Genomic DNA, 57,671 nt, shown 5'->3' with positions numbered 1-57,671 from the left:
CGTCAGTTTCGGCAGTTGCGCTCACCGCGCCCTTGCCGCTCATACTGTTACGCAGTTCGCCAATCACACTTTTCAGCGTTAACTGGCCGTCATTGGCAATATTTCCACTGCCCAAACCTTGCGCATTATCGATGCTGACTTCCGCATTCGGGCTAATGCTGGTTAGCGCGTTGTAGCGCGCATTCACCCCTTCAATGGCCAGCGTTCCTCCTGTTACATTCAGGTTTCCGCCACCAGCCAGTTCTCCCTGACTAATGCCACCGTTATTCACCGTCAGGGAACCGTCTTTGAACAATACGGTCGAGCCCATTTCCCCGGTGAATGCTCCTACTGTCTGCGACGATCCGTTTAGATCGACGATAGCCGCGTTGCTGATATTCAGCTCACGCGTATTGCCCAGCACGCCGTCCGCGTCAGTACGCAGGGTCCCCATCTGAACGTAGGTTGCGCCCTGATAGTCGTTCTGACCATTGGAAAGTGAAACCTGTCGAACCGTATTGATCGCCAGATCCCCTTCACCGCCGATTTTTGCCGACATATCAGCCGTCGCACCATAGGCTCCACCGTGTTCGGCTAACGTCAGCGTCTTCCCACCATAGATGTTCAGCGCCTTCAGACCATAGTTCACGTACAAGCCATCACCCGGTGCGGTTGTGAGGCGGAAACCATATTCGCCATCGGCAACCACCGTACCGTTTTGCGCAATTTGTAACGTTTTATCCGCCGTCACCTCATCGCCCTGCAAATCACGCAGCGTTAAGGAGCCTCCAGACCCAATAATGGTCTGCGCTTTCACCAGTTGAACGCCGACATGGCTATCATCCTGTTCCAGCAAATTGAGGGTTGTCAGCGGATTATTAGCCATCGGATCGTTCCACGGGTTCGGTACGTCGATAAGCACATCGCCGGTTCCGTTTACCTGGTAGTGACGATCCTTCCAGGTGTAGTCACCCGCGCCGGCCACCAGCGTATCGACGCTGATATACCCCTCTGCAAGCGTCGCGGCAGGAATATCCGTATCGAAGATCAACGTGCCGCCATTCATAGCCAGCCCGCCTATAGATTGCTCACCTGCTTTAACCGATGTGGTATTTCCATTGTCAGACTGCAACATCGCGTGGGTAAGCGCCGCCGTGTTATCACTTTCCAGAGTAAAAGCACTGTCTTTCAATTGCGCAACACCGGCGAATTCAGTCCCTGTCGCATGGGTAAAGCCAAACTTATTGTCAGAAGATGACAATTGCACTTGCAGCAAGCCATCGCCTTTAAGCGCATTGGTCAGCGTGTAATCTCCGGCACTGTTTGTAGAGGCGAGAATCTCAAGGGTTCCCGGGCTGGCAATCGTCACTTCACTCGTTCCCATACCCGTGACGCCATCCGTGGTATGTGATGCAATGGTCAGAAGCCCGCCGTTGACCAGCGTCTTGCCACTATAGGTATTCCCCCCATTGAACACAGTATGTCCCGCGTCATGAATGACTTTCCCGTCTTTGTCGTCACCCGTAATCAGCAGATCGACCTGGTAGCCGGTATCACTGTTATCCGTATGATTAAAGACAAAAATGCCTTCACCCAGACCAAGCTCTACTTTTGTCGCGTTGGTGATATACCCGGCATCCGCCGCCGCCTCTCCGTGAGCTGCGCCAATATTGAGCGTCCCTACGGCAGGTTCAAAAGTACCTAAGTAAACTTCTCCACCAACCACATTCAGGGTGCCGTTATTGGTCAGAGTTACTGTTCCCTTACCAGTGGCGCCCACCAGCATATTGAAGGTTTCAAGAAGTGAGTTTTGCCCATCAATCAGGACAGTTCCTTTACCTGTGTCATAGGAACCAATCTGTGTATCAAGGGCCTTCACTTCGCCACCGGAGGTAATATTCAGTTCCCCACTGCCGGATAAACCAACCCGAAGCAACTGACCATTACCATCCTCGTTGAGAATATTCCAAAGGCTACCCGTTGAAATATTGACAAGCCCTTTACCTGTGATGTTTGAACCAATAAAACCATATCCGGAAGACGTCAGGGTTGTACCATTACTGACGTTTACGTTGCCATTACCAGAATTACCTACAATAAGGCCCTCACTCCTGAAGGACGAGGTCTCATCCTTCAAATTCAGCGTACCGATACCGCTTTCTTCTTCACCCAGGACAGTAATATATTCCGATACAAACTTACCGCCATCGCTAATATCAAGATTTCCGACGCCTCCAAAACCAATGGTGGTATAGACGGTATTATTGACCTCCCACCCCCCCCCCGTTGTAATGCTCACATTCCCGACACCGGTCTCACCATAACCGAGTGAGCTTCCGCCATTGCTGACCACAAGCCCATCATTACTGATATCCATTTCGCCGTAGCCGTCATAACCGAGATTGGTGCCGAGGTTAGTAATAACCGAGTTTTTATCCTTGACGGTAATACTGCCTGTCCCTGTCTGTTTCATCCCGGCAGTGATGATGCCTGAATCAACCTTACCTTCATCCGAAACATTAAGTTCACCGTCGCCAGCGTCACCTACGTAGATATATCGGAAAGCTTCACCCCTTCCGAGGAAATTCCAATGCCCCTTATCAGTCACATTGACGACGCCACGAGAACCAGGCTCTCCGCCTAATAATGCAAAAGACGCGTTATTCACGAGGCCGCTATTGGAAATATTGATCGTACCGTTACCACGAACACCGTTATAGAGTCTGGTAAACGTGATTACAGAGCCAGGATCTTGCACATTCAAGGTTCCGATACCGGTAGGATTACCACCAATATAAGTATCTCCTGCCGTAACTATGCCACCTTCGCGAATAGTCGTTTCACCCGTCCCTTGATTGCCAATCTGGAAGTCAACTGGTATATTATTATTTTCTATCTCCCACTCCCCTCCTTTTTCGACAATAACCTGACCATTACTGTCCCCCTGATAACCTACAATGGCAACTTGTAAACTATTGACGTAACCTTTATCGGTAATATTTAATGAACCCGTTCCATACCCTCCGATTTGGAACATTTCAGTCGTCAGTTCCGAACCTTCTCCCTCAACATTAACCGTCCCTACACCTGTTGCCTGAGAGCCTACCGTTAAATAACCCCCATCAACGTGACCCGCCTTGCGGATATTAAGCGTACCTTTTCCTGATTGACCGAGATTTAAAGGCCAGGCTCCATTTCCAGCATCATACAATCGCCAGGTGCCACCCAAAACATTTACGGTACCATCAGACCCCACATTACCGCCAACGACGCTGGTTGTATGAGTGGATAAGGAAAGATTACCGCCAGTCAAAATATTAAGCACCCCAGTGCCACTCCACCCGATCTGGTAGAAGTCGTAAGCACCAGCGGTATTAATATTTATAGTCTGATCATTATCTACCGTGAGTGGAGCAGCTGAGGCTATACCAGCCAGCGCCATCAATACACTCAGCGCCAGCATGTTGATTTTGTTGTTGAGGGTTGGAGACTTACTCAGATTAACAGTGGATGTCTTACCTGTCCGGCGAGTTAATTCCGAGCAGACCTGAAAGACCTGGAGGGTACTATTCCACATGACGCGATAGATTCTATTCATATAAACGCTCCATATACAAGCAATACAGCCACGAAAGAGATGAACAGCAAGACATTGGAAATGAAACTTATTGATTTATGAGAGGTCTGTATTGAGTGTCATCTGGAAGGAAAAAGGTGTCAATCTGGCTTATTTACGTACCCACCTTAATGGGTAATATTTAAAAGTGAAGATATCTTATTTCATTCAAAAATAAATTATTTGCTCTTTCTGCAAAATAAGACAATTACTTCTGATACCAGGAAATTTGTCACAGCCTTATTTTTCGACAAATAGCACTAATTGCTAAATCTAAAATTTACTCAACGCCTTCCTCAACTGCGGACGGTTTTAGGAATATTCCCTATTAAAATAGGGGCTATCCTTAATGTTTTAAGAAAAATAGCCAAACTATTTTTTCCTACCGGAGGCCTGGCATGAGCAAGCAAGGCGGAGCATCTGAAAACCACCCCGAACTTAACCTCACACGGCGCACGCTTTTGAAAGTCAGCGCTGCAACTGCGGCAACCGCTGCCGTCTATCCTCAACACGCGATCGGTGAATCCGTTCCTCGCGATACGCCAGCACCTGAGATAATGCCCGTTACGCTTCAGGTAAATGGAAAAACCTGCACGCTGGACATGGATACCCGCACAACGCTGCTGGATGCCCTGCGTGAGCACCTTCAACTCACGGGAACCAAGAAAGGATGCGACCACGGACAATGCGGTGCCTGCACGGTCCTTCTTGATGGGCGTCGGGTGAACGCCTGTCTCACGCTTGCCGTTATGCATCAAAATGCAGAAATCACCACCATCGAAGGGTTGGGTTCGCCGGAAGCCCTCCATCCGATGCAGGCTGCCTTTATCAAACACGATGGCTATCAGTGCGGTTATTGCACCCCAGGGCAAATCTGTTCTTCTGTCGCCATGATTGAGGAGCTAAATACGGGGATCCCCAGCCACGTCACGCACGATTTGGTTTCGCCACCATCAATGAACGACGAGGAAATCCGCGAACGGATGAGCGGCAACATTTGTCGCTGCGGAGCCTACGCCAACATCCTGGCGGCGATTAATGACGTCAGCGGGGAGAAAAAATCATGAAAGCGTTTACCTATGAACGGGCCAAAACACCCGCCGAAGCCGCAAAAAACGCGCAGCAGAACCCAGGGGCAAAGTTCATCGCCGGCGGAACGAATCTGCTTGATCTCATGAAGCTGGAGATTGAAGCGCCGCTCCACCTGATAGATATCAATGGCCTGGGGTTAAACAGCATCGATGTTACGCCTGAAGGCGGGCTGCGTATCGGTGCCATGGTGCGAAACACCGATCTTGCGGCCAATATGCACGTTCGCCGTGATTACGCCGTGTTAGCCAGAGCGTTGCTTGCAGGCGCATCCGGCCAGTTGCGAAATCAGGCGACCACCGGCGGAAATTTGCTCCAGCGCACGCGATGCCCCTATTTCTACGATACCAACCAACCGTGTAATAAAAGAGTCCCCGGCAGCGGTTGCGCGGCGCTGGAGGGCTTTAGCCGCCAGCATGCCGTCGCGGGAACCAGTAAAGCGTGCATTGCCACGCATCCCAGCGACATGGCGGTAGCCATGCGCCTGCTCGATGCGGTGGTTGAAACGGTTAATCCCGATGGGCGCGAACGGCGTATTCCTATCGATGCCTTTTATCTGCCGCCAGGCTCCACGCCTGAAAAAGAAAACACCCTCGCGCCGGGGGAACTGATCGTCGCCGTCACGTTACCTGCGCCACTGGGGGGAACGCATATCTACCGTAAAATTCGCGACCGCGCGTCTTACGCGTTTGCCCTGGTCTCCGTGGCCGCCGTTATTCACCAGGATGGAACGGGTCGGGTGGCCTTTGGCGGGGTGGCGCATCAACCGTGGCGAAAGATGGAAGCCGATAATGTGTTACCTGACGGGGCACAAGCGGTCTTCGATAAACTCTTTGCTGATGCCACGCCTACCCCGGCGAATCAATTCAAACTCACGCTGGCGAAGCGCACGCTGGCCTCCGTACTGGCTGAAGCGAGGACATAACATGAAATTCACTCAACCTGCCGGAGATAACCCGATAGACAGACTGCGTGTTGTCGGGCAGCCACACGATCGTATCGATGGCCCGCTAAAAACCACCGGACGCGCGCATTACGCCTATGAACGCCATGAAGAGGCACCTGACGCGGCTTATGGCTATATTCTCGGCGCGTCGATAGCAAAAGGTCGCATTACGCATCTGGATACGCAGGCAGCCAACGCGGCACCCGGCGTGCTTAGCGTAATAACCGCGAAGCACGCGGGTACGTTAGGGAAAGGCGAAAGAAATGCCGCCCACCTGCTCGGCGGCCCGGAAATCGAACACTATCATCAGGCTATTGCGTTGGTTGTGGCGGAAACCTTCGAGCAGGCGCGTGCCGCATCGGCACTGATTGAGGTCAGCTATCAACGCCAGCAAGGTAAATGGGATCTGGCTGAAGAAAAACCACAGGTGACAACGCCACCCGAAGACACACCGGACAATAACGTCGGCGATTTTGCCACGGCGTTTGCCGGGTGCGCGCATCAGCTGGATGCTGCGTACTCGACGCCAGACCAAAGCCATATGGCCATGGAGCCACACGCATCAACCGCCCGCTGGGAGGGCGATAAGCTGACGCTGTGGACCTCCAACCAGATGGTGAACTGGTGTAAAAAAGATTTAGCGGTTACGTTGAAGATCCCCGAAGAGAATATCCGCATTGTTTCGCCGTATATAGGCGGCGGATTTGGTGGCAAGCTCTTCTTACGCAGCGATGCGCTTCTGGCGGCGCTGGGCGCGAAAGCGGTTAAGCGCCCGGTAAAAGTGATGCTGCCGCGCCCAACTATTGCGAATAATACCACCCACCGCCCGGCGACCCTTCAGCATATTCGTATTGGCGCAGATAACGACGGGAAAATCGTTGCGATTGCGCATGATAGTTGGTCTGGCAATCTACCGGGCGGCACGCCAGAGACCGCCGTACAGCAGACGCAGTTCTTGTATGCGGGGGCAAATCGTCACACGGGATTAAGACTGGCACAGATTGATCTCCCCGAAGGCAATGCCATGCGCGCGCCGGGTGAAGCACCCGGCCTGATGGCGCTGGAAATCGCTATCGACGAAATTGCCGAGAAGGCAGGTATCGATCCGGTCGAGTTTCGTATTCGGAATGATACTCAGGTTGACCCGTCCGATCCCCAACGTCCCTTCTCCCGTCGCCAGTTAATTGAGTGCCTGCGCACAGGCGCAGAACATTTCGGATGGCGCAAACGCAATGCCACACCGGGCGTCATTCGTGAAGGTCGCTGGCTGGTCGGTATGGGGATGGCTGCCGGATTTCGTAATAACCTGCTCGAGACCTCCGCCGCGCGCGTGCTAATGAGCGCCGGGGGCGACGTGACGGTTGAAACGGACATGACCGATATTGGTACCGGAAGCTACACCATTCTTGCGCAAACCGCTGCCGAAATGCTGGGCGTGCCGCTGGAAAAAGTCAGTGTTCGTTTGGGTGACAGTCTCTACCCGGTTTCGGCAGGGTCCGGTGGACAATGGGGAGCGAATACCTCGACCTCTGGCGTTTACGCCGCCTGCGTCAAATTGCGTGCGCAAATTGCCCGCAAAGCCGGTCTCGATCCGACGCTAGCGGTGTTTGAAAATGAAAAAATTAGCGATCGCTCGCGTAGTATCAACCTTATCGATGCCCTTGCCGGGCAGCCTGAGCAGGCAGAAGACCACATTGAATTTGACCAACTGGCGGAGCAGTATCAGCAGTCGACCTTTGCTGGCCACTTTGTTGAAGTGGCGGTAGATGCCGTAACTGGCGAAGTGCGCGTGCGGCGTATGCTGGCCGTGTGCGCTGCGGGACGAATACTCAACCCGAAGACCGCCCGAAGCCAGGTGATAGGCGCAATGACCATGGGCATTGGCGCCGCCCTGATGGAAGAGCTGGCGGTGGATACACGTCTGGGTTATTTCGTTAATCATGATATGGCCGGCTATGAAGTACCGGTGCATGCCGATGTTCCCCACCAGGAGGTCATTTTCCTTGATGATACGGACCCGGTCTCCTCACCAATGAAAGCCAAAGGTGTCGGCGAACTTGGTTTGTGTGGGGTCAGCGCAGCTATTGCCAACGCCGTTTACAATGCGACGGGCGTACGGGGTCGGGATTACCCCCTGACGCTGGATAAACTGCTTCATGGTCTGCCGGAAAACGCGTAAGGAGCTCAGATGTTGCAGCGTTTGAAATGCACGCCGAAGCAGGCGCAACTGACTGACGATCCGGCGACAATTCTTCGTTTTGCCGTCGATTCGCTGGAAAGCGGAATGGGCGTGGCGTTAGTCACGCTTACTGATATACACGGGGGCGCATCTCGTGCACCGGGCAGCCAAATGGCCGTACGCGAAGATGGGCAATATTGCGGCTACGTGTCGGGCGGATGCGTTGAAAGCGCCATTGCCTGTGAGGCGCTGGAGGTGATTGCCACCGGAAGAGATAAGTCGGTACGTTATGGACAGGGATCGCCGTGGTTTGATATCGTTTTGCCCTGCGGCGGCGGTATCACCCTGACGATCCACGCGCTGCGCTCCTGCGCCCCGCTGCGCGATATTCTCGGCAGTCTGGCACGGCGTGAGTCTGTCTCCCTCATCTATAACAGCAGCATTGGACAGCTTGAAGGCATTGCCTCTCATCAGCATACCGGATGGGTGGAAGAAAAGTTTGCAATCGCCTATCACCCGATTGTGCGGCTGATACTCTCAGGGCATCATATTGAAGCCGAAATGACGCGCCAACTGGCGAGCACGGCGGGATATGAGGTGACGGACGATCCGGCGCTCATGGATACACATAGCGCGTTGATTTTACTCTGGCATGACCTCGATCGGGAACGATACTTACTGGCGCAATCACGCATAAGTCATCCGTTTTACATTGGCGCGCTGGGCAGTGAGCGAACCCACCAGCGGCGAAAAGCGCTATTACGGGAATGTGGCTGGACGGAAACTGAAATCGCCGCCATTGCAGCGCCCATCGGCCTTATCCCCAAAGCGCGTGACTCGCGCACGCTGGCATTGTCGGTACTTGCCGACGTCGCCCACGCCCGGCAAGGTCTCCACTTATGAAGAGCTATGGGCCGGTGGTCATTGTTCTTGCCGCTGGAAAAAGTGAACGCTTTTACGCATCCGGTGCGACGCAACATAAACTTGAAGCGGAGCTGTGCGGGAAGCGCGTGCTCGATCGCACGCTGGAAGCGGTGCAACAATCGTCTTTACCCTGGTATCAGGTACAACCTGATGCGTCAGCATCCGGTATGGGCGATTCTATCCGTCGGGGCGTTCTGGCGACTCAGCAGGCGCAAGGATGGCTTATCTTGCCTGCTGATTTGCCGCTGGTTGAAAAAGAGACACTGTTACGCGTAGCGAAAGCGTTGCGCGACGGTACGGTGATCGTACCACGTTATTGCATGCAAAACGGGCATCCCGTCGCGTTTGGACGGCACTATTTGCCGCATTTAACGGCGTTATCCGGTGAGACGGGAGGACGTGACGTTGTGGAGCATGCACGGCAATGTGGTCAGTTACTTAATATTGAAGTCGACGATATCGGTATCGTGCTGGATATTGATACGCTTGCCGATTTACAGACTGCAAAAGAGGTGTATCTCGAACGCGAAGGCCGAAAAGACCGCAATGCGGTCATCAAGGCTGGTGGAACTTAATGGTATAACCCTGCTCGTTCCAGTGCTGCAATAATTCTTGTTGCCGTCTTGTAGGGGTAAGGCCGGTCCAGACAAATAACATCTGACCAGGGAAGAGTTCAGGGCGAGGCGATTCGAGCGGTTCAGCCAGTACAGATACATGCCAGCCGGACTGAGATAAACGCCAGGCTTCAAGCCACAGACGAACGCGATCGTCAATTTCCCACCCGATGAGCAACGCTTCTTTTCCAGACTTACGTCGACGTTCCGTTAATGTCGCGGCAACATATTCAATCAAAATGCCATCAAACATACTGCACATAATACGCGCCGTATTGTGATCAAGGCTGAGCCGCTGACGTACAGGGCCATAAACATGATCAATTAAAGCATCAACCGGATGCTCGCGCCCGGCAGCAACAATTTTTGCGCGAAGTTTGGTTGGGCTGGCGTAACGCAATACGGACATCATCTCTTCCTGAAGATAAGTCCAGTCATCGTGCGTAATGGTGCGGCTCTCTTCGAGCAGCGCTTTCACTTTCCCGACAGGAACACCGCTTTTAATCCAGCGTTTGATTTCTTCAACACGCTGAATATCTTCTTCGTCGAACTGGCGGTGCCCCCCCTCACTGCGCTGGGGTTTGAGTAACCCATAGCGCCGCTGCCACGCGCGCAGCGTTACCGGGTTGATTCCGCATCTTTCGGCCACGTCGCCGATACTGTAAAAAGCCATAATGCCTCGCAACTCAACCATTACATCCCTGGGTAATGTTCTGTACCGTCTGTATAACTTACTTTTTATTGTACAGCCTTTTGGGGCGTAATGAGTATAAAAGTCGTTAACTTTTATTAAACAAGCTGTAAAAAATGAGGAATATCAACGGCAGGCATGGGGGATTTAGGATAAATCACCCTCTTACGGCGCAATGCCGTAAGAGGAAAGAGAAGCAACAGGAGAGTTGTACAATATTACAATAACTCTTTCTTTTCCGGCCACGAGATGGAAGGCGTACCCTGGCGATAGGGTCGGGCAAATAAATTGCCCTGGAAATGAGAAATGCCCGCAGATTCAAGCCACATCCACTCTTCCGCTTTTTCAACACCCAGGGCAGATACCACAATTTCCAGCGAACGGCAGCAGCGAATAATGGCCTGTACAATCGCCTGGCGCGGGCCACTTTTATGAACATCGCGAATCAGTTCAGCATTAATCTTGATTCTGTCAGGCTGAAATTGCGCCAGCAACTGCAGCCCGGCAAAGCCGGCACCAAAATTATCAATGGCCACGCTAATACCCGCAGACTTCAGTACACGTACCGCAGCGGTAAACTCCTCAATACCGGAAACCACCTCGTGCTCAGTAAATTCAACGACAATTTGCTCGGGCACCAGACCGTTAATTTTTATCTCATGCAGCAGATAATCCACGGCGTGAGGGATTTTTACCAGGGTCATTGGCAACAGATTAACGGACAGTATTTGACCACGCAGATCGCGCTCCCTCACCATCTCAAACGCCACTTTCTTACTGGTGAGATCGATTTCATAAATATCGTCGCCGGATAAACCCTCGAAATAGGTATTCGAAATCTCACCGTCGTGGGTGAAGATTAAGGCCTCCAGGGCGATGATTTCCTGCGCCAGGGGATCAATGATCGGTTGCAGGGCCAGGGTATACTCAGAGGCAGTAGAGGCTTTATAAGGACCCAGTTCATCGCTGATTGTCGTCGGTACAAACTCCCAGCTCTCGGCTGGCGGAATTTCATAGTAATTGCCCTTCTCTGTCGACTCGACAAAAGTGCGGAAAAACTGCAATGCACGATCGTTATAGGTGAGTTGATACGGAGATGTGCCTTTATCCAGCACGTTTTGCAGCACTTCTTCCCGGGCATGCTCGCGCAGGTCGAAGAGCTCCATGCCCACTTTGCCAAATCGGCGCGTTGGGCCGTGATCGCATAAAAGCTCTACAAGATTGTAGTGGCGCGGGTCTTGTGAAATGTCGTGATAAATCCGTCGCACCTGTTCTTCCGGGCCTTCAAGCAATTGAAAAAAATGCGTGCCGTTAAAGAGCAGTATTCCGGTGACATTTGCCTCAGCATTTCTAAGGTTAGCGGCCGCTACCATTCCCTCAAGGGCCTTGACGGGAACGTCGTGACATAAATGGCTGCGATAAATAATGGTGGTAAGCATAGCGGTTCCGACTACAAAGTTTTCTCAACATTAGCAGATAAAAGCTTAAATAGCTTTCAATTAATACATGGATTTAACATTACTCTCAATTAATTCCAACACTTGATCTTCCCCCTCTCCTCTATAAGGACAACCTCCGAAGTTTGTACAGATAATTCTTATCTTTGTACGCCTGTACACCTTATATCTTTATGATTTATAAGCAATAGCACTTTATGCTAAAAATTAATGCATCACTTGTACAGGATTTATGTACAATTTTTATGAGTTTGTTAACGCAAAGTGATACACGATAACGTCTTTAACAGGAGCGACACATGCAGCAGAACCGTCAATACACCATGGATTCAGCCAGTGCCATTTCCAGCTATTTCAATAAGGCTGCCCTTCCGACACAACAGGAAACGCTGGGGCAAATCGTGGTCGAAATTCTCAGCGCCGGCAAAAACCTGAACCGCAAGTCGCTGTGTACAAAATTATTGGGCCGCCTTGAACAGGCTTCCGGCATGGAAGAAGAGAAGCACTACAACGCGTTGATTGGTTTATTATTTGAAAACCGAAATTCATGAGGGAGATTTTTGCTCAGCGTGGCGACGACGATACCCTACCACCTGAGACAACTTAATGCTGTAAGCCCGATGGTTTAACAGCAATAAGAGACAGCAGTTATGAATAGTAGTAATAAAAAACTGAAAGACACTTTAATTGGTGAGGCTACTCTGCGGCTTATTAAAGACAAAAAGTCTATTAATTCTCAGGCTTTGTTAAATGAGCTGAATAAAATGCAGAGTCTGGAAATTGATTCAGAACGTCTCTCAGCATTGTACGTGGTAATAAGAGAAATAGAGAGTTTTACGGCATCGAAAGAAGCGAACTCCGCTGGCCATAAAGGCGTTAAACCCCGCACAGACGGGCGAAAGGAACTTTCGATGAATGGAAGAAATAGAAATATTCATTGAAGATTTTCAATGAAAACCACTTTTACAACTAACAGATGAGAATCGCTATGTTACAGCAATATGATTTCTACCAATCCATTCAGAATAAAGCATTGTCCGAACACTTCCTGAAGGCCGGCGATATGTTAGCTGATGAAGCAGAAATCCTCGGTGGTGCGGTTCGCCATCTGATGGCTGCCGGTGAAACCATTAACAACAAAAACATTATTGCGACGCTGATTCACTCTCTTGAATGCACAGATAGCGTACTCTCCGCTGATGTTATCCGCAAGACGTTAGAAATTGTGGTGGATTATACCCTCGATGATATCTGAATCATTGATGAACGATAGCCACTTTTAAATAACCCATCTTAATGTGGAGTCATTATGAAAAGCGAAGCGTGCCCTGTTAAACTGGAATTGGTCGATCTCTGGCTGGATGACAATTTCCTTGAATATGGCTTATGTGAAGTACTCAAAGATGTCAGATTAGATCGTAAAAACATTCGTTACGTGATATTTTCTGCCAGTCAGTATGTAAACGTAAAACGTCATAATTACGACCTGCGCACGCATCGTTTTATTCTGTTGAGCGACGGTCAACGTTACAATTTCCTTGACTCCTTTACCGTCAATCATATTTCGTCAAAAGCCTCTGCGGAAGAGATCGTCAAGTTCCTGACAAGCCTTCGTAAGAAGAATGAAGACGACTGCCATATTGAACACAAAGTAAAACTGTCTGCACGCGAAACCACCTTGCTGGATCAAATGTCAGATGGCAAAAAAATTATCGAGATGGCGGAAAATCTGAACGTCCACATCAAGACGGTTTATCAGATGCGTACCAATTTGATTAAAAAGCTGGGATGCTCAGGAAACATCGATTTTATGCAAACGCTGCGCACGGATGTCTTTAAAAGCTGGCTGACGGATCAGCGCGCGTAAGGTAACTGCTATGCATCTTCACAGCACCGGGCGAAGGATTGACATTATCATCCCGCCCGGTAAGCTGTATGCATAAACAGTATCTGGAGCTATTATGGTCAATCGTAGGGTCCCCGTTCGGCCCGAGCCCCTTCAAGGCCCCCTTTATACCTATCCTGAGCATCTCCGCTATTGCCTGGAAACGTTGCCGAAATTGCCTGGCGTGTACACCTTTCACGGCGACAGTGAAACGCTTCCTCTCTACATCGGTAAAAGCGTTAACATTCGCAGCCGCGTGATGTCGCATTTCCGCACCCAGCAGGAAGCGGCTCTGCTTCAACAGACCCGACGCATTAGCTGGCAGCCGACGGCGGGGGAACTTGGCGCGCTGTTGCTGGAAGCTCGTCTGATTAAAGAACAACAACCGCTGTTCAATAAACGATTGCGCCGCAACAAGCAACTTTGTTCCCTGCGCCTGCAGGGAAATACACCTCAGGTTGTTTATGCCCGCGAAGTCGATTTTTCACACACGCCGGGCCTCTATGGCCTTTTTGCCAATCGTCGCGCCGCCCTTGAGGCATTGAAGTCTGTCGCCGATGCGCAACGTCTGTGCTACGGCGTCATGGGGCTGGAGCCATTAAGTCGTGGTCGCGCCTGTTTTCGTTCGATGCTGGGGCGTTGCGCCGGGGCCTGCTGCGGCCGCGAAAGTGTAGATGATCACAATGACAGGCTCCGCAGTGCGTTAGCGCATTTGCAACTGATATGTTGGCCATGGAAAGGCGCCGTAGCGCTGGAAGAGAAAAGCGACACCCTCACCCACTATCATATTATTCATAACTGGCTGTGGCTGGGTGCGGTCGAGTCGCTAACGGAAGCCGATAACCTGACGTGTATCGCCACAGGGTTTGACCAGGATGGCTATAAGATACTCTGCCGCCCGATGCTGAGCGGCGAGTATATGATCCACGAGCTGGATTAGCGTTCACGCAGCGCTTCCCGCGCTTTATTAAACGGCTTCAGCAGATAATCGAGTACCGTTTTGCGCCCGGTCTTGATATCCACGGTCGCCACCATTCCGGGGAAAATAGGGAACTGCTGCCCGGATTTATTTTGCAGATGATTACTGTCGGTGCGAATGTATACCCGGTAATAATAAACATCACGACGAACCTCATCCTGAAGCGTATCAGGGGAGATCACCGCGACCTCGCCCGCTAACCCGCCGAAAATCGAGTAATCGTAGGCGGTTATCTTCACCAGCGATGCCTGTCCAGGATGAATAAATGCCACATCGCGCGGCGAGATTTTGGCTTCGATCAACAGTTGTTCATCCAACGGTACGATGGTCATCAATTTGCCGCCGGGGGCAATAACGCCGCCCACCGTTGTCACATCGATATCCTTAACAATGCCACGCACGGGGGCGGTAAAGTTTAGCCGTGTGAGCGAGTCCTCACGCCCTCGGATCACGGACCGCTGAGCCTCAGTATCTGCGTTCGCTTTGGCAAGATCTTCCCGCGCCCGCACATAATACTGGGTGCGAATTTCGGTAATTTTATTCTGTAACTCATTCAGCTGGCGCTGTAAACGTAACACTTCCACGTTGCTGGCCGCCCCTTGTTTAATCAGCGGCTGCGTCATACCCAGTTCACGGTTGACCAGGCGAATGCCCTCTTCCAGCCCGGAAATTGAGCGGGTAAGCGCTTCACGCCGCGTGGTATAAAGCGCCGTCTCCGAGGCGACCAGATCCGGTAATGGCTTTAGCTCATCAGGGAAAACCAGCGCTTGATTATTAACCTCGGCCCTGAGTCGCGCCGAGGTTGCCAGCGCAGCATATAAACGAGATTGCGCTTCCTGTACATCCGATTCCGTTTTGGTGCGGTTAAGCTGCGCCAGCGGCTGGCCTTGCTCAACAATGTCGCCCACCTTCACATTCAGATGATAAAGAATCCCACCCTCAAGAGATTGCACCACCTGATCGCGCCCGGAGGGCTCCACGGTGCCCGTACCGGTCGTCACTTCATCAAGTTTGAAAAACCAGGCCCAGCCCAGGAAGCAGAGAAACATGACCGCGACAAGGCGCACGGCCAGCGCAGAACGCGGCAGGTGTGGCTCATTCAGCCCACGGTTAAACTGAATCTGACCATTCATGCCGCGCTCCCCTTATCATTTTGAACTGTCACTCGACGCACCGGTGTGCCATTCAGTTCGTGCAGAATCGTCTCCTTCGCACCGTCTCTGACAATCCGCCCCTGATCCATCACGATTATCCTGTCGACCAGTTGCAGCATCGCCGTGCGGTGAGTGGCGATGACCAGCGTGCGATGGCCAATCCACTGTTTCAGTTGTTCGATTAAATGCGCTTCCGCCATTTCGTCCAGCGAGGCGCTGGGTTCATCGAGCAGCACGATATTGGGTTGAGAGATGAGCAGCCGCGCCAGCAGCAGCGTTTGCCGCTGACCGCCAGAAAGACCAAATCCCCCTTCCTGAATCATGTAGTTGAGGCCGTTTTTCTGCTTCTGCACAAACGGCAGCGCCCCGCTGAGGGTTAACGCGCGTTCGATATCTTCATCACTGGCCTCCGGCATCCCCATGGTGAGGTTTTCCCGCAGCGAACCGAAGAACAGTCGCCCGGTCTGGCTGAGTAGCCCCATGTCGCGACGCAGATCCGCCGGATCAAGCTGCCCGATACTGATGTTATCCAGCAACACCTGCCCCTGCTGGGCGATACGCATTCCGGCGAACATTTGCAGTAGCGTCGATTTACCCGCGCCGTTGCGCCCAAGAATGGCGATTTTCTCACCAGCCTGAATGTTGAGTTTGCCAATCGCTACATCGGCAATTTTCTCTTCTTCGTCGTAATAAAAGATAGCGTTACTGAACTGATAATTACCGTGCAGCACCGCTTTATGCACCAGTTTGCCGTGTTCCGGCTGATCCACCGGACGCTTCATCAGTTCATCAAGGCCATTACGCGCCACTTTTGCCTGCTGCCAGCGCGAGAGCACGCCGGATATCTGCGACAGCGGCGCGATGGTGCGCGAAGCCAGGATCGTCGTCCCGACCAGCGCGCCGGTGGTCATGTCGCCGTTCATCACCATAAAGCAGCCCACCAACAGCACCACGACGTAGACGATGGATTGCACTTCCTGGGTCCAGGTGAGCAGTAGCCCGGTGAGAAAACGTTGCTTCATGCTGATGGACGAGGCCACGTCGTTAGTGTGATTCCACTGATTCTGAAAACGCTGCTCGGCGCGCAGCAGTTTAATGTCTTCAATCGACTGCACGGCTTCGACAAGCGTAGCGTTGCGTACCGCTGACTCGCGCATTCCTTCGTTCGCCAGCCGCGCCAGCGGTCGTTGCACCAGCAGGCCGGGGATCACCAATAACGGCAGCGCCAGCAACACAACCAGCACCAGCCAGCCGCCGATCATCCACAGAATAAAAACAAACAGCAGGAAGAACGGCAGATCCGCCACCGCGCCGATAGTGGTGGAAGTAATAAGCTCCCGCACCGATTCCAGTTCTCGGATTTGCGAGATAAATGACCCGGTGGATTTCGATCGCACGTTGTTTTTCAGCCGTAATGCGTGACCAAAAACGCGATCCGAAATCCGTAAATCCGCCCGCTTGCCGATCATATCTGAGAGATGCGTGCGCACCATGCGCATACAGAACTCAAACAGGATCGCCATCATCACCCCGGCGAACAGCACCCACAGCGTCGGGTACGATTGCGCCGGAACCACCCGGTCGTAAACCTGCATCGAGAAAATCATCGCCGCCAGCGCCACCAGTGACGCCAGCATAATATCGCCATAGCGCCGCCAGTCTTTTAGCGAGAGATTCCAGAACCAGTTCGCCTGATACGGACGAATGTAGTCATCCACCCGCGCGTCAGGGATGGCGCTGAGAGGTCGCAATAGCGCCAGTTCGACGATGTTATCTTCAATATCCGCGACGTTAAGCGTGGTTTCCAGCCCTTCGTCACCGCTGAACTGAATGCTGATATTGTCGTGATTGTCGCGGCGGGTGATCACGCCAATCTGCTGATTATCAAACACCGCGATCAGCGGCAGCCGCCACGGGTTAAGCGAATCGGCGGAGAACTCCACCAACCGTAACCCCATTCCCAGTTGCCGCGCCATGTCGGTGAGCAACTCTTCCCGCTTGCTGTCGCGCTCCCAGTTGACGGTCGCGCGCACGTTCTCCTGAGAAAAATCAAGGCGGTAATAGCGCGCCACGGCGATCATCGCCTCCAGCCAGGCTTCCACGGACTGGGCATTTTTTTTCATTATCTACACCACCATCAACTGATGATTCGCCAGCAAGGTGGCGAGGTCGGTGTGCACGCCCGTCAGCGTGACCACGTTAGTTGTCGCAAAAGTGCCGCCCGTGCCGTCGCGGTCGATCTGCACGATGGTGTCGCTGCCGCTCTGGGTGACTTTGACAAAGTCACCGATGTTTCCGGCCTGCGCATCCAGCGTCGCCACGCCGTTGACATAGCTGGCTTTGCCATTTCCGGTGTAGCCGCTGCCCTGTAACAGTTCGCGAATATCAATACGATCGGTGTCGGCGGTGCCTTCCCAGGTGCCTACGGTAAAGCCATTCACCACGTCTGAGCCGTTGCCGCCGGTGGCGTCACTGGCGTTGAGCAGTTTATAGAGCAAGGTGTCGTGACCGCCGTTGCCGATGTTGAGCGTGTCGTTACCGCCACGCCCTTCCAGTTGGTTATCGCCGCTGCTGCCGGTCAGAGTGTCGTTAAAATTCGAGCCGGAAATGCCTTCGATATTGGTAAATGTCGAGGTGTTAAAACCGGTCGCCTGTGCGGTGGTGCTGCTTAAGTTCGCGGTCACGCCCACCGTCGAAAGCCGGAAATCAACCACGTCCATGCCGCCGTTCGCAAGCCACGTTCCGTTGCCGGAGCTGTACACCCAGCCGCCGGAACCGTCGTAAGTGTCGGTGCCTGCGGTGGCAAAGAAGGTGTCGTTATAGCCGGTGCCGACGAACTTGCCGTTGTTGCTCGCGGTGCCTGCTTCTGCGCTGAGGTCATAAGCGTGAGTGGCATCGGTGGCCTGTAAACCGCCCCAGCTGGTGTTGACCGTCTGGTCGATATTGCTGGCGGTGGTGCCGGTGGATTTGATCAGCACCGCGTTGTAGGTTTCTCCGGCGTTCAGCCCGTAGAAATTGACCAGCGCCGAGGTGTCGTTAACCCCCATACCCGACTGCGGGTTGATGATTTGCGTGGCGACCAGCACTCCCGCCGAGTTGTACAGCTTCACGGTATTGCCGTAATAGACGTTAATGCCGTTAGGATCGGTGATGCGCAGGTGTAGCGAAGTGCCGTAGCTCACCGTGTTGGTATTGCGGATCAGGAACACGCTGCCCGACTGTTTGGTCACCAGCACATCCACCGCGCCGTCCCAGTCGTAGTCCATTGCCGCCACGCCGCTGGTGGTACCGCTCTGACTGCCGCCGAGTACCGACTGCGTCCAGTTGCTGGCGTTGCTGACGTTAGTATAAAGATACGACTGTCCGGTCTGCGCGATACGGGCGATATCCATCAGGCCGTCGTGGTTCCAGTCTACCGCCAGGCTAAACTGGCTGGCGTAGGTGGTTGCCGTTGCGCCCACCGCCACCGGGCTACCCAGCACGCCGTTGGTGTTGAATAACAGCGAGCCGTAGTTAGCTCTTCCCTGGCTGGCGGGCAGGAAGAGATCCATATCGCCGTCGCCATCGAAATCGGCCCAGGTCATGGAAACGCTGCTGCTCATAGCGCCACTACCCGCCCCGCTCAGGAAGGTATTGGTGGTGTTCTGCCCCCAGACAAACGTCCCATTCCCCTGGTTGATGAGCGAAGACAGCGTGTAATAGTTATTCAGGTTATAGGTGTGCTGAACCAGGTCGACTCTGCCGTCATTGTTCAGATCGACGCCGGAACCTTCGTTAAGCGAAAGATACCCCGTCACCGCCCCGCCCACCGTAGCGCTACCGCCGCTGTTCGACGTGGTGGAGTTGCCTACCAGCGTGCCCGCATTGTTCCACAGGAAAGTGTTGGAGTCCGGCCCGCCAGCGTCACCAATCCAGAAGTCGAGATAGCCATCGCCCTCTTTATCAAACGCCACTACCGAGCCGTACCACGTCAGGGTGCCGACGGCGACCAGAATGGCGCTGGAAAACGTACCGTCGCCGTTATTGGTAAAGCCGTTGATATAGCCCGTGCCGTAGTCATCACGGGTGATAAACAGATCGCCCGTGCCGTTACGGTCGTAATCAGCGATGGAGCTGGTGGCGTAGCTGTTGCCGCTCTGGTACAGCGTCAGCGCGGTCTTCGACCAGGTGAGTGGGTCGGTAGACTGCATCACCTGCTGGTTCGCCAGTACCGTCCACATCCCGTGCGTGTCGAGGCCGTAGGTCAGCCCCCAGGCGGTGGTTTTGCTGGCGGTGGTCCAGGTCGGAGTGTAATCAATCGCCGCGTTAACCGTCACCGTGCCAGTGCTGACATTGGCGGTGTTGCCGTTACCCGCCGAACTTTTTACCTGCGCGGTGACGTTATAGGCGGTCGCAGACGCCGCCAGCGCGTCGGTATCCGGCAGTTGCACATACCAGGTGTTGTGCGCCGGATCGACCACCACCGCGCCGCCTGGCTGCGAAGTGTAGGTTTTGCCGTTGATCACCACTTCAACATACTGCCCGCTGGCGAGTGCCGCGGTGATCACCCCGCTGATAATTGGCGTGGTATCGCGCGTGGTTTGATTAGTGATTTGCGCCAGCGTGGTCGGAATAGAGGTATCGACCGTCAGGATAAAATCACTGGAGGCGGTGATATTCCCCGCCAGATCCACTACCCGCGCACTGTAGGTATAGGCACCGCTGACCAGCCCGCTGTCGCTGTAGGTCCAGTTCAGTGCGCCAACCATCGTCACCGCGCCTAACAGCAGGCCGTTGCGGTAGAGGTAAACCACTTCACCGCTGGCAAGCGGGCCGGAAAGTACACCGTTCAGCAATGGCGTAGTGTCGTCGGTGGCCTGAGAACTGCTTAATGTCCCCTGCCGCTGCCCGACATCATCGGTATACGACACAATGGTCGGCGTGGCGGTGGGGTTAATCGTATCGACCACCACCGTTTTCGACACCACCGGACCGCTGTTCCCCGCCAGATCCAGCACCCGCACCTGATAAACATAGCTGCCGTCGGTCAGCGTGCGGCTGTCGGTGTAGGTCCACTGCGTGCCGTTGGTGGTGAGCGTGGTCCAGGTCGCGCCGCCATCAAGGCTAATCTGCGCCACTTCGCCGCTGGCAAGCCCCGCGCCCAGCGAACCGGTTAGCGTGAGCGTGGTGTCGCTGGTAATAAAGTCGGTTGCCGAGCTCCCCGTGTCGGTGCTGATGCTGGCGATGGTGAGTACCTGCGCCGGGTTAACGGTATCGATCAGCGCCGACTGGCTGCCGGTTGCGCCAACGTTGCCCGCCAGATCGACCACCCGCACCTGCCAGGTGGTGGTGCCGTTGGCGAGCGTGCGTCCGTCAACGTAACTCCAGTTGAGGCCGTCTGCCGAAACGGTCACGTTCACCCAGGTTGCGCCGTTGTCGGTGCTGATTTGCGCGAACTCGTTAGCGCCGAGCGCCGCGCCCAACACGCCGCGCACGGTAAGCGTGGTGTCGCTGGTAATAAAATCGCTGCTGCTGGCTCCGGTGTCATCGCTGATGCCGGTAATGGTGATACTTTTCGCCGCTTCCGGGCTGGTGGTATCGACCACCACGTTTTGCGTCGCGGTCTGCCCGACGTTGCCCGCCAGATCCACCACCCGCACCGTGTAGTTCCAGGTGCCGTCGGTCAGTGTGCGACCATCGGCATAGCTCCAGCTGGTGCCGATAACGGTTAACGTAGTCCAGGTGACACCGCCGTCGAGGCTGATTTGCGCCCGTTCATCTGCCGCCAGCGCCGCGCCGAGCGTGCCGCGCACGGTAAGCGTAGTGTCGCGAGTAACAAAATCGCTGCTGCTTAACCCGGTGTCATCGCTGATGCCCGCAATGGTGATGGTTTTGCTCGCCAGCGGCGCGGTGGTATCCACGGTGACTATCTGGCTGGCGGTGGCGCCGATATTTCCGGCGGTGTCGATCACCCGTACCTGGTAGTTGTAGTTGCCATCGGTCAGCGTCCGCCCGTCAAGATATGTCCAGGTCAAACCGCTTACCGAAAGATTCTGCCAGGTGGTGCCGCCGTCGATACTGATTTGCGCGAACTCACCGGCAGAAAGCGCCGCGCCCAGCGTGCCGCTCACCGCAAGCGTCGTGTCGCTGGTGACAAAATCGTTAGCGATCAAGCCGGTATCGGTAGTGATCGCGCTAATGGCGATGGTTTTCACTGCTGGATCTGGCGCGATGGTGTCGATCACCACGTTCTGGCTGTCGGTGGCACCGACGTTGCCCGCCGCGTCAATCACCCGCACCTGATAGAGATAGTTGCCATCGGTCAGCGTGCGGCTGTCGTTATAGCGCCAGGTCGTGCCGGTAACGGTAAGCGTGGTCCAGGTTACACCGCCGTCGATACTGATTTGCGCCGTCTCGTTACTGGCAAGCGCGGCGGTGAGCGAGCCGTTGACCACCACCGGACTAACGCTGGTGATAAAGTCGCTGGCGCTAAGGCCAGTGTCGGCTTGCAGGGAGTCGATATTAATGCTCATCGCCGGGGCGCTGAGATCGACAGTAATGGTGTGATTGCTGCTGCCGGTGTTGCCGATAGCGTTGCTCACCGAGGCGTTAATCACGTAGGCATTGCCGTCTGCCAGCGCGGTGACATCGGCGCTGCCGAGGGTGTAGCTCCAGCTACCGCCGGTCTGCACCGTGGTGGTGTAGGTTTTGCCGTTTAAAGTCACGGTCAGCGTCTGCCCGACTGGGGCGGTGGTGGTGCCGCTGATAACCAGCGACGAGCCATGTTCCGCCGCGTTCACTACATCGTCGCCCGCAAAGGTGTTGATGGTGACGGTGGGCACGTCGCCGTTCAGCGTCACGCCACGGCTGGCGCTACCAGGGTTTCCGGCCTGATCGGTGACTGACGCGCTGATGGTGTAGCTGCCGTCGCTTAATCCGGCAAACTGCTGCGCCGGAATAAACACCGACCAGCTTCCACCGCTGCCGACCGTTGCGGTCCAGCTCTGACCGTTAAAGGTGACCGTCACCGTCTGGCCCACTTCGGCGGTGGTGGTGCCGCTGATGGTCTGCCCGGCAAGCTGCTCGGCGTTGTTGATAATATCGTCACCCGCCACCGTGGCGATGGTGACCGTTGGCGCAACGGTATCGACGGTCAGGGCGTGCGTGGTTTGACCGGGGTTACCGGCGCGATCGTTCACGCTGGCGGTAATCGCCTGTGCGCCCTGACCGAGCGCGGCCAGATCTGCCGCAGGCACGTTCAGCGCCCAGCTGCCATTGGCGGCAACCGTGGCAGTGTAAGTTTTGCCGCCAAAGGTCACGGTGACCGTCTGCCCCACTTCCGCGCTGGTCGAGCCGTTAAGGGTTAACGGCTGCTGCTGTTCGGCGGCGTTGAGTCGGTCGTCCGTTGAAACGGTGTTGATGCTGATAATCGGCGCGGTGAGATCCACCGCCACGCTGCGCGAGGCCGTGGCGCTGTTTCCGGCGCTGTCCTGCGCGGAGGCGCTAACCGTATAGCTGGTGCCATCCGCCAGTGCCGCAACGTCTGCCGCCGGCACGTTCACGCTCCAGCTCCCGTTGCTCTGAATGGTAGCGCTATAGCCTTTGCCGTTAAGCAACACGGTCACCACTGTACCTGCGGCAAAGTTCGTTCCGGTGCCGCTCAGGGTCAGCGCACTGCCTGCTTCGGCGGCGTTAATAAGGTTATCGCCGCTGATAGTGCTGACCGAGAGCGACACTGCCGCCGTGTTCACCTGCACGTTGTGCGTCTGCGTGCTGCTGTTGCCTGCGCTATCGGTGATAGTGGCGCTGATAGTCACTGTGCCGTCCGCAAGGCCGGAAATCACGCTGGCAGGCACGCCAACGCTCCAGTTGCCGCTGGCATCGGTGCTGGTGACATACTGCTGCCCGGCGATGGTCACCACCAGGCGGTCGCCCGCCACCGCGCCCGTGGCGGTGCCGCTGATAATCTGCGCCTGAGTGTGTTCGACGTTGTTAATCACATCATCGCCCGCCACGGTGTTAAAACTGATCACCGGCGCGGTGGTATCGACGGTCACGCCTTTGCTGGCGCTGCCAGGGTTACCCGCCTGATCGCTGACCGTGGCGGTCAGGGTGTAGCCGTTATTGGCAAGCGCGGTTAAGTCGCTGGCGGGCAGCGTTAAGCTCCAGCTGCCGTCCGCCTGCACCGTGGTCTGGTAGTTAGTGCCATTAAGCGTGACGGTCAGTGTCTGCCCGGTTTGCGCCGTGCTGGTGCCGGATACCGTTACACCCGCAGCCGCTTCGCTGGCGTTGATGATGTTATCGCTGGCAATGGTGTTGATGGTCACCGTTGGCGCGGCACTATCGACGCTGTATTCATGCGTTGCCGTGGCGCTGTTGCCGTTGACGTTAGTCACCCGCACCTGGGCGCTGGCATCGCCGTCACGCAGGGCCGCCATATCCGCTGCCGGAACCGTGGTGCTCCAGCTACCGTTTGCCGCCACCGTGGTGGTGTAGGTTTTACCGCCAAAGGTAAGGGTAACGGTTTGCCCCGCTTCGACGCCAGACGTGCTGCCGGAGAGCGTTAATGCCGCGCCTTTTTCGGCAGCGTTAATCACATCATCGCTGGTGATGCTGTTTATGCTGATGGCGACGGTAGTGAGATCAACGGTCAGCGGATGGGTAATGCTGGTTTGCGTTCCGGCACTGTTCGCGCCGCTAACGGTAATATTCAGCGTTCCCGCAGGCCAGTTACTGACATCCGCCGCCGGAACGCCGACGCTCCAGCTACCGTTCGCCAGCACCGTGGCGGCGTAAGTTTGATTATTAATCACCACCGTCAGCGCTGTACCTGCGGCAAAGCCGGAGCTGCTACCGGTGATCACCTGCGCCTGAGCGTGTTCGATGATATTGACCACATCATCGCCCGCGACGGTATCCACCCGCAGGCCGGGCAGACTGGCGTCGATGGTGATATCGCGCGTGCCGCTGCCGGTGTTGCCAACGGCGTTGGTTACCGAGGCGTTAACCGTTAACTCACCGTTACCCAGCGCCTGCCAGTCGGCGGCAGGTACGCTCACATTCCAGCTTAAATCTGGCTGCACGGTGGCTGTGTAAGTTTTACCGCCCAGTTCAACGGTGACGGTGCTGCCCGCCGCCGCACCGGTTACCTGGCCGCTGATAGTTTGCGCGCTGCCTGCTTCGGCGGCGTTGATAATATCGTCTGTCGCTACCGGATTAATGGTGACGCCTGGCAGCGCGGTATTGACCTGCACGTTATGGCTGGCGGTGCTGCTGTTGCCCTGAGCATTGGTGACGCTCGCCGTGACGCTGTAGGTCGCTTCGCCCAGCGCACTGACCGCCGAGGCGGGCACGGTAACGCTCCAGTTGCCGGAGGCGTCGGTAGTGGCGCTGTAGTTTTGTCCGTTCAGCGTAACGGTGATCGCCGTACCCGCAGGCTGATCGCTGGTGCCGGAAAGCGCCAGATCAGATCCTTTTTCCGTCGCGTTGATCACATCATCGCCCGCGATGGTGTTGATGCTAATCACTGGCGCGCTGAGGCTGACGGTCACGGTGCGGCTGGCGTCGTCGCTGTTGCCCGCCCGATCGCTGACGCTGGCGGTGATGGTCTGTGCGCCGCTGCCCAGCGCCGTAACATCCGCTGCCGGTACACCAACGCTCCAGTTGCCGGAGGCATCCAGCGTGGTGGTGTAGGTTTTTCCGTTGAGCACAACGCTCACCACATCGCCCACTTCCCCGCCCGTGCTGGTGCCGGAGATCACCAGCGCCTGGGCGTGTTCGGCGTCGTTGATGATGTCATCGCCCGCCACGGTGTTAATGGTGAGAACCGGCGCGGTGGTGTCTACCGCCAGATTATGGCTGGCGCTGCCGGGGTTGCCCGCTTTGTCGTTGACCGTGGCGCTGACGGTGTAATTGCTTGCGGTCAGCGCGCCTAAGGCTGAAGGGGGAACGCTGACGCTCCAGCTACCGTCCGCCTGCACAGTGCCGGTGTAGGTTGCACCGTTAAGGGTGACGGCCACCGTCTGACCGGTTTCGGCAGTGCTGGTGCCGCTGATGGTGAGCGGGCTTCCCGCCTCTGTGGCGTTAAGGATGTCATCGCTAGCGATGGTGTTAATGGTGAGCGTTGGCGCGCTGGCGTCAACGCTATACGCATGGGTCGCCGAGGCACTGTTACCGCTCGCGCTGCTAACGCTGGCCTGCACATTCGCCGCGCCCTCTGGCAGAGTTGCCAGATCTGCCGCCGGAACGTTTACACTCCAGCTCCCGTTGGCGGCGACGCTTGCAGTGTAGGTTTTACCGCCAAAAGTGACGGTGACGGTTTGCCCGCTCTCAATCCCGCTGGTACTGCCGGAAAGGGTCAGGTCGGTGCCTTTTTCGGCGGCGTTAATCACGTCGTCGCTGGCAACGGTGTTGATGCTGATCGCCACCGCCGTTAAATCGACAGTGAACGGATGGCTGACGCTGACCGGATTTCCGGCGCTGCTCTGTCCTGCCACGTCAACGGCTAACGGCCCCGCAGGCCATGCGCTGACGTTTGCCGCCGGAATGCCGACGCTCCAGCTTCCGTCCGCCTGTACCGTGGCGGAATACGCTACGTCGTTGATGGTGATCGTCAACGGCACGCCTGCATTCAGGTCGCTACTGCCGCCGGTGATCACCAGCGCCTGCCCGTGCTCGATGCTGTTGACGATATCATCGCCCGCTACCGTATCCACCCGCAGCCCTGGCAGGTTGGCGTCTATGGTGATATCCCGCGTGCCGCTACCCGTATTGCCATTCGCGTTGGTAACCGAGGCGTTAATGGTCAAATCGCCATTGCCCAGCGCCTGGAGATCGGCTGCCGGAACGGTGACGCTCCAGCTTAAATCGGGCTGAACCTGCGCTGTGTAAGTGTTGCCGCCCAGCGTCACGGTGACCGTATCGCCAGCGGCGGCGCGAGTCACCACCCCGCTGATGGTTTGATCGGCCCCCGCTTCGGCGGCGTTGATAATATCGTCGCCTGCCACGGTGTTGATGGTGACGCCCGGCAGGCCGCTGTCGACCAGTAAATTCGCCTGGCTGCTGGCGGTGTTGCCCGCCGCACTGGTGGCGCTGGCGCTGACCGTATAGTTGGCCTGACCTAATGCCGCCAGATCGCTCACCGGCACGGTTAACGTCCAGTTGCCCGACGCGTCGGTGGTGGCGCTGTAGTTGTGACCGTTGAGCGTGACGGTAACCTGTGCGCCGGTTGCCAGCCCCGTACTGCCGCCGCTGATGGTCAACGGCTGGCCTTTTTCATCGGCGTTCAGGACGTTATCGCCGCTGATGGCGTTAAAGGTAATGGTCGGCAGCCCGGTATTGACCGTCACCTGATGGGTGGCGCTGCCGCTGTTACCGGCGGCATCGGTCACGCTGGCGTTGATGGTCACCGTGCCGTTTGCCAGTGCCGAGACGACGCTTGCCGGGACGCCGACGCTCCAGTTACCGCTGGCGTCCAGCACGGTGGTGAAGGTGCTGCTGCCGATAGTCACCGTCACGGTGCTGCCGGTTGCCGCTCCAGTGGCGGAGCCGCTGATAATCTGCGCCTGGGCGTGTTCCGTCGCGTTGATCACATCATCGCCTGCCACCGTGTTGATAGTGACGACCGGAACAGAAGTATCCACCGTCAGGTTGTGGTTAACCGAGGCCGGGTTTCCGGCTTTGTCGTTCACCGCCGCGCTAACGGTGTAGTTGCTGGCGGTCAGGGCGCTTAAGTCGGCTGGCGGTACGCTGACGCTCCAGCTGCCGTCCGTCTGTACGGTGCCGGTATAGTTTGTGCCATTGAGGGTGACGGTCACCGTCTGCCCCGCTTCCGCCGTGCTGCTGCCAGTGATGGTCCGCGCCGCTCCGGCTTCGGCGGCGTTAAGAATGTCGTCGCCCGCAATGGTGTTAATGGTCACCGTTGGCGCGGTAGCATCGACGCTGTAAGCGTGGGTAGTGGTGGCGCTGTTGCCGTTAACATTGCTGACGCTGGCCTGTGCGCTGGCATCGCCATCACGCAGGGCCGCCATATCTGCCGCCGGAACCGAGGTGCTCCAGGAACCATTCGCAGCCACCGTGGCGCTGTAAGTTTTGCCGCCAAAGGTGACGGTGACCGTTTGTCCGGCCTCCACACCAGTAGTGCTGCCAGAGAGCGTTAACGCCGCGCCTTTTTCGGCAGCGTTAATCACGTCATCGGCAGTAATGGCGTTGATGCTGACCGCCACCGCAGTGAGATCGACAGTCACCGGATGCGTAACGCTGACTGGGTTTCCGGCGGTGGTGTTGCCGCTGGCTGTAATCGTGACCGTCCCCGCAGGCCAGGCGCTGACATCTGCCGCCGGAACACCGACGCTCCATGAGCCATCCGCCAGCACTGCCGCAACATAGGTTTGCCCGTTAATGGTCAGCGTGACGTTGCTGCCCGCTGCCAGATCAGAGCTGCTGCCGGTAATCACCAGCGCCTGACCATGCTCGATAATATTGACCACATCATCGCCCGCCACGGTGTCAATCCGTAGACCGGGGAGATTCGCGTCTATGGTGATTTCCCGCGTGCCGTTACCGATATTACCAACGCTGTTCGTCACCGAAGCCGAAATGGTCAGCTCGCCGTTGCCCAATGCCTGTAACGCGGAGGCCGGAACATCGACGCTCCAGCTTAAATTCGCCTGCACCGTGGCAGTGTAAGTCGCCCCGCCGAGCGTGACGGTCACCGTGTCGCCTGCCGCCGCGCCCGTCACCTGCCCACTGATGGTCTGGCCCGCGCCCGCTTCGGCGGCGTTAATAATATCGTCGCCCGCTACCACGTTAATGGTGACGCCCGGCAGCGCGGTATTAACCTGCACGTTATGGCTGGCGGAACCGCTGTTGCCATCGGCGTCAGTGGCGGAAGCAGTCACCGTATAACTGGCTTCACCGAGGGCGCTCACCCGTGACGCCGGAACGGTCACGCTCCAGTTACCGGATGCATCGGCTGTGGTGGTGTAATTTTGCCCGTTGAGCGTAACGGTAATCTGCGTGCCCGCAGGCTGGTCGCTGGTGCCGGAAATCGCCAGATCCGCGCCTTTTTCCGTGGCGTTGATGATGTCGTCGACGGCAATGGTGTTAATGGCGAGCACCGGAGCGCCGAGCGCCACGGTGACAGTGTGCGAGGCCGTGCCGCTGTTGCCTGCGGAGTCGGTGACCGTGGCGGTAATGGACACATCGCCCTGCGCCAGTGCGGAAATGACGCTGGCAGGCACGCCGATGCTCCAGTCGCCGTTGGCGTCCAGCACGGTGGTATAGGTGGTCGTGCCAATCGTCACGGAAACCGTGTTACCCGTCGTCGCGCCCGTTGCCGAGCCGCTGATAATCTGCGCCTGAGCATGTTCCGTGGCGTTAATGATGTCATCGCCCGCCACCGTGTTAATGGTGACGACCGGAGCGGCAAGGTCCACCGTCAGATTATGCGTTGCCGAAGCCGGATTACCGGCTTTGTCGCTGACCGCCGTGCTCACCGTATAGGGGCTGGCGGTGAGGTTGGCCAAATCGCCGGTCGGGACGCTGACGCTCCAGCTTCCGTCTGCCTGCACGTTGCCGCTGTAATTGACGCCGTTAAGCGTCACGGTCACCGTCTGCCCGGCTTCTGCCGTGCTGGTGCCGCTGATGGTCAGCGCAGTACCCGCTTCGGCGGCGTTAAGAATATCGTCGCTGGCGATGGTGTTGATGGTGACGGAGGGCGCAGTGGCATCGACGCTATAAACATGAGTCGCCTGGGCGCTGTTACCTGCGACGCTGCTGACGCTGGCCTGGACGTTTGCTGCGCCGTCCGGCAAGGTTGCGAGATCGGCGGCTGGGATCGTTAGCCCCCAGGTGCCGCCCGTGGCAACCGTGGTGGTGTAGCTTTTACCACCGAAGATAACGGTGATGGTCTGCCCCGCTTCCACGCCGGAGGTGGTGCCGGAAAGCTGCAAATCGCTGCCTTTTTCGGCGGCGTTAATCACATCGTCAGTGGAAAGAGTATTGATGGTAATCGCCACGGCCGCGAGATCGACGGTCACCGGATGAGTAATGCTGGTTGTGGTTCCGGCGGTGTTGGTGCCAGAGACGGCAATATTGACCGTCCCCGCAGGCCAGTTTGTGACATCTGTCGCCGGAACGCCGACGCTCCAGGTGCCATCGGCGAGGACCGTTGCGCCGTAGGTGACGCTGTTGATCACTACCGTCAACGCCGCGCCTGCTGCCAGTCCGGTGCTGCTACCGGTGACCACCAGCGCCTGACCGTGTTCGATAATATTGACCACATCATCGCCTGCCACGGTATCGACCCGCAGGCCTGGCAGGTTGGCATCTATCACGATGTCGTGCGTTGTGGTGCCGGTATTATTTGCGGAATTGGTGACCGAAGCGCTAATGGTTAGCTCACCGTTACCCAGCGCCTGCAAAACGTTCGCAGGTACGCTGACGCTCCAGCTTAAATCTGACTGCACGATGGCGTTATATTGATTGCCACCAATGGTGACAATCACCGTATTCCCCGCAACCGCCGTTCCCGTGACCTGACCGCTGATGGTCTGCGCCACAACGATTTCAGCGGCGTTGATAATGTCATCGCCCGCCACGGTATTAATGATCACCCCAGGCAGGAGCGATTCGACATTCACCGTATGGGTGGTACTGCCGCTGTTGCCCGCGCTGTCGGTGGCGCTGGCGCTAATCGAATAGACCGCCTCGCCCAGGGCACCGACCGCCGAAGCAGGCACGGTAACGCTCCAGTTGCCGGAACTATCGGTAGTGGCGCTGTACGCCAGGCCGTTCAACATCACGGTGACCGTGGTGCCGGTCGCCAGACCGCTGGAGCCGCCGCTGATGGTCAGATCCTGAGTTTTCTCCGCATTATTGATGATGTCGTCGCCGGAGACGATATTGATGGTCAGCGTCGGGCCGCTAAGATCAACGGTCACATTATGGGTAGTGCTGTCGCTGTTGCCCGCGCGATCGCTCAGGCTGGCGGTGATCGTCTGGCTACCGGTCGCCAGCGCCGTGACATCCGCCGCCGGAATGCCCACACTCCAGTTACCGGAGGCGTCCAGCGTGGTGGTGTAGTTTTTACCGTTGAGCGTGACGGTCACTACATCGCCGGGTTCCGCGCCCGTGCTGGTTCCGCTCACCACCAGCGCCTGCCCGTGTTCGATGGCGTTGATAATGTCATCGCCCGCGACGGTATTAATGGTGAGATCCGGCGCGGTAACGTCCACCGCCAGCGCATGATCGGCGCTGGCCGGGTTACCCGCTTTGTCGCTCACCGTCGCAGTCACGGTATAGCTGCTGGCGGTTAATCCGCTTAAATCCATTGCCGGAACATTCACGCTCCAGGTGCCATCGGCCTGGACGGTGGTCTGGTACGTGTTGTTGTTCAGCGTGACGGTCAGCGTCTGCCCGGCCTGCGCCGTGGTGGTGCCGCTGATGGTGATCCCCGCGCCCGCTTCGCTCACGTTAAGGATATCGTCGCTGGCGATGGTGTCGATGGTCACAAGCGGCGCGGTGGCATCAACGCTGTACGCGCGATCGGCCTGGGCGCTGTTACCGTTAATGTTGCTGACGCTCGCCTGCACGTTGCCCGCGCCGTCCGGCAGCGAAGCAAGATCGGCAGGCGGCACATTCACCGTCCAGCTGCCGTTGGCTTCCACGGTGGTGGTGTAATTTTTGCCACCAAAGGTGACGGTCACCGTTTGCCCGGCTTCGACACCGCTGGTGCTGCCGCTTACCACCAGCGTTTCGCCTTTTTCAACGGCGTTGATCACATCATCGCCAGAGAGGGTATTAATGGTGATGGCGACCGCTGCCAGATCGACGGTAACCGGATGGGTTATGATGGAGGTTGTTCCGGCGCTGTTGGTGCCACTTACCGTGATATTCACCGTACCCGCAGGCCAGTTGCTGACGTCTGCCGCCGGAACGCCGAGGTTCCATGTGCCGTCGGCTAACACCGTCGCGCCATAAGTAACGTTGTTAATCTCGACCGTTAACGCCGCTCCCGCCGTTAATCCACTGCTGCTCCCGGTGATCACCAGCGCCTGATTGTGCTCAATGCTGTTAATAACATCATCGCCCGCCACGGTATCGACCCGCAGGCCAGGCAGATTGGCGTCGATCGTGATATCGCGCGAGCCACTACCCGTGTTGCCAACGCCATTGGTGACCGAGGCATTAACCGTCAGGTCGCCGTTGCCCAGCGCCTGAATATCCGCCGCCGGAACGTCCACACTCCAGCTTAAATTAGCCTGTACCGTGGCGGTGTAGGTGTTGCCGCCCAGCGTAACGGTAACCGTATCCCCCTGCGCGGCCCCCGTCACCTGCCCGCTAATGGTTTGTGCATTGCCCGCTTCGGCAACGTTAATAATATCGTCGGTCGCCACCGCGTTAATGGTGACGGCAGGCAGCGCGCTGTTGACCTGCACATTATGGCTGGCGGAATTGCTGTTGCCTGCGCTGTCGGTGACGTTCGCGGTTACCGTGTAGTTAGCTTCACCCAATGCACTGACCGCCGAGGCTGGCACCGTGGCGCTCCAGTTGCCGGAAGCATCTGTGGTAGCGGTGTAATTTTGCCCGTTCAGCGTCACCGTTATCGTGGTACCCGCTGGCTGATTACTGGTACCGGTAATTTGCAGATCCGCGCCTTTTTCCGTGGCGTTAATCACGTCATCGTCGGCGATAGTGTTGATGCCAATGGTTGGCGCGGTGAGATTCACGGTGACCGTGCGGCTGGCGTCATCGCTGTTGCCTGCCGCGTCGGTAATGGTAGCAGTGATGGTTTGCGGGCCGCTGCCCAGCGCGGTGACATCTGCCGCCGGAACGCCAACGCTCCAGTTGCCGGCGGCATCCAGCGTGGTGGTGTAGGTTTTACTGTTTAACGTGACGGTGATGACATCGCCCGCTTCGCCGCCAGTACTGGAACCGGAGATCACCAGCGCCTGTCCGTGTTCGGCGGCGTTAATGATGTCATCGCCGGAGACGGTGTTGATGGTCAGCACCGGCACGGTGAGATCCACCGCCAGGCCGTGAGTGGTGGACGCCGGGTTGCCTGCTTTATCGCTTACCGAGGCGCTAACCGTGTACTGGCTGGCAGTCAGATTGCTGAGATCCGCCGTCGGCACGCTGACGCTCCAGCTGCCGTCCGCCTGGACGGTGCCGCTGTAAGTCACCCCATTAAGCGTGACGGTTACCGTCTGCCCCGCTTCGGCGGTACTGCTGCCGCTGATGGTTAGCGGGTTGCCCGCCTCGGCGGCGTTTAAAATATCGTCGGTGGCGATGGTGTTAATGGTAAGCGTCGGGGCCGTGGCATCGACGCTGTAGGCGTGGATTGCCGAAGCCGTGTTGCCGTTAATATTGCTGACGCTGGCCTGTACCGTGGCGTCGCCGTCGCGTAACGCGCTGAGATCGGCGGCAGGTACGCTGGTTGTCCAGCTACCATCGCCCGCTACGGTGGCGGTGTAGGTTTTGCCGCCAAAGGTGACGGTGACCGTTTGCCCCGCTTCTACGCCGGAGGTGTTGCCGGAAAGGGTTAAATCTGCTCCTTTTTCGGCGGCGTTAATCACATCGTCGCCGGAAACGGTGTTAATGGAGATCGCCACAGCTGCCAGATCGACGGTGACTGGATGGGTGATGGTGACCGGGTTTCCTGCGCTAGTAGCACCTGAAACCGTGATATTCACCGTACCCGCAGGCCAGTTACTGACATCTGCTGCCGGAACGCCAAGGCTCCATGTGCCATCGGCTAATACTGTCGCAGCGTAAGTAACCGTATTAATCACCACCGTCAGCGCCGCCCCCGCTGCCAGCCCGCTGCTGCTGCCGGTTATCACCAGCGCCTGAGCGTGCTCGATGCTGTTGACCACATCATCACCCGCCACGGTATTGACGCGCAGACCTGGCAGGTTGGCGTCGATAGTAATATCTCGCGAACCGCTGCCGGTATTGCCAACGCCGTTGATCACCGAGGCGTTAACCGTCAGATCGCCATTACCGATGGCCTGAATATCCGCTGCAGGAACGTCCACGCTCCAGCTTAAATTCCCCTGCACTGTAGCGGTGTAGGTTTTCCCGCCTAGCGTTACGGTAACCGTATCGCCCGCCGCCGCGCCCGTCACCTGGCCGCTGATGGTCTGTGCCACGCCCGATTCGGCGGCATTAATAATATCGTCGCTCGCCACCGGATTAAGGGTGACACCAGGCAGCGCGGTATTGACCTGCACATTATGGCTGGCGGAATTGCTGTTGCCTGCGCTGTCGGTGACGTTCGCCGTCACCGTGTAGCTGGCTTCGCCCAGCGCACCTACGGCAGAGGCTGGCACCGTGGTGCTCCAGTTGCCGGAGGTATCGGTCGTCGCGGTGTAATTTTGCCCGTTCAGCGTCACCGTAATTGTGGTGCCTGCTGGCTGATTACTGGTGCCGGAGATTTGCAGATCCGCGCCTTTTTCGCTGGCGTTAATCACGTCATCGGTGGCGATGGTATTAATGCCAATGGTCGGCGCGGTAAGGTTAACGGTAACCGTGTGCGTCTCGTTATCGCTGTTGCCTGCCGCATCGGTAACCGTGGCGGTCACGGTTTGCGGGCCGCTGCCAAGCGCAGTGACATCCGCCGCCGGAACACCGACGCTCCAGTTGCCGGAAGCATCCAGGGTGGTGGTGTAGGTTTTACTGTTTAGCGTGACGCTAACGACATCCCCCGCTTCTCCGCCAGTGCTGGAACCGGAAATCACCAGTGCCTGCCCGTGTTCGGCGGCGTTAATAATATCGTCGCCCGCAATGGTGTTGATGGTAAGTACCGGAACGGTGAGATCCACCGCCAGATTATGCGTGGTGCTCGCCGGGTTGCCCGCTTTGTCATTGACCGTGGCGGTCAGGGTGTGGCTGCCATCGGTCAAGGCTGCGAGATCTGCCGCCGGAATATTGATGCTCCAGCTGCCGTCGGCCTGTACCGTTGCCTGATACGTCTGCACGGTCGGGCTATTGAGCGTTACCGTAACAATCTGCCCCGCTTCAGCGGTGGTGCTGCCGCTCACCGTCACACCCACATCGGCTTCGCTGGCGTTGACGATATTGTCGCTGGCGACGGTATTGATAATGATGGTTGGCGCGCTGCTGTCGACGCTGTAGTTATGCACCGCCGAGGCGCTATTGCCGTTGATATTGCTGACGCTGGCCTGCACGGAGGCGCTGCCCTCGGGTAATGCCGCTAAATCGGCGGCAGGAACGGTGGCAGTCCAGCTACCATCGCTCGCCACGCTGGCAGTGTAATTTTTCCCGCCAAAGGTCACGGTGACGGTTTGACCGGGTTCTACGTTAGTGGTGGTGCCGGAAAGGGTTAAATCAGCGCCTTTTTCTGCGGCGTTAATCACATCGTCCGTGGCGATGGTGTTGATGGTGATCGCCGCCGGCGTGAGATCGACCGTAACCGGATGCGTAATGCTCACCGGATTTTCGGCGCTACTTTCCCCGGAAACGACAATATTAACCGTCCCCGCAGGCCAGGCGCTAACCTGCGTCGCAGTGACGCCCACGCTCCAGCTACCATCGGCCTGCACCGCGGTGGTGTATTCCACATTATTAATCGTGACGGTAAGCGGCGTGCCTTCTGCCAGCCCCGAACTGCTGCCGGTGACCACCAGCGCCTGCCCGTGCTCGATGATATTGACCACATCATCGCCCGCCACCGTATCGACCCGCAGACCGGGCAGATTAGCGTCGATGGTGATATCCCGCGTGCCGCTGCCGGTGTTGCCGTTTTGATTGGTGACCGAGGCGCTCACCGTTAAATCGCCATTTCCCAGCGCCTGAATATCTGCCGCTGGAACGTCCACGCTCCAGGTGAGATTGCTGCCCACCGTCGCCGTATAAGTATTACCACCCAACGTAATAGTTACCGTGTCGCCATCTTCCGCGCCAGTCACCTGCCCGCTGATGGATTGCGCAACACCCGCTTCGGCGGCGTTAATAATATCGTCGGTTGCCACCGGGTTAATGGTCACGCCGGGCAGCGCACTGTCGACCAGCACATTATGGCTGGCGGTGGCGCTGTTGCCGATACTGCTGGTCACCGCCGCCGTTACCGTGTAGTTGGCCTGGCCCAGTGCGGTTACCGCCGATGCCGGAACGGTGACGCTCCAGTTGCCGGAGGCGTCGGTCGTGGTGGTGTAATTTTGCCCGTTCAGCGTCACGGTGATGGCAGTGCCCGCAGGCTGATCGCTGGTGCCGCTAATCTGGACATCGGCCCCTTTTTCGCTGGCGTTAATCACATCGTCGCCCGCAATGCTGTTAATGCCGATAAGGGGCGCTGCGGTATTGACCGTGACGGTCAATGACTGGCTGCCCGTGTTTCCGGCTTTGTCGGTTACCGAGACGCTGACAGGATAACTGCCGTCCACCAGTCCGCTGACAACGGAAGCCGGAACGCCCAGGCTCCAGTTGCCGGAAGCATCCACCACCGTGGTGTAATCCACATTATTCAGCGTCACGGTGACGATATCGCCCGCCTGAGCGCCAGTGACCGTGCCGCTGATGATTTGCGCCTGGGTATGTTCCGGCGTGTTAATGACGTTATCGGTCGCCACCGGATTAATGGTTACCACCGGCGGCGTGGCATCGACCAGCGCCACGCGTGAGACGCTGGTCGGGTTACCTGCGATATCGTTCACGCTGGCGGTGACGGTGGCGTTGCCGTCAGCCAGTGCGTCAACGTTGGCGGCGGGAACGGTCACGCTCCAGGTGCCGTCTGGCTGCACGACGCCCTGATAGGTCTGCCCGTTCAGCGTGACGGTCACCGTCTGCCCTGGCTGGGCGTCAGTGGTGCCAGTGATTTGCAGATCCTGACCGCTTTCGGCGGCGTTGATGATGTTATCTGCCGTCAGCGAGTCAATGCTTAAGGCCGGGGCCTGGCTGTCGACGGTAATTGTGCGTGAGGTGTCGCCAGTGTTACCGCTGATATTAGTGACCGTCGCGGTAATTTCCGCCGCACCGTCTGCCAGGCGGCTCACTGCGCTGGCAGGAACGGCCAGGCTCCAGCCGCCGCCTGCCTGAACGGAAGTGGTAAAGGTCTGCCCCGCGAATTTCACTACTACGGTTTGCCCGACCTCGACGTCCTGGGTGCTGCCCGTTAATGTCAGCGATGCCCCTTTTTCCACCGCATTAATCATGTCATCGCCGGAGACGGTATTGATAGCAATCGCCACGTCCCCCGCATCAACAACGACGTTATGGTCGATAGCGACCGGGTTACCTGCCGAATCTGCCGCACTGGCCGTCACGACGACGGTGCCTGCGGTGAGTGCCTGTAAATCGGCAGCGGGTACGCCCACCTGCCAGTTGCCGTTGCTGTCGGTCACGCCTTGATAAGTTTCGTTGCCGAGCGTTACCGTCACGGTAGTGCCCACGGGGAGATGGCTACTGCTACCAGAAATGACCAGATCCTGTTGCTGTTCGAGGGCGTTAATCACGTCATCGCCAGAAATAGTATTGATACGCAGACCCGGCAGCGTGGCGCTGATAGTGATATCACGTTCACCGTTACCGGTGTTGCCGTGTCCGTTCGTCACAGAGGCATTTATCGTTAACCCGCCATCGCCCAGCGCCTGCAAATCCGCCGTCGGAACATTCACACTCCAGGTGAGATTGTTACCCACCGTCGCCGTGTAAGTATTGCCGCCCAGTTCAATGGTGACCGTGTCGCCCTGCGCAGCGCCGACCACGCGCCCGCTCAAAGTTTGATTCGCCACGACTTCAGCGGCATTCACTACGTTGTCGCCTGCAAAGGTGTTGATAATCACCTGCGGCAGCGTGGTATCGACCAGCAGTTGCCCTTGTGCGCTACCGCTGTTGCCGTTGGCATCGGTTCCGCTGGCCGTTACAGTGTAACTTCCGTTGACCAGATTAACGACATCGCTCACCGGCACCTCTAGCGACCAGGCATTGCCGCTGGCTGTGGCGGTATAGGTATGATTGTTCAGCACCACACTGACGGTGCTGCCATCGGGCAAACTGGTGGTGCCACTTAACGTCAACGGGCGCGATGCCTCATGCGCATTCAGCACATTATCCTGACTGACAGGATCGACTGTTAGCTGAGGCGCCGTGCCGCTTAATGTGATGACGCGTGATGCACTGCCCGTATTACCCGCCGAATCGGTAACAGACACGGTGATGGTGTGCACGCCCGTTCCCAGCGCGTGGCTAACCGTGGCCGTCATGCCGACGCTCCAGCTGCCATCCGCCGAGACCGTCCCCAAAAGCACCTGATTACCGACCCTGACGGTCACTACATCCCCAGCCGATGCGCCGTTCGCCCGCCCGGAAATGATCTGCGCGACGTTCTGTTCTGCGCCGTTAAGAATGTCATCCCCGCCCACGGTATCAATGGTTATCAGCGGCGCCTGACTATCAACACTCATGCTGCTCTGCGCCTGCGCCGGGTTTCCCGCTTTATCACTCACACTCGCGGTCACGGTGACCTGGCCATCCCCGAGCGCCTGCACTTCGCTGGCTGAAATCGAAAGCTGCCAGCTGCCGGTATTGCTGACCACCGTCGTATGCGAGATACCATTGAGGGTCACCGTGACCGTTTGACCGGGCTGCGCCGTTGTCACGCCGCTTATGGTCAGCGACGCGCGATGTTCCAGCGCATTGATAACATTGTCCTGAGCGATAGCATCGATAGAGAGCGTTGGCGGTTGCGTATCGACGGTGAATGTTTGGCTGGCAGTGACACGGTTCCCGGCGGCATCAATGCCTGAAACAGTGACAGTTTGATTACCATCCGCCAATGCCTGCGCATCCGCCACAGGGATCGCGACGCGCCACGCACCGCCGCTGCCCACTTCCGTGGTGTAGGTTTTGCCATTGAGCGTCAGCGTTAGCGTGCTACCCGCGGCAAGATGCTGCGTTGCGCCGGAGAGCGTAAATCCTGCCGCCTGTTCCTGACCATTGAGTACGTTATCGCCCGACGTCGTGGCGATAGAGATAGCGGCAGCCTTGCTGTCGATATTCAGGGTGATACTGCCAGCCTGCGTTGTCTGGTCACCGTCAATTTGCGAGACGGACCATGTATGCTCGCCCGCAGACTGCGCGGGTAAGGTGATGGACCAACGGCCATCCGCGCCCACCGTGGTACTGGCAACGGTGACACCATTGCTGTCACGTATGGCGATGGTTGCCCCGGCCTGCCCGGTGCCGCTGAACGTGGGGGTGGTATCGTCAGTGGCATCCCCGTTTGCCAGCAAGCCCTGTCTGTCACCACTGTTATCGAGCGTGATAAACGAAGGTGCTGCACTTTGCGGTTCACCCGGCGGCGTAACCACTTCCGTTTTGTTGTCACCATCGCTGCCGCCACTGGCGAGCAACGCGCCGACCGCGCCGCCTGCCAGCGTACCACCGACAATCCAGCCCCACGGTAGCTCGCCCGCCGTGCTGGCCGCGTGCTCAATAAAAGGCGAAATCGAGGTAATAATGTCATTTTGCGGCGTTAACGTAACTGGCGCTAAACCTGCGGCTTCGCTATTTCCGGCGAACGAGACATGGGTTAACGTCTGCCCGTCATCAAAGACCAGTTCTGAATATTCATTTGTCGCCGGATCGACGGCAAAATAGCCGTTGCAGCGAATTATCGTGCCGTCTTTCATGTAAATCAGCAGATCGTTTCCCTGGCGAACATAATGGTCCACGCCGCTGACCGGGGAATGAATCTGCAACACCGATGGTTGATATATCACCAAAGAGGCATTATCGGACGCAATAATACTTTGTTTAACCGCACCTTTACGGGAAATAATATCAATGACAGTGTTCATTATGGTATCCAGACATTCTGGCGTTAGCTTTTCGAGGCCACGCACATGACATTACAAGCGAAAAACACACCTCTTTTTCGCCCCAGGAGTGCAACAACTGCCCATTACTGCAGATCGGGCAGATCGTTTTGTAACGCTTCCTTTATGCCTGCCAGCGGAATCAAATTATTGACGGCTGCCGCATAATTCACAGCGGCGACCCAGCCATCATAGTTGGCATTGATTTCTGCTGATTGCGCCTGGAAAACATCCTGCTCCACGCTTAATAAATCATTCAGACTGCGGTTACCTAATTGATACTCTTTTTTATAAACTTCCCGTGATTGCTGTGCACTTTGTGACTGCGCGTTTCCCGCTTCCTCTCGCCCCCGCGCACCGTTCCAGTTAGCGAACGCCACGGAGGCACGCTGAAGAATATCGAGCTTGGCCTGCTCAACCTGTGAGGCCGCAATGCGCTTTTGGCCCTCCGCCTGTGCGACCTGCGCCGAAACGGCACCGCCCTGATACAACGGGGCGTCCACATTTAACTGTAGTTGATCGTTCCAGTAAGAGCGGTCGCTGGTCTCATAGCGGGTTTTCGCGCCCTGGATACTGACCGTCGGCCAGTATTGCGACCTGGTTTTTTCTACGCCATAAGAGGCTGACTGACTCAGGTTCTCAGCGCTCAGCACGGCGGGAATCGTTTTGTAATCAATATGATTAAGTTCGACCGGCTGGCTGGCGAGCTCTGCGGGCGGCGGCGCGAGCGCTGCCGGTTGTACGCCAGTTAATACAGATAACTGCGCGAGCGCGCTGTGGCGTTGCGCGAGATACTGTTCACGCGCGGAGCGAATACTGGCAATACGCGTGCTGGCCTGAAGTTCATCTGACGAGGAATTTAGCCCGGCATTGGCGCGCAGCTGTGCCATCTTTCTGACGCTCTCAAGGGAAAGAATATTTTGATCGGCGGCATCAATGAGCGCCTGATAACGGTTAACCTCCATATACGTGGCGGCGGTTTTTTCCGCCACGTCGGTCATGGTTTCCATTAGCTTAAAACGCTCGCTGTCACGTGCAGCCGTTTGCAATTTTATGTCGTTGTTTGTTTTGCCGAAATCATAAACCAGCTGAGTAATCGTAATGCCGTATGAAACGGCATTATCGAGATGGCCGCTGGAATCATATTGCCGCGAAGGCCCGGCGTTTCCGTTAAGGCCGATCTTAGGATGCCAGGCACTCTGCGCCTCATCAATTTGCGCCTGACCAATGCCGGTTTTTTCTGCCTGCTGGGCTATCTCCGGGCTTTGTCCGAAGGCGTGAAGAATGCACTCCTTCAGCGTCATTCTCTCCATCTTCTGCACGGCGGGCGCCTTCGCCCAGCCGGGTAAAGGTGCGGAGTACGCCGGGACCAGAATATTAGCCGTTGAGAGTAAAAAGCACGATATTATTCTTGCAAAGTTCAGCGAAGCGTTCAATTCACCTGCTCCTTTAAAGAATTATTCCAGAAAGTTATATTAGGTTCGTGTTTTTATACAATGCTAATAGCGTCAATAATAATTAACCCACAGAAAAATAATGGTTAAGCTCCCATCGCGACAATGAATGAGTTCCTGAAACAGAGTTTTAGTATAGTCAACATGAGAAACACAAGGCTTCCGGTAATTTTATTTTTTTACAAAATCGTTCCCTATCACAAATTATCAATAATGCGTTGATAATCCGCCTCATACCATCTCGGAATATCCTCAGGGTTTAATGGTCTGGAAAAATAGTAACCTTGTACCACCGGGCAACCAATAGCACGTAATAATTGCAGTTGTTCGTGAGTTTCAACGCCTTCCGCGACCACCATCATATTAAAGCTCTGACCAATACGAGTGATGACGTCCAACAACGATCGGCTACGAGTATCGGTTAAACAACCATCGACAAAGCTTTTATCTATTTTTATTTCCGTCACCGGAAGTGTTACTAAACGTGAAAGACCGGAGAAGCCAGTGCCAAAATCATCAATCGATAAACCGACTCCTGCCTCTCGCAGCATTTTAATGCGTTTAAGAAGCGCCTCATCAGGATCCATCATCATGCTTTCGGTGATTTCTAGCGTAAGTTCATTACCGACAATGGAAAACTCCGTCATCGCATCGGTAACCTGAGTAAATAACTCGCTACTGTGAAAATGAAGCGCCGATAGATTAACCGAAAGCGCAGGCACACTAAGCGCCTGTGAACGCCATTGCGCCAGTTGCCGACAGGCTTCGCGAATCACCCAACGGCCAATATTTTCAATTTCACCCACCTCTTCCGCTAAAGGAATGAATCGGGAAGGCGGAACGTCGCCATGTACAGGATCGCGCCAGCGTGCCAGCGCTTCAAAACCGTACAACTCGCCAGTAACAATATTGATTTGGGGCTGATAGACCAGCCTGAGATGATTGTCACTTACCGCCCGTTTTAACGCTGCGCCCAGCAGCATGCGTTCGGTCACTGCCCGGTTAAGCTCGGGGCTAAAAAATTGCCAGCCGTTACCTCCCGAACGACGGATATGCTCCATCGCGCTGCTGGCCGTGGAGAGAAGCCAGTCAAGATTTCGACCGGCTTCATAGCTGATGCCAATGCTCAGCGTCGGCGAAAAAGTTTGCAGCTCAAGGGTGAACGGTTCGTGAACGCTGTTTTCCAGATCCTCAGAAACGCGCGACAAATTGCTGACATCATTTTCATCGTCGATGAGGACAAATTGCGGCCCTTCCGTTTTGCATAAATACTGGCCAGGACGTAACCTATCCCGTAGCCGATTGGCCACCGTCAGTAACACCTGGTCCGCCGTTGCGTAGCCATGGGCATCAATGACGTCCTGAAAGTGATCGACCGTCATCAGGAAAACTACCGGCGCAGCCGTATCATCACCGGACAGGCGCTGGTCGAGATAATCCTGTAACTGACTGCGGTTTGGCAGCCCCGTGAGCGGATCGAACTGAACCAGTTGCGCGATCTGGCGGCGGCTATGCTCTTGTTCTATCGCCACGGCGGCAAGATGCTGACTGATATCAGCGACACGATCGATAAAGGCACGGCTTTCCCGACCCGCCACGGTGCGGATAGACAATGTCCCAGCTTTACTTCCATCACGACGACGAATAGAAACGATCCGTTTGATGGCCGCCTGCTCACCGAGAGTATCCGGGGTAGCGGCCCAAACACCCTCTTCTGAAAGCGTTAATTCAACGTGTGCCCTAGGGAAAACCGCCTCAATACTGCGACATAAAATATCGCCCATATCCTTGAACGGCGGATTACGCGAAATGGCCGTCAATAAGGTTCGTTCCAGCTCACGTATCTTGCGGTCTTCGGTGACATCCACAAAAGTCATCACCAAATTTTGCAACTCGCCCTGTTCATTAAAGACCGGGTTTATCGTTGCATTAAACCAGACAGATGTACCGGCACAGGCCTGCAGCATAAATTCGGCCTGGTCACGGTGGCTTTTTGCCAGCAGCCGCTGAATGCGCTCCCGATGCTCAGGCAATGCGTCGGGTAAGCGCAGGACATTGTCCGGTCGCAGCCCCACCATGTCGTCAATTTTCATGCCTGCCATTTCGGTGAAGGCCTGATTCCCTTGTACAATCCTCCGCAGGTTATCCAGGACAATCACCGGCTTAGTGATGTGATCAACCGCCAGTAACAATAACCGCGTTTGCTCTTTCTGCGCCATTTCACGGGTGGCATCACGCACCAGCGCGAGATAGCAGATTTTCCCGGAAATATCGATGCGCGAGAGTGCAAAACGGGTCCAGATTTTACTGCCATCTTTACGTTCCAGCTGCAATTCCCGGCTCATCCCCACCACTTTCGATTGCGCCCCTTCGCGATGGTGCTGGATGTAATCGGGGTGGGCTGCACGAAGCGCATGGGGAATCAATAACGAGACATTCTGCCCCAATACCTCTTCGCGACGATATCCCCACAGCAGCTCCGCCGCACGGTTGAAAAACATGATGGTATCGTCGGCGTCAATGAGAACCGAGCCCATCATATTTTGTTCAAGCGCTGTAAAAAGAATATCACCCCGGTGGGAATCAAGGGTTTCAGCGATGTTCCACCAGGGCAGATACTGGCGAAAGTGGCTTAGCATGATGCTTTCCACAGCTCTACACAGTTGCGGCCTCTGCGTTTCGCGCCATACAGCGCCTCGTCGGCAAGCTGAATAAGGCGTTCATAATCAGGATGTCCGCTAAACATCGCCGCCCCAATGGAAAGCGACAGCGAGATAGTTTCCCCATTGGGCGCAGAGACTTTGATTTTTTCAACGCGTGAGCGCACTCGCTCGGCTATCCGCAGCGTGTCCGCCTCGTTGGCTTCCGTAAGAATGATCAGGAATTCATCGCCACCGTAGCGGAACACAAAATCGCTGGTACGAACGTGTTCGTAAAATGCACCAGCGACTTTACGCAGGATTTCGTCGCCGGTGTTATGCCCCCACGTATCATTGATTTGCTTGAACTTATCGACATCGATCAACAAAACCGACATCGGCGTTCCGGCACGGCCCGCGTGGGCAATTTCGCGTTTAAAGATGGTCGGTAAGAAACGCCTGTTCAGCAAGCGTGTCAATACGTCCATTCCCACTTCATGGCGCGACACCTCTTCAAAGAGTTCGCGTAACAGGGTGGCGATTTGTGAAAGCGTATTGCGGGTTTGCAGGATAAAGTTAACGCGTTGCTGGCGCGTGTTCATCCCCTGCGGTGAGTGGCGAACCGCGCGAAACGCATCATCAAACTCAATAATCAGTCGTGAAATATGGCCCGCTTCTGCAATGCCGCTGAAATAGTGGCGACCTTTATGATTGAACCAAAGTCCAAAATCAGACTGTCCCAACGGCAGACTGTTGCCGGGCCCTGAATCGAGCATCACTTTGTAGATAAGGTCCATTTCCCAACTGAGCAAAGAGGCGATCTGTCGTTCCTTTTCCTCTTCCGCGTTTTCCATCAGCGAAAAGATGCGATAGTTTTCATCCTCTTTCGCCGCGCTGTTTTCACTGAAAATAAAGGCGCGAGACATGACCTCCATAGCAAGATCGATGCTGTTTATCGCAAAGTGGTAGATACCTAATTTCAGGTCGGCCGAGTGCTGGCTGGCGCCAATAACCGGAAACAATAATTTCTTCAGGACTCGAAATCCCATCTCGACTAAATCGACAGGAATACCAATGCGGGCATGCACATCCGCAACGCGCTGCTGCACCTGAATCTGCTGTTCGACACCCTCTACCGGGCAGGAAAGCACATCGATAATCCACTGCTGTAACGCAGTTTTTAGCTGCCTTTCAACTTGATCATTCGTCAGAAAATCCGCGGCCTGAGAGTCAGAAAGGACAACGCTATAGAATTCCTGACTCAGTACTTTCGCATGCTCTCCGGCAATCTCGGCGGCGAGGAGACGCACCTGCGGGTCGGTATCACCGATGAGTTGTGCCCACTCATCCTTCATTTTTTGCAGATATGTTTCCATGATTTATCGACCTTTTAGTAAAACGGAGCGGTAACCCGACTGTCAGCCTCTTATTGAATAATCTTAAGTTAAGCTCAATTTATGACATGTGTTCTTTTTATCTTGCAGACGCTGCGATTATTTCTTCCGCGAAACCTTCACAGTTCATCCTCATTTCGAGCGATTCGCTGATTTAGAATAGGGAGATTGAGTATTTCCGTATGGCGATAACAATACGCAACGGTAAATACCCTAATTTATTTGCGGGTTTAAGGGGGAAGGAATATGAATAAAGCGGCAATCATCATGCTTATGAGCGCACTCGCGCTACCCTTCGGTGCATTTGCAGGGCCAGGCGGCCCAGGAGGACACGGTGGTGGTCATGGCCCGGATATGCACGGCCCGATGCCGGGGCATCGGGTAAGTATTCTTCCCGACCTGGCGACAGCCGTGATGATTGGCGGTTTAACCTACTGGCTGGTCAACGGAACGTATTACCAAAAACAGGGGCCGGAATATGTCGTGGTAGAACGCCCGGCGGCGGCACCTGATAGCACGCTACAGGTGCTGGATTTCAACGGTAAACGTTATTATGTCAAAGAGGGTCACTACTACTCGCGAGACATTGATGGCAATTACACGGAAGTTCCGCGTCCGGCAGGTTTATAACCTTACCCCCCGCATTTTTGCGGGGGGTAATTTTCTGGCTAGGCCGCTTTCGCCGATTTCATCATTATCGTCATTATCAGGCCCGCAGCCGGTGACAACATCATATAGATGCCAGTGACCAGATCATGCCCTTGCGTCAGCCATTCTGTAAAAACGTATATTCCGTAAGCCATGAGTATCATACAGACGAGAGAGAATACGCCTGATTTCACGCCCAGGATTGAGCCGTTGTAATAAGAAACAGAACCGATACTCACCAGGATAAACAACAATAAATATTGCATATAGCCTCCTGCCCGTTGTTACCGATACTTGTTACTTGAGGTTGCCTGCCTGGTCTCATTATCACATTGACAACAATCAATTTTTAATCCGTTATCAAAAAGACACCACACGATTAATCAACACTTACAATGAGAATAGTCACTCCAGTGACATTTTTAATAACCTCACCAATTTAAATTTTATTATTAAATAAATCAGGCTTTTCTGATTAACGTTACCGGTAAGGTTCTCGTTCAGGCTGGTTCCACTACACTGGGAGCATCGTATATAAGGAATGAAAAACCATGCACTACCTAATATCAAAACGCATCCTGACAACGACCTCCGCGTTATTTTTACTGGCGCTGTCACCTGTCACGGCGTTGGCCGCTGATAACCTTGAAACACCGCGTGTGCTGGCGAAAGAAAATGGCCTTAATGAAGCCGCACAACAATATTTGATTCACTACGCTTCGGTCAGCGGCGTTGACGGCAAAACCTCGCGGCAAGATACCGCAGCTGTCTTTCTCCCCTATGGCAAAACCCCGGAAGGCGGTTGGCCTGTTGTCGTTTGGGCGCACGGTACCGTGGGTGTGGCACATGACTGTGCGCCTTCACTCAACGTCCGTACCGATCGGGATAAACAGTATCTGAATACCTGGCTTTCGCTCGGTTACGCCGTGGTGGCGCCAGACTATGCAGGTTTAGGCTCTGCGGGTTTGCATCACTACCTTAATGCGCGTGGAGAAGCCTGGAGTATTCTGGATGGCGTGCGGGCGGCGATGAAAACGTACCCGCTACGTAATGAGTTAATTCTGGTTGGTCAATCTCAGGGCGCGCACGCTGCGTTTGCGACCGCGGGTTATCAGCCGCAATATGCCCCGGAACTGAATATCCGCGCGACGGTCCTGACCGGTACCCCGTATTTTGATAAGAACACCACGGCTGCTGATATTTTGCCACCAGTTAACGGCGCGACGCCAGTTAAGGGTGACCCCAAAATACCGTATATTTTCTATATCTATCTTTCTGCCGCCGACGTTAATGGCAAACTTAACGCGACCGACTATTTCCAGGATACCGCTCTGCCGTATCTGGAAAAAGCCCAAAAGCTTTGCATTAACCCGCTTACACAGCAGACGATGGAGGCAAACCTGAACGCTGCCAACACGCTGAAGCCTGCGGTAGAATCGCTGTTAAGCAGCAGTATCGGCAGTATGCTTTACCCAACGCTTAAAATTTCCCATCCGGTCTTTATCGGTATCGGCAGTCATGACATCAATGTGCCTACCGCAATGCAGCTCCGTTTTGCCGACGCGGTGAAACGTGCCGGTACGCAAGCGGAGGTTCATCTCTATGAGGGGCTTGACCATAGCGGAACGGTGAATCCGTCCCTGCGCGATTCCATTCCTTTCATCCTGCATACCACCGCGCAATAAACGCAGGCAGGGAAATTCCCTGCCTTTAAGTCTTATGACGCAACGTCTTTCGCGCGCGGATCCGCGTTTGCGGCAACCTGTTGAGGCGCCGTTTGCCCGCGCGATATCGTTCGGCTGCGGGTACCATCGACGCCCACCGCCGTTTCGCCTTCAACCGTAACTCGACGCACCACACGCGGTTGACTACCGTAATCGTTCACCGCGTAGTGTTGCGTGCTGCGGTTATCCCAGATAACCACATCATCCTGCTGCCACTGCCAGCGCACGGTATTATCAAGGCGAATCACCCGATTTTGCAGCAGCTCAAACAGACTGGCGGACTCACGGCTGCTGAATCCTACCAGGCGTTTGAAGAAATGCCCAAGGAGAAGACACTTCTCGCCGCTAACCGGATGAACATGCACCACGGGATGCTCAGCTTCCCAGACGGATGAAACAAACACATTTTTGTGATGATTCAGGCGGGTTGATTCAACCACCACCCGTTCTGCGCCGTAGTCATAATCGTTACTGTGCACCGCACGCAGTGACGCCGCAAACCGCTTAAGCTCATCCGGAAGTTGTTCATAGGCCCGCGCCGTATTCGCCCACACGGTATCGCCACCATACGCAGGGATCGTCACGCCACGCAAAATAGAAATTTTGGGGAAAGCATCAACGAAGGTGACATCCGTGTGCCAGGAGTCTGCCCGCCCTCCGCCTTTAGAGGCATCCAGTTCAAACAGCTGAGTACCGGTCGGTGCTGGCACGGTGGGATGTGCCACAATGCGACCAAAACGTGCACCAAATGCCTGATGAGCGTCATCGGTAAGATGCGGCTGTTGACGGAAAAACAGCACTTTATATTTCACCAGCGCGGCGTTCAGCTGTCTAAACGTTGCTTCGTCCAGATCGGCTGAGAGTGCAATATCACGCACTTCTGCCCCAATGTGTCCGGCCACGCGTCGCAAGTTAAGTAAAGGAAACTCACTGTCGGTAAGAGGATATTCTGTCGCCATCGGTTTTTCCTTAAGAGTCAGCAGGAATTTCACTCTAAAGGGAATAAAGCCCATGACAAATGCCTTCTCAGGCTAACGATATGAAGGCAAGGTGAATAAGTTAAGAAAATTATCGCAATTAACGTGACGTTGTCACAAGTAAAGGCGTGGGCAGCATTAAAGCTGCCCTGTGAAGGTTAGTTATCCAATTGATAGTCGAGTGTAATTTCTGCTTTTAACACCTGGGAAACCGGACAACCTGCTTTTGCTTTCTGAATGATTTCATCGAATTTCGCGCTATCGATACCCGGCAGCACAATCTTGCTTTGCAGGGCGACTTTGGTGATAGCGAAACCGCCATCGACTTTGTCCAGCGACACATCGGCAACGGTATCAATCGAAGTCGGGGCATGTCCGGCCTCAGTCAGCATCAAGGAAAGCGCCATAGAGAAGCAGGCCGAATGCGCAGCGGCAATCAGTTCTTCCGGGTTAGTCCCCTTCGCACCTTCAAAACGCGTATTGAAACCATAGGGTTGTTGGTCGAGTACGCCGCTCTCCGTCGAGACAGTGCCTTTCCCACGTTTAAGATCGCCTTCCCAGTGCGCCTGACCTTTCTTATGAATCGTCATATATCACTCCTTTTTGCTTGCAGAACTTCTAAGTGTAGTACATCTTTTCAAAGCGTTAGCGACGCCATATCGATAACAAAGCGGTATTTCACATCGCTTTTGAGCATGCGCTCGAACGCTTCATTGATCGTATCTATTGTGATCACTTCAACATCGGCGGTAATACCGTGCTGAGCACAAAAATCGAGCATCTCCTGCGTTTCGGCGATACCGCCAATACAGGAACCTGCTACTGAGCGACGTCCCAGAATCAGCGGAACCGTATAGAAATCAGCAATATTGCCCAACAGGCCGACGAAGACCAGGGTGCCATCCAGCGTTAAGGTGGGAACGTAGGCGTTAATATCATGGGCATAGGGAACCGTATCGATGATCAGATCGAACTGGTTTTGTACCTCTTTCATTTGCGCGTCATCCGTGGAGAGCACCACATGATGAGCACCCAGTCGCCGTGCATCCGCCTCTTTCCCGGCAGAACGTGTAAAGAGCGTAACTTCTGCCCCCAGCGCATTGGCAAGCTTCAGCGCCATATGTCCCAGGCCGCCCAGACCAATGACGGCAACTTTGCTGTTCTCATTGATGTTCCAGCGACGTAGCGGCGACCAGGTGGTTATCCCGGCGCAGAGAAGCGGCGCGGCGCCTTTCAGGTCAATGTTTTCAGGCAGATGCAGGACAAAATCTTCGCTGGCAACAATCGTCTGTGAGTAGCCGCCCAGGGTTAACGAACCGTCGTGGCGGTCGATGCCATTGTAGGTCTGAATATTGCCTTCTTCGCAATACTGCTCCAGGCCCTGCTGGCAGGGATGACAAACGCGGCAGGAATCGACCATACAGCCAATCGCCGCCAGCTCGCCCGGTTTAAATTTTGTGACGTTGTCACCGATAGCCACTACCCGGCCAACAATTTCGTGGCCGGGTACAATCGGATAACGGCTAAACCCCCAGTCATCCCGGGCCTGATGGAGATCCGAGTGACAAACGCCACAGTAAAGTATGTCGATCACCACATCGTCGGGCCTGGGTTCTCGGCGATCAAAGGTAAAGGGCGCGAGCGGCGCGGCGGGATTCTGAGCAGCATAACCTAATACTTTCATCGTCTTACCTCACAATGAGTGATCAACGTCACAGACACGTTTCAGCTTAGTTGAATCTCAGCAGAACGCGACACTCACCGCACGAAGCGTCAACCCGCCCTCAACTTCCCGGCAATTTCGCACCACGAATGTTAACAGTTGCTTTATAATCCCCGGCACTGCAGTTTCTGCCAGACTTCCCATGGGCTGGCGTGATGACGATGGAGTAATACGATGTCACAAGGTAAAACGAACCGTTCTCTGTATATCCCGTACGCTGGCCCGGTGCTGTTGGAGTTTCCGTTGCTGAATAAAGGCAGTGCCTTCAGTAAGGAAGAACGCAGCAATTTCAACCTGCTCGGCCTGCTGCCTGAAGTGGTCGAAACGATTGAAGAGCAGGCAGAGCGCGCCTGGATCCAGTATCAGGGGTTCAAAACGGAGATCGATAAACACATCTACCTGCGCAACATTCAGGACACCAATGAAACACTCTTCTACCGTTTGGTAGAAAACCATCTCGATGAAATGATGCCGGTCATCTATACCCCGACTGTCGGCGCGGCCTGCGAGCGTTTCTCTGAGATCTATCGTCGCTCACGCGGGGTGTTTATCTCCTATCAGAATCGTCACAACATGGATGACATTCTGCAAAACGTCCCTAACCACAATATCAAAGTGATTGTGGTTACCGACGGCGAGCGCATTCTCGGCCTTGGCGACCAGGGTATCGGCGGCATGGGCATTCCAATTGGTAAGCTGTCACTCTATACCGCCTGTGGCGGTATTAGCCCTGCATATACCCTGCCGGTGGTACTGGATGTCGGTACCAACAACCAACAGTTGCTCAACGATCCGCTGTACATGGGTTGGCGTAATCCGCGTATTACCGATGATGATTATTATCAGTTTGTGGATGATTTCATTCAGGCCGTGAAACAGCGCTGGCCAAACGTGTTGCTGCAATTCGAAGATTTTGCGCAGAAAAACGCCATGCCGCTGCTCAACCGCTATCGCGATGAAATTTGCTCCTTTAACGACGATATTCAGGGTACCGCCGCCGTTACCGTCGGCACGCTGATTGCCGCCAGCCGCGCGGCAGGAAGCCAGCTTAGCGATCAGAAAATTGTCTTCCTGGGTGCTGGTTCCGCCGGTTGCGGTATCGCCGAACAAATCATTGCGCAACTTCAGCGTGAAGGCCTGAGCGAAGAACAGGCACGGGCGCGCGTGTTCATGGTTGACCGCTTTGGCCTTCTGACCGATCAGATGCCAAACCTGCTCTCCTTCCAGACCAAACTGGTGCAAAAACGCAGCAGCCTGCAAAACTGGGATACAGACAACGAAGTTCTGTCTCTGCTGGACGTTGTGCGCAATGTTAAACCAGATATCCTGATTGGCGTTTCCGGGCAAACAGGGCTGTTTACGGAAGAGATTATCCGTGAAATGCACAAACACTGCCCGCGCCCGATTGTCATGCCGCTCTCGAACCCGACCTCACGCGTAGAGGCGACCCCGCAGGATATTATCGCCTGGACTGAAGGCAATGCGCTGGTTGCCACCGGCAGCCCGTTCAGCCCGGTAGTATGGAAAGATAAGGTTTACCCGATTGCCCAGTGCAATAACTCCTATATCTTCCCCGGCATTGGGCTTGGCGTTATTGCATCCGGCGCAACACGTATTACCGATGAAATGCTGATGTCAGCCAGTGAAACGCTGGCTAAGCACTCGCCGCTGGCCAATACCGGCGAAGGTCTGGTGCTACCAGAATTAAAAGACATTCATCAGGTATCACGGGATATCGCTTTTGCGGTCGGGAAAATGGCTCAACAACAGGGCGTTGCCGTGAAAACGTCTGCCGACGCGCTCCAGCAGGCCATCAACGAAAACTTCTGGCTACCTGAATATCGTAGCTACCGCCGGACATCAATCTAATCCTTCTGGTGGGCTTCGGCCCACCTATCCTGCCTGACCCCAAATGTGCACGGTCTCTCATGTTCAGGTGTTGAGATAAAAAAATAGTATGTTGTAACTAATGTTTATTTCTCCACCAGCCAGTTGGCAAAACGTAATAATCCCCGCTACACTGCCATCACCCATTCATACTGATAATAAAAAGGAGGCTAATTATGCTGTACTGTGAAATTTTTAATGTTTCACATACACTTGGTGATCGCACCAGCTCAAGCATTACCGATATCGTGCTGCGATAACGGAGGCTTGAGCGAAGACTCTCACTCCAATCCCTTCCCTCGGGCTTACCAGGTTATCGTCAGCGATGTTTGACGAGGCGTTTTTACGCCTGTAATTCTTGGGTAAGCAACAATGAGTACACTACTAACCGCGCAATCATTACGTGTTGATACGGCGTTTGCTACGCTTTTCGACGGTCTCTCCTTTACCCTAAAACAGGGTGACCGTATTGGGCTACTTGGCGATAACGGCAGTGGCAAAAGTACGCTACTAAAAGTTCTGGATGGCACCTCACAGCCCGCCTCCGGCAATGTGGCAATCGCAAATCGCTGTCTGATGGCTCGCGTTGAGCAACATCTTCCCGAAGCGGTTTATACCCTATCACTGCTGGAAGCCGTACTTGCCGGGCTCCCCGCCCACGCCCGTGATGCTGAACGCTGGCGCGGCGAAAGCTTGCTGGCGGAGATGGGCTTTAGTACGCAGGAAACAACACTCACCAGCGCTACGCTGAGCGGCGGACAACACACACGTTTGATGCTGGCGCGCGCGTTAATCCATCAACCCGATTTACTGCTGCTGGATGAACCCAGTAACCATCTTGATCTGCCCACGCTGCTATGGCTGGAACAATTTCTGTTGCGCTGGTCCGGGAGTTTTATTCTGGTCTCGCATGACCGACAGCTGCTGGATACCGTTACTAATGGCAGCTGGATTTTGCGCGATAAAACGCTGCACTGCTTCGCCCTTCCCTGTAGTCAGGCCCGGCTTGCCCTGGCGGCTAAAGATGAAAGCGACATTCTGCGGCGTAAAGCGGAACAAAAAGAGATAGAACGGGTAACAACAAGCGCTAAACGGCTGGCGACATGGGGCCGGGTCTACGATAACGAAGGACTGGCGCAAAAAGCGAAGCAGATGGAAAAACAGGTTGCCCGGCTCAAAGAGAACCAGACGGCAGTGACAGACGGTAACCCCTGGACGTTAACGCTGCGGGGCGATGCGCTGGCGGCAAATCGACTGCTCGACGTTGAAAATCTGTCGATTTCTCCCGACGTCGGATTGGCGCCGCTGTTCCACATTCAGGCCGCGAGGCTGAAAAGCGGCGACAGAGTTGCTCTCGTCGGCCATAACGGTTGTGGGAAATCTTCCCTGTTACGGACCCTCTGGCAACACGTATTATCTGGCAGCTGCAATGATGCGCTAAAACTGCATCCGCGTGTGACCGTCGGCTATTACGACCAGACTCTGCATCAGTTGCCCGATAATGCCACGCTGTTTGACGCACTTGATGCCTTTGCGCCGGATCCGGAAACACGCAAAAAAGCGTTATTACGGGCGGGTTTTCCGTGGCTTCGTCATGGGCAACGGGTGCACACGCTCAGCGGCGGCGAGCGTGCACGGCTACTGTTTGTCGGGCTCACCCTTGCCCGCTACCACCTGTTAATGCTCGATGAGCCCACGAACCATCTGGATATCGAGGGAAAAATCGCGCTGGCAGAAACCCTACAGCAATTTGCGGGCGGAGTATTATTGGTCAGTCATGACCGACAACTGATTACTGCCAGCTGCAATCGTTTTTGGCTGGTTGAAAACGGCTACCTCAGCGAATGGCATGATGCCGATGAGATGTTTACGCGAATCAGGGAAAAGCAGAGTTCAGTGAGTGCCCTAAGACCTCCGGCTGACACACCGCAACCTCAGCCAGACGATGCCGACGCGCTGCTGGAACGGCTCATCACGCTGGAATCGTGGTTAGCCGCCGATCTCGCCCGTAAAGCAAAACATCAGAAACCTCAGCTGCAACAGGCCTGGCGTCAGGAAATTGCGGTAATTCAATCTAAACTGTAAGCACACGCCTGGCAGGCCCCCTGCCAGGCTATTCTCACCAGGTCAAATACTCATTAGGCGTATTAAAGGAATATTTTGGTCTGGATAGGTAATTCTTAATAAGAATTATTACATTACATGTCTGAGCTATTGCATCTGAAGCAGAAAAACATTAATCCTTATGGAGTAATCACATGATTGCTCTGCAGAAATTCATCATAAAAGGAGAAATACATGAAGGCTGCTGTCGTCACAAAAGATCATCAGGTTGATGTCACCGAACGTACCCTGCGCCCGCTGAAACATGGTGAAGCGCTTCTGAAGATGGAATGCTGCGGCGTTTGCCACACCGATCTCCATGTAAAAAATGGCGATTTTGGCGACAAAACCGGCGTGATTCTGGGCCACGAAGGTATCGGGATTGTGAAAGAAGTCGGCCCGGGTGTGACCTCGCTGAAACCCGGCGACCGCGCAAGCGTCGCATGGTTCTTCCAGGGATGTGGGCACTGTGAATACTGTAACAGCGGTAATGAAACCCTGTGTCGCGAGGTGATTAATGCCGGTTACACCGCGGATGGTGGTATGGCGGAAGAGTGTATCGTCACCGCCGACTACTCCGTTAAAGTACCTGACGGTCTGGAATCCGCCGCGGCCAGCAGCATCACCTGTGCGGGCGTCACCACTTATAAAGCGGTAAAAATTTCCGGCATCAAACCGGGCCAGTGGATCGCTATCTACGGTCTGGGCGGCCTGGGCAACCTGGCGCTGCAATACGCCAAAAACGTCTTTAACGCCAAAGTTATCGCGCTTGACGTCAATGATGAACAGCTGAAACTGGCTGAAAGCATGGGCGCAGACTTAATCATCAACTCCCGTAGCCCGGATGCCGCAAAACTGGTGCAGGAAAAAACCGGTGGCGCGCATGCAGCAGTGGTTACCGCTGTCGCAAAAGCGGCTTTCAACTCCGCGGTTGATGCCGTTCGTGCCGGTGGCCGCGTAGTGGCTGTTGGTCTGCCGCCGGAAGCGATGAGCCTGGATATCCCGCGCCTGGTGCTGGACGGTATTCAGGTTGTGGGATCACTGGTCGGTACACGTCAGGATCTGACTGAAGCCTTCCAGTTTGCAGCCGAAGGGAAAGTGGTTCCTAAAGTTGCCTCTCGCCCGCTGGAAGATATCAACGCTATCTTCAAAGAGATGGAACAAGGCCAGATCCGTGGCCGTATGGTGATTGATTTCCGTAAATAAGCTGGATGCTCCCTCTATGCAGAGGGAGCAATAACCCTTTCGTGACGGCGATTCTTCACATAACCGTACGCCAGCAGCGCTGACATCGCCGAGAACGACAGTAACGCCGCCGGTAAGGCCACATAGTTGTAGGCAAAGCCCAGCGTCAGCATCATGCCACCGCAATAAGCCCCCACTGCGCTACCCAGGTTAAAGGCCATTTGCCCACCCGCGGCACCAAGCATCTCCCCGCCCTTCGCATTTTGCAGCAGCAGGATCTGCAACGGCGCAGAAAGCGCAAACAACCCCGCACAGCAAATGAACGCCAGCCCCAGTGCCGCGCCTTTAACATCGGCAAACAGAAACAGCATCACTAACGAAAGCACAATAATGCCATCGGTGGTAGCGGCGATGCGTAACGGGCTAAAACGCGCGGAAAGTTTCCCGCTCACAATGTTGCCCAGCACCATCCCCAGACCGACAAACATCATAATGAAGGTCATAAAGGTTTCCGTGAAGCCGGTAACATACAGCATGTAGGGTTTGATATAACTAAACCAGGCAAAGACGCCCGCGTTGCCAAAAAGGGTAGCCAGAAAGATTAACCACGGCTCTGGCGCTTTCAGGAAACGGAACTGCTCGCTCAGGCGCGCATCGGACTTATCAAACAGGTCAGGTACCCAAAAGATAATCGATGCGATAACGATGACATCAAACGCGGCAATCAACAGAAACGTATAGCGCCAACTGAAGGCGTGACCGAGCCAGGTACCGATCGGAATACCCAGTAAATTCGCTACCGTCATCCCGGAGACCATCCCGGCTACCGCCATCGTGACCTTACCCGGCGGCGCGATTTTCGACAAAATGATCGCCCCAACGCCAAAAAAGGCACCGTGCGGGAAACCGGAGACCAGCCTGCCGATGGCCAGCATGGTGTACGAAGATGAAAAAGTGAAAATCGCGTTGCCTAGCACGCATAGCGCGGCCAGGAATAGCAGAATATGCTTGAGGGAAAAGCGACTGGAGAACAGCGCAATAATCGGCGCGCCAATCACCACGCCAAAGGCATAGAACGAGATCATGTGCCCGGCGGAAGGAATCGAGATCTGCGTATCACGCGCCAGATCCGTCAACACGCCCATAATGCCGAACTCCGCCATTCCCAGGCCAAAAGTACCAAGCGCTAACGAAAAAACCGTCTTTTTCATACCACAACCACGTGTTAATTATTTGCGGCAGACATTATTGAACATTCATCCGACGCAAACCAGCGCAAAATCCCCGCTGGCGCGATTGTCCATATATTCAGTTTTTGAATTAATATACCGGTGTAAATGTAACGCGTTGCTATATTGTGGAAGCAGCTACGCAAATTAATAAACTCACGATGAAAGGCGCTTGCCTTTTAAATGGGGGAAACGATAATCAGCGCATTAACGATAAGGAGATAGAAATGAAAATTTCAGCAACGAAAAAAACGCAACAAAGCGAGAACTACCCTCACCACAATGATGCTGACGAAAAGCGGCAGCACGATAAAGAGTTCATGCAAGCCATGAATCAATTAATCGAAAAACATGGAATTTTCGCCTGTGACGAAATATTTACGGAGTTACAATGACAGAACAATTTGATGTATATCGTAATCCCATTAGGGAAACCAATAAAATGTGGCCGTATTACATCATTGTTCAAAATGATTGTTACAACGATCTTTCCCGAAGAGTTATTATGCCTATGATGAATAATAAATTGGTTCCTCTCTGGCAACAGGCTATCGCGCCCAAAGTGAATATCGATTTTGAAACCTATCAGCTTTTCGCACCGCTGCTGACCAATATTGATGTTAGAAAAATCGCTCCGGCGGACTACATCTGCAACCTGCGCAGCGCCCGGAACGACGTTATCCACGCCATCGACTCGCTTATCACCAACACCTGAATGCAAAAATCCCCCGCACCTTGCAGCACGGGGGAGCGTATTCACGTCAGGCCCTTACAGCCCTTCGTTAGTCTCTTTTTTCGCTTCCATACGCTCGACATCACGATACCAGCGCGGGTGATGTTTCTTCGCCCAGCGGCGGCTCACCTTGCCTTCAATCATGCCCTTAATCGATCCTTTCACCCAGAAAGCCATATACATATGGATAAGGATGGCGTGAATCAAAATAATGGCTGAAGTCGCGTGTAAAAGCAGACTGTAGCGCACTACCTGAATCGGGAAATAGTGCGCAAAGTACGGACGCCAGATGATAATTCCGGTCACCAGCAATACGAAAATCATACTCATGATGGTCCAGAACATCATTTTCTGCCCGGCGTTATATTTACCAACGCGCGCTACTTTGTGCTCGTTACCCTTCAGAACTTCAACAATCCCTTTCACCCAGGGAATATCTTCTTTGTCCGGAATGTTGTGATGCACAAAGCGGAAGAACATCAGCATCAGCAGCACGAAGATCAGGACACCGAAGAACGGGTGCAGAATACGCCCCATTTGCGGTGTACCGAAAGTTTCGGTAAGCCATTGCAGCGTCGGGAAGAAGAACGAAATCCCCGACAGCGACACCAGGAAGAAGGCAATCACCACCGTCCAGTGACAGGCG

The 57,671-nt window shown here is 55.2% G+C and carries 32 protein-coding genes (2 of these 32 only partly in view); 17 read left to right on the top strand and 15 right to left on the bottom strand.

Annotated features, from left to right (window positions below; translation table 11 throughout):
* On the bottom strand, positions 1 to 3,577 hold the 5' portion of the coding sequence (locus G163CM_RS06060) for an ECSE_1600 family autotransporter (RefSeq protein WP_231827247.1). Its footprint begins 1,844 nt before the window's first position; the window shows 3,577 of its 5,421 coding nt (coding positions 1-3,577); its start codon is at positions 3,575 to 3,577; its stop codon lies off the left edge, out of view.
* Between the two features lie 416 nt (positions 3,578 to 3,993).
* Between G163CM_RS06060 and paoA the strand changes: the two genes are divergently transcribed.
* Genes paoA through G163CM_RS06035 form a run of 5 tightly spaced genes read left to right on the top strand, consistent with a single transcriptional unit; the run spans position 3,994 to position 9,308 of the window.
* The gene (gene paoA, locus G163CM_RS06055; protein ID WP_231827246.1) at positions 3,994 to 4,662 is read left to right on the top strand and encodes an aldehyde dehydrogenase iron-sulfur subunit PaoA; all 669 of its coding nucleotides are present in this window, start codon (positions 3,994 to 3,996) and stop codon (positions 4,660 to 4,662) included.
* Positions 4,659 to 5,609 (top strand): FAD binding domain-containing protein, encoded by a 951-nt coding sequence (locus G163CM_RS06050; RefSeq protein ID WP_231827245.1) that lies wholly within the window; start codon positions 4,659 to 4,661, stop codon positions 5,607 to 5,609. Before paoA ends, G163CM_RS06050 begins: the two co-directional genes overlap by 4 nt.
* 1 nt (position 5,610) lies before the next feature.
* A complete protein-coding gene (paoC, locus tag G163CM_RS06045) occupies positions 5,611 to 7,809 on the top strand; it encodes an aldehyde oxidoreductase molybdenum-binding subunit PaoC (protein ID WP_231827244.1) in 2,199 nt (732 codons plus the stop codon).
* A 9-nt stretch (positions 7,810 to 7,818) separates the two neighbouring features.
* Entirely contained in the window at positions 7,819 to 8,712 is an 894-nt protein-coding gene (locus G163CM_RS06040; RefSeq protein ID WP_231827243.1) for an XdhC family protein, read from the top strand.
* The gene (locus tag G163CM_RS06035; protein ID WP_231827242.1) at positions 8,709 to 9,308 is read left to right on the top strand and encodes a nucleotidyltransferase family protein; all 600 of its coding nucleotides are present in this window, start codon (positions 8,709 to 8,711) and stop codon (positions 9,306 to 9,308) included. The genes G163CM_RS06040 and G163CM_RS06035 overlap by 4 nt, the downstream gene beginning before the upstream one ends.
* On the opposite strand, the gene G163CM_RS06030 is transcribed toward G163CM_RS06035, so the two are convergent.
* Together G163CM_RS06030 and G163CM_RS06025 are read right to left on the bottom strand one after the other, a co-directional pair.
* Positions 9,289 to 10,020 carry a MerR family transcriptional regulator gene (locus G163CM_RS06030; RefSeq protein WP_041686446.1) on the bottom strand — a complete coding sequence of 244 codons (732 nt, stop codon included), beginning with the start codon at positions 10,018 to 10,020 and terminating at the stop codon, positions 9,289 to 9,291. The two genes, G163CM_RS06035 and G163CM_RS06030, sit on opposite strands and share 20 nt — an antisense overlap.
* A gap of 236 nt (positions 10,021 to 10,256) precedes the next feature.
* Complete coding sequence (locus G163CM_RS06025; RefSeq protein ID WP_231827241.1) at positions 10,257 to 11,477, bottom strand: diguanylate phosphodiesterase; 1,221 nt, start codon at positions 11,475 to 11,477, stop codon at positions 10,257 to 10,259.
* Positions 11,478 to 11,794: 317 nt separating this feature from the next.
* Between G163CM_RS06025 and ycgZ the strand changes: the two genes are divergently transcribed.
* From ycgZ to cho, 5 genes are all read left to right on the top strand, one after another.
* Positions 11,795 to 12,046, top strand: coding sequence for a regulatory protein YcgZ (gene ycgZ, locus G163CM_RS06020; RefSeq protein ID WP_015964385.1), 252 nt, complete (start codon positions 11,795 to 11,797; stop codon positions 12,044 to 12,046).
* Positions 12,047 to 12,145: 99 nt separating this feature from the next.
* A complete protein-coding gene (locus G163CM_RS06015; RefSeq protein WP_231827240.1) occupies positions 12,146 to 12,436 on the top strand; it encodes a hypothetical protein in 291 nt (96 codons plus the stop codon).
* A 47-nt stretch (positions 12,437 to 12,483) separates the two neighbouring features.
* Positions 12,484 to 12,750, top strand: a complete 267-nt coding sequence (locus tag G163CM_RS06010) for a biofilm development regulator YmgB/AriR family protein (protein ID WP_015964383.1) — start codon at positions 12,484 to 12,486, stop codon at positions 12,748 to 12,750.
* A gap of 54 nt (positions 12,751 to 12,804) precedes the next feature.
* Positions 12,805 to 13,362, top strand: coding sequence for a helix-turn-helix transcriptional regulator (locus G163CM_RS06005; RefSeq protein ID WP_015964382.1), 558 nt, complete (start codon positions 12,805 to 12,807; stop codon positions 13,360 to 13,362).
* A 94-nt stretch (positions 13,363 to 13,456) separates the two neighbouring features.
* The gene (cho, locus tag G163CM_RS06000) at positions 13,457 to 14,320 is read left to right on the top strand and encodes an excinuclease Cho (protein WP_231827239.1); all 864 of its coding nucleotides are present in this window, start codon (positions 13,457 to 13,459) and stop codon (positions 14,318 to 14,320) included.
* Here cho and G163CM_RS05995 read toward each other — a convergent pair.
* The 6 genes from G163CM_RS05995 to G163CM_RS05970 all read right to left on the bottom strand — a co-directional run bounded on the left by G163CM_RS05995 (position 14,317) and on the right by G163CM_RS05970 (position 44,798).
* A complete protein-coding gene (locus tag G163CM_RS05995; protein ID WP_231827238.1) occupies positions 14,317 to 15,492 on the bottom strand; it encodes an HlyD family type I secretion periplasmic adaptor subunit in 1,176 nt (391 codons plus the stop codon). The genes cho and G163CM_RS05995 overlap by 4 nt on opposite strands.
* The gene (locus G163CM_RS05990; RefSeq protein ID WP_231827237.1) at positions 15,489 to 17,636 is read right to left on the bottom strand and encodes a type I secretion system permease/ATPase; all 2,148 of its coding nucleotides are present in this window, start codon (positions 17,634 to 17,636) and stop codon (positions 15,489 to 15,491) included. Before G163CM_RS05990 ends, G163CM_RS05995 begins: the two co-directional genes overlap by 4 nt.
* Positions 17,637 to 17,639: 3 nt before the next feature.
* Positions 17,640 to 39,311, bottom strand: a complete 21,672-nt coding sequence (locus G163CM_RS05985) for an Ig-like domain-containing protein (RefSeq protein WP_231827236.1) — start codon at positions 39,309 to 39,311, stop codon at positions 17,640 to 17,642.
* A gap of 104 nt (positions 39,312 to 39,415) precedes the next feature.
* Positions 39,416 to 40,642, bottom strand: a complete 1,227-nt coding sequence (locus tag G163CM_RS05980; protein WP_231828336.1) for a TolC family outer membrane protein — start codon at positions 40,640 to 40,642, stop codon at positions 39,416 to 39,418.
* A gap of 338 nt (positions 40,643 to 40,980) precedes the next feature.
* Complete coding sequence (dosP, locus tag G163CM_RS05975; protein WP_255690184.1) at positions 40,981 to 43,422, bottom strand: oxygen-sensing cyclic-di-GMP phosphodiesterase DosP; 2,442 nt, start codon at positions 43,420 to 43,422, stop codon at positions 40,981 to 40,983.
* Positions 43,416 to 44,798 carry a diguanylate cyclase gene (locus tag G163CM_RS05970; RefSeq protein WP_231827235.1) on the bottom strand — a complete coding sequence of 461 codons (1,383 nt, stop codon included), beginning with the start codon at positions 44,796 to 44,798 and terminating at the stop codon, positions 43,416 to 43,418. The genes dosP and G163CM_RS05970 overlap by 7 nt, the downstream gene beginning before the upstream one ends.
* Before the next feature lie 264 nt (positions 44,799 to 45,062).
* Between G163CM_RS05970 and G163CM_RS05965 the strand changes: the two genes are divergently transcribed.
* Positions 45,063 to 45,446: a DUF6515 family protein gene (locus G163CM_RS05965; protein WP_231827234.1), complete on the top strand. Its 384-nt coding sequence runs from the start codon at positions 45,063 to 45,065 to the stop codon at positions 45,444 to 45,446.
* Between the two features lie 38 nt (positions 45,447 to 45,484).
* Here G163CM_RS05965 and G163CM_RS05960 read toward each other — a convergent pair whose 3' ends face one another.
* Positions 45,485 to 45,730, bottom strand: coding sequence for a DUF2545 family protein (locus tag G163CM_RS05960; RefSeq protein WP_231827233.1), 246 nt, complete (start codon positions 45,728 to 45,730; stop codon positions 45,485 to 45,487).
* Positions 45,731 to 46,015: 285 nt separating this feature from the next.
* Here G163CM_RS05960 and G163CM_RS05955 point away from each other — a divergent pair, with 285 nt between their 5' ends.
* Positions 46,016 to 47,149: an alpha/beta hydrolase gene (locus G163CM_RS05955; RefSeq protein WP_231827232.1), complete on the top strand. Its 1,134-nt coding sequence runs from the start codon at positions 46,016 to 46,018 to the stop codon at positions 47,147 to 47,149.
* A 32-nt stretch (positions 47,150 to 47,181) separates the two neighbouring features.
* Here G163CM_RS05955 and G163CM_RS05950 read toward each other — a convergent pair whose 3' ends face one another.
* From G163CM_RS05950 to G163CM_RS05940, 3 genes are all read right to left on the bottom strand, one after another.
* A complete protein-coding gene (locus tag G163CM_RS05950; protein WP_231827231.1) occupies positions 47,182 to 48,147 on the bottom strand; it encodes a TauD/TfdA dioxygenase family protein in 966 nt (321 codons plus the stop codon).
* Between the two features lie 176 nt (positions 48,148 to 48,323).
* Positions 48,324 to 48,755, bottom strand: coding sequence for an OsmC family protein (locus G163CM_RS05945; RefSeq protein WP_015964375.1), 432 nt, complete (start codon positions 48,753 to 48,755; stop codon positions 48,324 to 48,326).
* A 47-nt stretch (positions 48,756 to 48,802) separates the two neighbouring features.
* A complete protein-coding gene (locus G163CM_RS05940) occupies positions 48,803 to 49,849 on the bottom strand; it encodes an NAD(P)-dependent alcohol dehydrogenase (protein WP_231827230.1) in 1,047 nt (348 codons plus the stop codon).
* Positions 49,850 to 50,062: 213 nt separating this feature from the next.
* Here G163CM_RS05940 and G163CM_RS05935 point away from each other — a divergent pair, with 213 nt between their 5' ends.
* From G163CM_RS05935 to adhP, 3 genes are all read left to right on the top strand, one after another.
* Positions 50,063 to 51,757 carry an NAD-dependent malic enzyme gene (locus G163CM_RS05935; protein WP_231827229.1) on the top strand — a complete coding sequence of 565 codons (1,695 nt, stop codon included), beginning with the start codon at positions 50,063 to 50,065 and terminating at the stop codon, positions 51,755 to 51,757.
* A gap of 390 nt (positions 51,758 to 52,147) precedes the next feature.
* The gene (locus G163CM_RS05930) at positions 52,148 to 53,860 is read left to right on the top strand and encodes an ABC-F family ATP-binding cassette domain-containing protein (RefSeq protein ID WP_231827228.1); all 1,713 of its coding nucleotides are present in this window, start codon (positions 52,148 to 52,150) and stop codon (positions 53,858 to 53,860) included.
* Positions 53,861 to 54,073: 213 nt separating this feature from the next.
* Positions 54,074 to 55,084: an alcohol dehydrogenase AdhP gene (adhP, locus tag G163CM_RS05925; RefSeq protein ID WP_231827227.1), complete on the top strand. Its 1,011-nt coding sequence runs from the start codon at positions 54,074 to 54,076 to the stop codon at positions 55,082 to 55,084.
* Between the two features lie 14 nt (positions 55,085 to 55,098).
* On the opposite strand, the gene araJ is transcribed toward adhP, so the two are convergent.
* Positions 55,099 to 56,274: an MFS transporter AraJ gene (araJ, locus tag G163CM_RS05920; RefSeq protein ID WP_231827226.1), complete on the bottom strand. Its 1,176-nt coding sequence runs from the start codon at positions 56,272 to 56,274 to the stop codon at positions 55,099 to 55,101.
* Between the two features lie 245 nt (positions 56,275 to 56,519).
* Here araJ and G163CM_RS05915 point away from each other — a divergent pair, with 245 nt between their 5' ends.
* Entirely contained in the window at positions 56,520 to 56,687 is a 168-nt protein-coding gene (locus G163CM_RS05915; RefSeq protein WP_231827225.1) for a type II toxin-antitoxin system CcdA family antitoxin, read from the top strand.
* Positions 56,684 to 57,007: a CcdB family protein gene (locus G163CM_RS05910; protein ID WP_015964368.1), complete on the top strand. Its 324-nt coding sequence runs from the start codon at positions 56,684 to 56,686 to the stop codon at positions 57,005 to 57,007. Before G163CM_RS05915 ends, G163CM_RS05910 begins: the two co-directional genes overlap by 4 nt.
* A 54-nt stretch (positions 57,008 to 57,061) precedes the next feature.
* On the opposite strand, the gene fdnI is transcribed toward G163CM_RS05910, so the two are convergent.
* Positions 57,062 to 57,671: the 3' portion of a formate dehydrogenase-N subunit gamma gene (gene fdnI, locus G163CM_RS05905; protein ID WP_231827224.1), read on the bottom strand. It continues 44 nt past the right edge of the window; the window shows 610 of its 654 coding nt (coding positions 45-654); its start codon lies beyond the right edge, outside the window — the gene reads right to left on this strand; the stop codon is at positions 57,062 to 57,064.

This window comes from Pseudocitrobacter corydidari (assembly GCF_021172065.1).
Lineage (GTDB): Bacteria > Pseudomonadota > Gammaproteobacteria > Enterobacterales > Enterobacteriaceae > Pseudocitrobacter > Pseudocitrobacter corydidari.
Note: the sequence above shows the minus strand (reverse complement) of the source record. Positions and strands in the feature narration are given on the sequence as shown.

Excerpts from the sequence above, each read along its gene's own strand:
- paoA (WP_231827246.1), top strand. The coding sequence starts at position 3,994 with ATGAGCAAGCAAGGCGGAGCATCTGAAAACCACCCCGAACTTAACCTC.
- G163CM_RS06050 (WP_231827245.1), top strand. The coding sequence starts at position 4,659 with ATGAAAGCGTTTACCTATGAACGGGCCAAAACACCCGCCGAAGCCGCA.
- paoC (WP_231827244.1), top strand. The coding sequence starts at position 5,611 with ATGAAATTCACTCAACCTGCCGGAGATAACCCGATAGACAGACTGCGT.
- G163CM_RS06040 (WP_231827243.1), top strand. The coding sequence starts at position 7,819 with ATGTTGCAGCGTTTGAAATGCACGCCGAAGCAGGCGCAACTGACTGAC.
- G163CM_RS06035 (WP_231827242.1), top strand. The coding sequence starts at position 8,709 with ATGAAGAGCTATGGGCCGGTGGTCATTGTTCTTGCCGCTGGAAAAAGT.
- G163CM_RS06030 (WP_041686446.1), bottom strand. The coding sequence starts at position 10,020 with ATGGCTTTTTACAGTATCGGCGACGTGGCCGAAAGATGCGGAATCAAC.
- G163CM_RS06025 (WP_231827241.1), bottom strand. The coding sequence starts at position 11,477 with ATGCTTACCACCATTATTTATCGCAGCCATTTATGTCACGACGTTCCC.
- ycgZ (WP_015964385.1), top strand. The coding sequence starts at position 11,795 with ATGCAGCAGAACCGTCAATACACCATGGATTCAGCCAGTGCCATTTCC.
- G163CM_RS06015 (WP_231827240.1), top strand. The coding sequence starts at position 12,146 with ATGAATAGTAGTAATAAAAAACTGAAAGACACTTTAATTGGTGAGGCT.
- G163CM_RS06010 (WP_015964383.1), top strand. The coding sequence starts at position 12,484 with ATGTTACAGCAATATGATTTCTACCAATCCATTCAGAATAAAGCATTG.
- G163CM_RS06005 (WP_015964382.1), top strand. The coding sequence starts at position 12,805 with ATGAAAAGCGAAGCGTGCCCTGTTAAACTGGAATTGGTCGATCTCTGG.
- cho (WP_231827239.1), top strand. The coding sequence starts at position 13,457 with ATGGTCAATCGTAGGGTCCCCGTTCGGCCCGAGCCCCTTCAAGGCCCC.
- G163CM_RS05995 (WP_231827238.1), bottom strand. The coding sequence starts at position 15,492 with ATGAATGGTCAGATTCAGTTTAACCGTGGGCTGAATGAGCCACACCTG.
- G163CM_RS05990 (WP_231827237.1), bottom strand. The coding sequence starts at position 17,636 with ATGAAAAAAAATGCCCAGTCCGTGGAAGCCTGGCTGGAGGCGATGATC.
- G163CM_RS05985 (WP_231827236.1), bottom strand. The coding sequence starts at position 39,311 with ATGAACACTGTCATTGATATTATTTCCCGTAAAGGTGCGGTTAAACAA.
- G163CM_RS05980 (WP_231828336.1), bottom strand. The coding sequence starts at position 40,642 with ATGGAGAGAATGACGCTGAAGGAGTGCATTCTTCACGCCTTCGGACAA.
- dosP (WP_255690184.1), bottom strand. The coding sequence starts at position 43,422 with ATGCTAAGCCACTTTCGCCAGTATCTGCCCTGGTGGAACATCGCTGAA.
- G163CM_RS05970 (WP_231827235.1), bottom strand. The coding sequence starts at position 44,798 with ATGGAAACATATCTGCAAAAAATGAAGGATGAGTGGGCACAACTCATC.
- G163CM_RS05965 (WP_231827234.1), top strand. The coding sequence starts at position 45,063 with ATGAATAAAGCGGCAATCATCATGCTTATGAGCGCACTCGCGCTACCC.
- G163CM_RS05960 (WP_231827233.1), bottom strand. The coding sequence starts at position 45,730 with ATGCAATATTTATTGTTGTTTATCCTGGTGAGTATCGGTTCTGTTTCT.
- G163CM_RS05955 (WP_231827232.1), top strand. The coding sequence starts at position 46,016 with ATGCACTACCTAATATCAAAACGCATCCTGACAACGACCTCCGCGTTA.
- G163CM_RS05950 (WP_231827231.1), bottom strand. The coding sequence starts at position 48,147 with ATGGCGACAGAATATCCTCTTACCGACAGTGAGTTTCCTTTACTTAAC.
- G163CM_RS05945 (WP_015964375.1), bottom strand. The coding sequence starts at position 48,755 with ATGACGATTCATAAGAAAGGTCAGGCGCACTGGGAAGGCGATCTTAAA.
- G163CM_RS05940 (WP_231827230.1), bottom strand. The coding sequence starts at position 49,849 with ATGAAAGTATTAGGTTATGCTGCTCAGAATCCCGCCGCGCCGCTCGCG.
- G163CM_RS05935 (WP_231827229.1), top strand. The coding sequence starts at position 50,063 with ATGTCACAAGGTAAAACGAACCGTTCTCTGTATATCCCGTACGCTGGC.
- G163CM_RS05930 (WP_231827228.1), top strand. The coding sequence starts at position 52,148 with ATGAGTACACTACTAACCGCGCAATCATTACGTGTTGATACGGCGTTT.
- adhP (WP_231827227.1), top strand. The coding sequence starts at position 54,074 with ATGAAGGCTGCTGTCGTCACAAAAGATCATCAGGTTGATGTCACCGAA.
- araJ (WP_231827226.1), bottom strand. The coding sequence starts at position 56,274 with ATGAAAAAGACGGTTTTTTCGTTAGCGCTTGGTACTTTTGGCCTGGGA.
- G163CM_RS05915 (WP_231827225.1), top strand. The coding sequence starts at position 56,520 with ATGAAAATTTCAGCAACGAAAAAAACGCAACAAAGCGAGAACTACCCT.
- G163CM_RS05910 (WP_015964368.1), top strand. The coding sequence starts at position 56,684 with ATGACAGAACAATTTGATGTATATCGTAATCCCATTAGGGAAACCAAT.